Raw genomic sequence first — 55,399 nt, 5'->3', positions numbered from 1 at the left:
ATGCTGTTGATCGGCACGTCGGGATTTACGACGACGAGATTGCGCTGCTTGGCGACGTTCCTGACATAGGCGAAGTCCTTGAGCTGGTCATAGGAAAGCGTCGGGTTGAGGGCTTGGCCGCGCGTCTGCGAGGACTCCACCGCAACGAGCAGGGTGTAGCCGTCTGGCTTCGACCTGGCGACGGCTTCGGCACCGATGACGCCGCCGGCGCCAGCGCGGTTGTCAATGATGACCGTGCCATTGAGTTCCTTGCCGAGGGCCTGCGCAATCACGCGGGCAATGATGTCCGTGGGCCCCCCTGGCGGGAAACCCGCAACGAGCTTGATCGGCTTAGACGGATACGGCTCGTCGGCCAGCGCGGTGGTGATGGCCAGGCAGGCGAGGCCGGCGGCGACAAGCCAATTCTTGATGGAGTGGGGCTTCATGGGGCTTCCTTCTGCAGAAGTGAGGAGGTGGCGAAAGTATTGGCTACAGGACACATTGTGTCAATTAGGACTCGCATTGGGGTTTACGAGCAAGACTCGGGCCAACGACGAAGCCGGGAAAAATCAACGGATTTGATCCGAATGCCTCGCAATAAAGTGCGAATTTCCCAATGAAAGTGCGCGCGTGGCCGCATGTTGGTGCGATCTCCGTGGGTGCGCGCATGTCGGATAAAGCAGTAGATGTTCCATAGACGATCGGTCTAAAATTGACGCATGACCGAAAAACCAAAAGTAGCTGTGGCACGCGGCCGACGGCCGTCGCCGGCGTATGCGGGAACGCGCGATGTACTGATCCGATGCGGGATGGAGCTGCTCACCGAGCAGGGTTTCAGTTCGACGGGCTTGGATGCCGTGCTGAAGCGGGCGACTGTGCCCAAGGGTTCGTTCTATCACTACTTCGCGAACAAGGATGCGTTCGGAGCGGCCGTGATGGACGCCTATGACGACTACTTCAAGCGAAAGCTCGATCGATGGTTGTCGAACCAGGAGCGCGCACCGCTCGATCGGCTTGCCGACTTCATCGCCGATGCCTCCAGAGGCATGCGCAAGCACCGCTTCACACGGGGATGCCTGGTCGGCAACCTGAGCCAGGAGCTGGGTGCCCTTCCTCCGGATTTTCGCGAACGCCTCGACGCCATTCTTGTCGGTTGGCAGGAGCGGGTGGCACGCTGCCTCAAGGAGGCTCAGGCCGCAGGAACCATCTCGGCAGCGCTGGACGTCGAGCAGCTCGCCGAGTTCTTCTGGATCGCCTGGGAAGGGGCCGTGCTTCGAGCCAGGCTGGTGCAGACGGACCGACCCCTGAAGACCTTCATCGAGGCATTTCTGTCCAGCCTGGGTGTATGCGCCCAGGCCTCGCCGCGCAACGCAGCGGATCACTGAATTCTTATTGGAGCGAAAACATGTTCAAAGGCATCGTCGTGGAAAAAGACGCGGAAGGCTACCGCGCCTCGCTGGCCGAGATCGATGAAAACCGCCTGCCCGCAGGCGACGTCACGGTCCGCGTCGAATACAGCACGCTGAACTACAAGGATGGCCTGGCCATTACCGGAAAGGGCCCTGTGGTCCGGAGTTTTCCCATGGTGCCGGGCATCGACTTTGCGGGCGTGGTGGAGCAGAGCGACCATCCCGAGTTCAAGCCGGGCGACCCGGTGGTGCTCAATGGCTGGGGCGTTGGCGAGACGCACTGGGGCGGGCTTGCACAGCGCGCGCGCGTCAAGGGCGATTGGTTGATTCTGCTTCCGAAGCGTTTCAGCGCCAGGGATGCCATGGCAATCGGGACCGCGGGGTACACCGCCATGCTGTGCGTGATGGCTCTGGAGCGGCACGAGCTCAAGGCGGGCGATGGGCCGGTGCTCGTGACGGGGGCGAACGGCGGCGTGGGAAGCGTTGCGATCGCGCTGCTGGCCAAGCTCGGGTACACGGTCACCGCGTCCACCGGGCGGCCCGACGAGTCCGACTATCTTCGGCGGCTCGGTGCTACCGACGTGATCAATCGCAGGGAGTTGAGCGAACCGGGCAAGCCGCTGCAGAAGGAGCGCTGGGTCGCCGCCGTGGACTCCGTTGGCAGCCACACGCTGGCCAACGTATGCGCGCAGCTTCGATACAACGGCGTGGTCGCCGCGTGCGGCATGGCTCAGGGCCTCGACCTGCCTGGCTCGGTCGCGCCATTCATCCTTCGCGGTGCAAGCTTGATCGGTGTCGATAGCGTGATGCGTCCGAAGGCAGATCGTGTCGCGGCCTGGGAGCGGCTGGCGCGGGATCTGCATGGTCCGATCCTCGAAGACATTGCGGTTGAGATTCCACTGGCGCAAGCGATTGACGCCGCCGCAAGGCTTATGCGGGGCGAGATCCGAGGCCGCCTGGTTGTCAACGTGAACGCGTCGTAAGAGGACGGTCATGACGTATCGAGTTGCCGAGGCAATTGTCGACAGCATGGTCGCGCACGGTGCGGACCGGGCATTCAGCGTTCCTGGTGAAAGCTTCCTGGCGCTCCTGGACGCGCTTTACGCGCGGCGCGACTTCGATCTGGTGACATGTCGCCACGAAGGATCCGCGGCCCTGGCCGCGATTGCGGACGCCAAGCTGACGGGCCGCGCCGGCATCGTCATGGTGAGCAGGGGGCCGGGGGCATTCAATGCCGCTATCGGAGTCCACGTGGCGGCCGAAGAAGCAGTTCCACTGATCCTTTTGATTGGCCAGGTCGAAACGCCGAACCTGGGCCGCGGCGCCGTTCAGGAAATCGACTCCGCCAAAGCTTTCTCCGGCTTGCTGAAATGGTCCGGTCGAATCGACAAGGCGGCATGCACCGCCGAAGTGATGGCCCGAGCCTTTGCCGCGGCGGTCTCAGGAACACCCGGCCCGGTCGCCATCGAGTTGCCCGAAGATATCCTGACCGAACTGGTCGAGCGGCAGCCCACGCGTGTTCACGGTGTGGCACGCGCCGAGGCGACCCGGGAGAATGCGGCGCGTGTGCACCAGTTGATTTCCAAGGCCAGCCGCCCGATCCTGATCGTGGGCGGGGAGTGCCGGACCGATGATTTCCGCAACGATCTCCAGGAGCTCGTCGGCCGATGGGGCATTCCCGTTGCCGTCACCAACAAGAACCAGGACCAGTTCTCCAACACAGACCCTCGCTGGGTTGGCCAGCTGAGCTTCTTCACCTCGCCCGCGCACACCGCGCTCTTCAGCGAGGCCGACCTGATCGTTGCGATCGGCAGCCGCATGGGCGACGTGTCGTCCTTGGGGTTCAGCTTCCCGCGGCAAGGCGCCAATCCGCAGAAGTTCGTCCACGTCTATCCCGATCCGTCCATGATCGGGCGCCACTTCCAGGCGGAACTGCCGATCGTCTCGACGGCGCATGGTTTCGTGCGTGCCGCATTGCGCCATGGCGGCTCTGGAGCAGTGTCGAGCCAGTGGCTCGAGCGGGTGCGCGCGGCGGCCGACCGTGCGCACGGCTGGCAACCACAAAATGTGGTGGCGAACGACGTTCTGGGCCACTCGATCATGGCGCTTGCACGTCTGGCCCGGAACGATGCGGTCTTGACGACCGATTCGGGCAACTTTGCAGCCTGGGTCCACCGCATCTTCAAGATGACGCCGGCGAACCGGCTACTCGGCTCGGCTTGCGGAGCCATGGGAACGGGGGTCCCGGCCGGCATAGCGGCTGCCTTGCGCCATCCGGAGCGAGAAGTTCTCGCCTTCGTAGGCGATGGAGGATTTCTCATGAACGGCAACGAACTGATCACTGCGGTCGACAGAGGGCTGAACCTGCGCGTAGTGGTGTCGAACAACGGGTCGTACGGCACCATTCGCACTCACCAGCAGCGGCACTTTCCCCATCGCATCAGCGGCACGGACCTGGCGAATCCCGGCTTCGCAAGGCTTGCAGAGGCATTCGGCGCCCGCGGATTCAGAATCGAGCACTCCAGGGATGCCGCAGGCATCGTCGAGCAAGCCATGAGAGTCGAGGGACCGGCTTTGATCGAAGTCTGCAGTGATCCGGACATGTCGGTGGAACGCTCCCTCAAGTGGAATTGAGCGCAGATCCATTCATTCGAGGCGTCGGCGTGCGAAGCTCATAGCTGCTATGAGCTGTGGTGCATGGTTTCTTGTGTGGCAGCCCAGGATACTTTGTGTCATTACAAAGTCACGGAGACAAACCACATGGCTGAAGACTTGAGGTCCAAGGACTACTTCGACGATCGTGCAACCAGGGACATGGCCAGGCATCTGGTGTCACCTCGCCGGACCATGAAGGAGACCCTGGCCTGCGCTTGCCGGATTCTTGCCATGACGGGGCAGGAAGCGGGTCTTGCAGGCCAGATCAGCGCGCGGTCCGAGAGGGCAGGCGCGTACTGGACGCTCAGGTTCGGGCTCGGCTTCGACGAAGCCACGCCGGACGACTTCATCGAAGTCGATGGCGACCTGAACACGCTGACGGGCAGCGGCATGCCGAACCCCGCGACGCGTTTCCATCTGTGGGTGTATGAGGCGCGGCCTGACGTTCAGTCCATCGTCCACACGCATTCGCCCTGGGCCTCCGCGCTCGCTGCAGCCGGACAGCCGCTGGTCATCGCCCAGATGGACATGACCCCCCTGCATGACGATTGCGCGTTCCTCGCAGAGTGGCCGGGGGTGCCCATTGCGGATGATGAAGGCGTCATCATCTCGCGGACGCTCGGATCGAAGCGAGCCATCATCCTGGCGCATCACGGCTACCTGACGGCCGGAAAGACGACACAGGAAGCCACCTACCTGTCGGTATATCTCGAGCGTGCCGCACGGATGCAGCTGCGGGCCCAAGCCGCATTCGGCCCTTTGACGCCGGTGGACGACACGCTGGCCCGCGAGGCGCACGACTATCTGCTGAAGCCTTCGATCGTGAACAGCACCTTCGACTATTGGTGCCGGCAGGCCGAAGCTGGCTCGGCGCCGCCGCTCGCCGGTCGGCCGCGCCCCTAGATCACTCGTCCGACCCCTGCGCCTTGAGTCTGATGGACATGCATCCGGCATGTACGTCCCGGACCTCGTTCGCCCGCCCGCTTTCCATGCCCAGCGCTCCGCGCTGAAAAAACCTCCGTTCCCCACAGAAAGATCGCCATGAAACTCGTTCGCCTCGCGGCCGCCGCCCTGATGGGCCTTTGTCTCTCAGGCATGGGTCATGCCGGCCAAACATTCGACACGGTGAAGAAGCGCGGCTTCGTGCAGTGCGGTGTCTCGACGAACCTCCCCGGATTCGCATTCACCGACAGCAAGGGGGAGTGGCAGGGCATCGACGTGGACACCTGCCGTGCGATTGCAGCCGCGATGTTCGGCAATGCGACCAAGTTCAAGGTCATCCCGCTCACCACGCAAGCACGCTTCACTGCGCTGCAGTCCGGCGAGGTCGACGTCCTGACGCGCAACACCACCCAGACGATGTCGCGCGATACCACGCTTGGACTCATCGGCGTTGGCGTGAACTTCTATGACAGCCAGGGCATCATGGTGACCAAGGATGCCAACGTCAGCAGCGCGAAGAATCTCGCCGGCGCCACCATCTGCGTCCTGCCCGGAACCACGACCGAACTGAACCTCACCGACTGGTTTCGCGGTCTCAAGCAAAGCTTCAAGCCGGTCCTGCTGGACACCGTCGACGAGATCAAGCGCGCGTTCGCGGCGGGCCGCTGCGATGGCATCACGATGGACAAGTCGCAGCTGGCGCTGGCGCGTATCGCCTTCGGAAACACAGACAAGTATGTGATCCTGCCGGAGCCGCTGTCCAAGGAGCCTCTCGGACCGATGGTCCGCCAAGGCGACGAAGCCTGGTTCAACGTCGTGCGCTGGTCCCTCAATGCGCTTCTGGAGGCGGAGGAATACAACCTGACGTCCAAGAACGTCGACGAGATCGCGAAGGGCAGCATCCCGCCCAACATTCAGCGGATTCTCGGCACTTCCCCGGGAATGGGAAAGGGACTCGGGCTTGATGACAAGTGGGCATACAACATCATCAAGCAAGTCGGCAACTATGGCGAAGTGTTCGATCGGAGTCTGGGAGCGGGGAGTCCGATGAAGCTCGAACGCGGCCTGAATGCCTTGTACACGAAGGGCGGATTGATGTACGGGTGGCCCATTCGATAGCTCCAAGCCCAAGCGACAGATGCGATGCGCGAGTGGCGCGCGCATCGTCGCAATCGCGCCAAACCCGCACTCGATCTCCCTATGAGCTCACCCCAACGCGCGCCGTTCAAGTTCAGCTGGAATAATCCAGAGTTCAGGGCGCTTGCCTATCAGTTCGTCGTCGTTGGTCTGGCGGCCCTCTTGGCGTACTACCTTGTCTCCAACACATTGCACAACCTCGCAACGCGCAACATCGCGACTGGTTTTGCGTTCCTGGAAAGAGAGGCGGGATTTGCGATCGGCGAGTCGCTGATCGAGTATTCACCTTCGGACACCTACGCCCGCGCTATTCTTGTCGGGCTCGCGAACACGCTGCGGGTCTCCGCCGTCGCATTGGTGTTGGCCACGATGCTTGGCGTCATCGTCGGGATCGCCCGGCTGTCGAACAACTGGCTCATCGCGCGGCTGGCAAGTGCCTACGTCGAACTGATCCGCAACGTGCCGCTTCTGCTGCAACTGTTGATCTGGTATGCCGTCATTGGTGAGCTGGTGCCGGGCTCGAAGGCGGCATTCCATCCGTTTCCGGGCATCTATCTGTCGAACCGCGGCATGCTGATGCCATCGGTGGCTGGACCGGCCGTTGCGGGAATACTTTGGGGATTGGTGCTCGCCGCAATCGCCATCCTGGCGGTCAGCCGATGGCAGCGCGCCAGGCGGCGCCAGACCGGTACCCCAACAAGACTGTGGCCTTTCGCCGTGATGTTCTTGCTGCTCATGCCGGTGGCCGGCTGGCTGGTCGGAGGGCGCGAATTTCATCTCAGCATTCCTCACCGGAGCGGATTCAACTTCGAAGGAGGCTGGGCGCTCTCTCCCGAGCTGTTCGCCTTGCTGGTCGGGCTCGTTACCTACACGGCCGGGTTCATTGCAGAGATTGTCCGTGCCGGCATCCAATCGGTGAGCCATGGCCAATGGGAGGCGGCACAGACGCTCGGGCTTCCCCGGTCGCGCGTGCTTCGGCTCGTCATCCTGCCCCAGGCGCTCCGCGTGATCGTTCCCCCCACGACGAGCCAGTACCTGAACCTGGTCAAGAACAGCTCGCTCGCCGTCGCGATCGGCTACCCCGACCTGGTTTCCGTCGTCAACACCGTCCTCAACCAGACCGGCCAGGCGATCGAGGGGGTTCTGATCATCATGGCCGCCTTCATGACTGTGAGCCTCACGGTTTCGCTGTTGATGAACTGGTACAACAAGCGCATTGCGCTGGTGGAAAGATAAGCATGAGCACCGCCACCCACACGGACCGGCCCGCCTTGATGGCGCCGCCCAGAGTCCGGGCCAGGCTCATGACCAGGCTGCGCCAAAGCCTTTTCCAGTCTCCGGCGAGTGCGGTATTGACCATCCTGACGATCTGGCTCGTGCTGATGCTGGCACCGCCACTTATGCAGTGGCTGCTGGTCAAGGCCAGCTTCCGGGCCCCCGACGCACAGGCCTGCAGGGAGGCGGGCGGGGCTTGCTGGGCTTTCATCCGGGAGAAGTATCGGTTGATTCTCTTCGGTACCTACCCGCACGCCGAGCAATGGAGGCCGTTGCTCGCGACGGCTCTGCTCGTCGCATCGATCGTCTGGACTGCCACACGCCGGCTGGCCGGACTCCAGATTGCAGGGCTGTGGGTGTTCACAATCCTGGCGGTGGCGACCCTGATGTGGGGCGGGTTCCTCGGTTTGGCGTTCGTCGAAAACACGCGCTGGGGCGGCTTGCCCTTGACCCTGATCCTGTCGACATTCGGAATCGCGTTTGCCTTTCCCATCGGTATCCTGCTTGCCCTGGGACGCCGCTCCCGGATGCCGGCAATCAAGGCAATGTGCGTCGCGTACGTCGAGTTGATACGCGGCGTGCCTTTGATCAGCTTGCTGTTCATGTCGTCGGTGATGCTGCCACTGTTCTTGCCGGAGGGCTTCAGCATCGACAAGCTGTTGAGGGCACAGCTTGCGATCATCTTTTTTGCGGCGGCTTATGTTGCGGAAATTGTCCGTGGCGGACTCCAGTCGATTCCCAAGGGCCAGTACGAGGGCGCCGAGTCCATCGGACTGAGTTATTGGCAGCAGACGCGCAAGATCATTCTGCCTCAGGCCCTCAAGGTGGTGATTCCGCCTCTGGTGAGCACCTTCATCGCGTTGTTCAAGGACACGTCGCTGGTCGTCATCATCGGAATCTTCGATCTGACGCAAGCAGCGAAGGCAGCTCTTGCGGATCCCGCTTGGACAGGCTTCGGCGTAGAGGCTTACCTGTTCATCGGCCTGATCTATTTCGTCTTCTGCTATTCCATATCGAGGTACAGCCAGTCCCTCGAACGGAATCTGAAGCGCTAGCGTCCAAAGGGGACATCAATGAGCGAATTTATCGTCAGTCTGCAGAAGGTCAATAAATGGTATGGGGACTTTCATGTCCTGCAAGATATCGATCTGAATGTACGCAGAGGCGAGCGCATCGTGATCTGCGGACCGTCCGGGTCGGGCAAGTCCACGATGATTCGATGCATCAACCGGCTCGAGGAGCACCAGTCGGGGCTCATCACGGTGGACGGCGTTGAATTGATCCATGACCTGAAGCGCATCGAGGCCATCAGGAAGGAAGTCGGCATGGTGTTCCAGCACTTCAATCTGTTTCCTCACCTCACCGTCCTGGAGAACCTCACGCTGGGACCGACCTGGGTCCTGAAGAAACCGCTGGCTGAAGCTCAGGCCATCGCAATGAAGTACCTGGAGCGGGTTCGCATCCCCGACCAGGCACACAAATACCCCGGCCAACTGTCCGGGGGACAACAACAGCGCGTTGCGATCGCGAGGTCGCTGTGCATGTCGCCCAAGGTCATGCTGTTCGACGAGCCTACTTCGGCGCTCGATCCCGAAATGGTCAAGGAAGTGCTCGACGTCATGGTGAGCCTGGCCGAGGAGACGAAGATGACCATGCTCTGCGTGACGCACGAGATGGGCTTCGCCCGCAAGGTGGCAGACCGGGTGATCTTCATGGACAGAGGGGAGATCGTCGAAGAGAACGTTCCGGAGCTTTTTTTCGGGAACCCGCAGACAGATCGTGCCCGCCAATTTTTGAACCAGATCGTCCACTAGGCGCCACCGCTGCCGCCGGGATGCCGGCTTGTTTTTATCGACAGATTCAGAATGAAAGAGTCAAGCATGAAAGAGGAATCGCAGGGGCTGGGTTTCCAGACACGCGCGCTGCATCACGGCCACGACAGATCCGATCCCTACGGGGCCGTTTCACCACCGATCTACATGACCTCAACCTTCGCCTTTGAGAACACGGCAGAAGCGGCAGCGGTCTTTTCCGGAGAAAGCGAGCGGTACGTCTACGGCCGGCAACACAACCCGACGCAGCACCTCCTGGAGACGAGGCTTGCAGAGCTCGAGGGGGCCGAGGCCGCGCTGGCCACCGGCTCGGGCATGGGTGCCATCTGCTCCACCTTGCTCACGCTCCTCTCGGCCGGAGACGAGTTGATCGTGCACCACACGATGTATTCGACGGCGACTTCATTGGTCGACGAGGGCTTGCCGCGCTTCGGGGTGAAGGTCACGAAGGTCGACCTCACCAGGCCAGAGAAGCTGAAAGAGGCATTGTCCGATCGCACGCGGCTCGTGTACTTCGAAACGCCCGTGAACCCGACGGCTCAGCTGTTGAACATCAGCGAGCTGGCAAAAGTGGCGCACAGCCGTCCTGGCGTTCGGGTGCTTGTCGATTCGACGTTCGGCTCGCCCGCGCTGCAGCGGCCGATCGAGCACGGGGCCGACCTCGTGGTCCACTCCATGACGAAGTACATCAACGGACACGGCGATCTGCTCGCGGGGGTCGTGCTCGGAGATCTGCCCACCATCAAGCGGATCAGGTCGGAAGGACTCAAGTACATGACCGGCGCGACGCTCTCGCCCATGCTGTGCTTCTTGGTCATGCGAGGGCTGAAGACGTTGACGCTGCGGATGCGGCAGCACAGTGAGAGCGCGGTGAAGGTCGCCCGCATGCTGGAGTCCCACCCGGCGGTGAAGCTCGTGCGCTATGCCTACCTCGAAGGCAGCCTCGATCATCGACTCGGCCTCTCGCAGATGAGTGCCGGTGGTGGGATGCTGTCTTTCGAGCTGCACTCGGGTGTCGACGGTGCGATTGCCATGATCGACCGGTTGAAGCTCATTTCCCGGGCCATCAGCTTGGGCGACACGGAAACCCTGATCACACATCCAGGCACCCTGATTCTTGCGCGTCAAAAGATCGAGCCTGCCGCGCGCCTCAGTGCAGGCGTGACGATGGACCTCATCCGGTTGTCTGTCGGGCTGGAAGATGCGGACGACATCATCGCCGACCTTCGGCAGGCACTGGACTCATTGCAGTAGCGCGACGGTCCCGGCACTCCAAAGGGGCGGCGACGGTTTTCAATGGATCTCGATCCCATCGACCTGCGGATCCTCCACGAGCTGCAACGCGACGGCTCCGTCTCGAACGTGGAGCTGGCGAGGCGCGTGTATTTGTCTCCATCGCCCTGCCTGGTGCGTGTGAAAGCACTGGAATCCGCCGGCGTGATCGATCGGTACGTTGCCTTGTGCAGCGCGCCGTCGCTTGGCCTCGGACTATTCATCTCGATCAGCCTGACAACGCAGAGCAAGGCGTTGCTCGCCGAGTTCGAGCGCCGGATCGCCGAGCATGACGAAGTCATGGAGTGCTATCTGATGACCGGCGACAGTGATTACTTGATTCGTGTCGCCGTGGCGGACATTGCGGCGTTGGAGAGATTGATTCTGGATCAGCTCACACCCATTCCCGGCATTGAAAAGATAAGGTCGAGCTTCGCGCTCAAGCAAGTCCGATACACGACAGCTTTACTACTGCCCCGATAAGATGTGCGGCGGGGGAGACGGGTTTCGCTGGGTGCCAGCCTGGAAGCTGGTGCGATCGTGTTGCCACCACTCGTGATCGCCAGACAATGCGGGCTTGCGTCAGCTATTCCGGCCGCTCAGGTTGCAGTTGTTCGGCGATCTGCAAGACGCAATCGAGGAGATCGGAGGTCAGAGGCGCCATCGTCTTGCCTGTCTTCGAGATGGCCACAACCCGACGACGTAGCGCAGGTCGTTCGATGGGAACCTTGCGAAGTCCATAGTCGGCGAGTAGCCGTTCGGGAACGCGTGACGGCAAGATGCAATTGCCGACCCCGGAGGAGACAAGCTTGAGCATGGCGTCGATGGTTTCTGCTTCGGCAACATAGGTGGCCTGCAATCCGGCGCTGTGAATCATCCGCCTGAGAGCGTAGTGAGCCGGAAATCCGACCAAGCGCAGATTGAGGGTAGACAGGTCCTGGGGCGACCTCAGGCGGCTGTTATTGAGGACGACCAATGCCATTTCGTCCTCGAACAGCGGTTTCGATATCAGGGTTCCGCAGTCCACCGCGGAGTCATAGACGAACCCCAGATCCGCCTTGCCGTTGTCGACCAAAGCCACGACCTCGGGCGAACTGCGGCTCAGAAGCGAGAGATTCACATCCGGGTGGGTACTGATGAAAAGCGAAACCACTTCAGCGACGAAGTAGTAGCTGAGCGTATGGACTGTTGCCAGGCGGACCGTGCCGTGAGTAACTCCTTGTTGACGTACGCTGTCGACAGCCCGATCGATTTCTTTGAAGGCTGGCGCCAGGGCGGCGTAGAGTTCCGTGCCAGCTTCTGTAAGCTCAACTCCGCGACCTGTTCGAACAAACAATGATTGGCCAAGGTTTGATTCGAGCGCGCCCAATTGCTTGCTCAATCCGGACTGCGTCTGGTCAAGCTTGTCAGCAGCTTTAGACAGAGAGCCCAGTTCCGCTATGCACAGGAAATACCGCAGCGGTCGGTCAAGTGTTTCGATCGCCATGGTATTTCTTGGTTGGTCGCTGTTTACGTGATCGAAATTGGCTGTTACGGTGCAGCGGAACGTATTGCCGAGTCGAGGTCGCTCCAGAGATCGTCCGCATCCTCGATGCCGACACTGAGCCGCAGAAGCGAAGGTGGAAGGTGGCCCTGTCCTGGGATCGCAGCTCTTCTTTCCATCGTTGATTCCACGGCACCGAGACTTGTCGCATGGCGGATCAGCCTGACATTTTTGCAGACACTGTCAGCAAAATCAGCCCCTCCACGCATGTCGAACGAGATGATGGTTCCGAAGCCCTTGAGCACACGCTTGGCAATGGCATGTGTCGAATGCGAGGGCAAGCCTGGATACCGGGCACGAGTGATCAACGGGTGCGCCTCGAGCCGTTCCGAAAGCAGCATGGCAGTTTGCTGGGCCCGTTGAAGTCGAAGCGCGAGAGTTCTCGCGCCGCGGATCGCAAGGAAGGCTTCCAGCGTTCCTGGTGTCGAACCAGTCAACTCGCGGGACTTCCTGAGGGCGTGCCACAGCGCATCGTCTCTTGTCGTGGCGACCCCCGCCAGCAGGTCGGAGTGGCCGCCGATGAACTTGGTTGCCGATTGCAGAGACACTGTCGCGCCAAAGTCGAGCGGCTGCTGATTCAAGGGAGTGGCGAAGGTGTTGTCCACTGCCACGATCGCCCCGGGCTTGCGCGGAGCTGCGCAGATGGCCTCCAGATCCGCGACAGTCAGCAGGGGATTGGAAGGCGATTCAAGCCAAACCAGGTCAGCGACGCTGCAGGCTTGAATCCAACCAGCTGTATGGTCCGCCGCCACGCGCTGCACGGACCAACGCCCTCTTTCAGCGCCCGCTGCCGCTAGGCCTGCAACACCTTGATAGCAATCATCTGGGAGCACGACAACGGCACCAGCCGCAAGTTGATCAAACACCGAGGCAATGGCGGCCATGCCGGAGGCGAACGCCACGGCCTTGCCTGACTCAAGCCCACCGACGACTTCTTCGAGTGCTTCCCAGGTTGGCGTACCGTCATCACGCGAGTAATCGCGCCCGCCGCCGAGTATGAAGTTCGATGCCGGGATCAGCGGCACGTTCAACGGAGCGCCGGGCTCAGAGGCACGGCCTGCCGTGACGAGCCACGATTCCAGCTTGATTGCAGAAGTGTGCTTTTCCATTCTCAGTATCTCCAGAAAATCTGTGGTTTGAAACTAGTGATGCGAGTTCTGAGGATCCCGTGGCCAATGCCTGGGTTGGTATCGATCTGGCTATCAACGTGCCTGCGGTGCACGGCGTTGATGATGCAGGCACGCAACGCGTCGTACTCGAAAGCTCGCACGTGCAGCCGAGCAGACTACGCCGAGCTTGCCAGTTTGAGGCCGACGATACCGGCAACGATGAGCCCCAGGCTGACCAGTCGACCGGGTGCTGCGGATTCCCCGAACAGGACAACGCCGAGGATTGCGGTGCCGACTGCCCCGACTCCGACCCAGATGGCGTATGAGGTGCCAACGGGTAGGGACTTCATGGCGATTCCCAGCAACACGACGCTGATGACCATGGACGCGATCGTGAAGATGCTTGGCCACTGCTTGCTGAATCCATCTGTGTACTTCAGGCCGATGGCCCAGCCTACTTCAAGAAGACCGGCAACAAGCAGAAGCATCCAGGCCATACGATTCTCCGTTCGGCGATCCAGACGCCGCATCCGATCGACTCCGTCGCTGTTCATAAGACCGCCGAAATTCAGCGGACACAAGGTACTGATCGCGTTTCGCCAGCGAGCGGGTGCGGAATGCCGCCATCGCCATAGGAGCGGACAACCTGTGCGATGACCACCTGATAGCCCTTGAGCCAAAGCGCCTGGCGCTGCTTTGCAGCGATATGTGCAGGGTGCCCGGTGAGCTCCTGGAGCGCCTCCATCGTCTTCCAGTAGTACACGTTGGAGACGAGCCCTGTTGCAGGGTTCTCCCAACTCTCTTCGCCAAGGTAGCCTGGGATGGATTTGGCAAGCTGGGCAATGACGTTGTCCAAGGCATGGAACTCGTCGTCGAACTCGCCCTTTGCGAAAGTGAAGGTGGACGTGTACATGGGGCGTGCAGGCCTCGTCAGCTTGCTCCCGTGGCGTTGCGCATCAGTGCCGACATTTCTTCGTGTCCGCGTGCCTTCAAAATTTCTGCGGCATTGAGGCGGTCGCGCGCTTCCTTGTTCTGGCTGAGCTTGGACTTGCCCACAAGCGAGGTGACGGCGATCTCGATGCCCACGATGTTGCGCACCATGCTGTCGATGTACTCGGGTGCGGAGTCACCCATCTTCCATGGCTTCGGCTCGGCCGCCTCGTAGCGCCGCGTCAGGCGCGCGATGATGCCGCGCGCAAAGCGCTCGTCGTCGTGCACGGTGAGCACGCCGTGCGCGTGCACCACCTCGTAGTTCCAGGTGGGAACCTGGCGGTGCGCCTCGTGCTTGGATGGGTACCAGTTAGGCGAGATGTAGGCTTGGGCGCCGCCGAAGATGACCATCACCGGAGTTCCGGTGGGGCAGCGCTGCCACAGCGGATTGGCGCGAGCGACGTGCGCCGACAGCAAACCATGCGTTCCCACGTCGAGATCGAACTCGAAGGGTAGGTGATCGGCATCCAGGCCCGCGGTCCCTTGCGTGACCAGCGCACCCAGCGGATGCTCGCGGATGATGCGGTTCAATTCCTCGGGTCTTGTTTCGGCAAAGTGCGTCGGGATGTACATCGGGGAGGGTGTGAATGGTGTGGGCAGCTGGTACTGTCGCGCGGAACCGGCACAATGGGAAGGTCCAGTTTTATTCCTTTTGCATGGGCCAGTTTTCAACGCCGCCGAGCACAAGTTCTGGTGCCGACCGGGCCGGACGCCGCATCTACGACCTGCTGCGCTCCCAGATCGCCGACGGGACGCTCGCCGCGGGTGCGCAGGTGCCGTCAACGCGTGCCCTGGCGGCTGACCTGGGGGTGTCGCGTACCACCGTCACCGCCGCCTACGAGCAGCTCGCGGCCGAGGGCTTCCTTGTCACGTCGGCCGGGCGAGTTGCCTGTGTCGCAAGTCCGCTGGTAGCGCCCGAACATCCCGATACGAGGCCGAAGCAGCGCGGCAGGACTGCACCGACTCTCTCGGCCTTCGGATGTCGCGTGGCCGCGGTCGATATGCCCGGACTTGCTCCTGTGGAACCTTGCCGCATCGACTTCCTGTATGGAGCGGTGGCTTCTCGTGACTTTCCGGCGCTGGCCTGGCGACGTGCCTACCAGGCCGAACTGCTGCGCCATCAACGCCGGCTCTACTACGTTGCGCCCGAAGGCGACGCGTCGCTGCGCCGCTCCCTGCAGGGGTACCTCCGGCGCGCGCGGGGCCTGGCTTGCGATGCCGAGCAGATCCTCATGGTGCACGGCTCACAGCAGGCCATCGACCTGTGCGCGCGGCTTCTGCTCAATCCCGGCGACGCCTTCGTCTTCGAGGAGCCCGGCTACCTGATGGCGCGCCGGTGCTTCGAGGCCACGGGCGCCGAGCCCTTGGCAATACCGGTGGACGCCCAAGGGCTGGACACCGCCATGCTGCCAAACGACGATCGCACCCGCCTGGTCTATGTGACGCCTTCGCACCAGTTTCCACTGGGAGGCGTGCTGCCCATCGGCCGGCGCCTTGAACTGCTCCGTTGGGCGCGAACGCACCGCGCCTGGGTCGTCGAGGACGACTACGACGGCGAGTTTCGCTACGGCCAGCGCCCGATCGACGCACTGCAGTCGGTAGACACCGACGGCCGCGTGATCTACGTAGGCACCTTTTCCAAGGCGCTGTCGCCGCAGCTTCGGCTCGGCTACCTGGTGCTGCCTCCCGAACTGGTGCCGGTGTTCCGGCAGGCCAAGCGGCTGGCCGACCGCCATGCGCCCGTGCTGGAGCAGCGTGTGCTGGCGTCGCTGATCGACAGCGGCGCCTACGAGCGTCACGTGCGGCGCACGCGCCGCGAGCACGAACGCCGGCGGGCGGCCCTGCTCGATGCCATTGCGCGTCACCTGCCTGCCAGCGCCACGGTCATCGGCGCGGCGGCCGGGCTGCATGTGGTGCTCTGGCTGCCGTTCCTGCGGCCGCAGGACGAGCCCGCGCTGGTGGCCGCCGCGCGCGGCAAGGGCGTGGGCGTCTATGCGGTGTCGCCGCTGTTCGCCAAGCCGCCGTCGCGCATGCAACCCCGGCCGGCCGGACTGATCCTGGGATATGCCAGCCTCTCGGTCGAGGAGATCGATCAGGGGATGCGTGTGTTGGCTGCGGTGATCGCCGCGCGGGGTGCGAAGCCGATCGCGAGTGTCGCTAAGACAAAGCGGGCGAGCGCCGAAGCTCCCGGTACAGCGTCGCGCGGCTGATTCCCAGCCGGCGCGCGGCCTCGTCCTTGTCGCCTGCAGTCTCTGCGAGCGTCTTTCGTATGCAGGTATCGCGCTCGCGGTCGAGGTGTGCCTGCAGCGTAGTCGTTGGGGTCGTTCCGTGCCGGCCGGCAATGGCCTGCGGGCGCTTTGCGACAGGCTGATCCGGCAGCCCTGCTTCACCAGAGAGCAGGAAGCGCAGCAGCGCGGCTTCCAACTGCCGCACGTTGCCTGGCCAGTCGAAGGCCAGCCATCGCGCGCGAACAGATGAGGGCACTCGGCGCCCCGGCAGGCCTTCGCGCAGCGCCATGCGCTCGAGCAACTGCTCGGCCAACCACTCCAGGTCGTCGCGCTCGCGCAGCGCGGGCATGCGCACGCCGAGCACATTGAGCCGGTAGTACAGGTCGGCCCTGAACTGGCCCGCGTCCACACGCTCCTGAAGGTCACGGTGGGTGGCGCAGACGACGCGGGTGTCGATCGGGATCGGCGAGACGCCGCCCACCCGCACGATCTCCTGGTTCTGCACCGCACGCAGGAGGCTGGCCTGCAGACTGAGGGGCATGTCGCCGATCTCGTCGAGGAACAGCGTGCCGCCGCTCGCGAGCTCGAATTTGCCCGGCTTGCCGCGCGTCCGGGCTCCGGTGAAGGCGCCGCCTTCGTAGCCGAAGAGCTCGGCATCGATCAGCGATTCCGGAATGGACGCGCAGTTGACCCACACGAACGGCCGCCGGGCGCGGGGCGACAGCGCATGGATGGCGTTGGCCGCCAGTTCCTTTCCGCTGCCGGTCTCGCCCTGGACGAGCACCGGCAGCGACAGCGGCGCGGCTTGTTCGATGGCCCCACGCACCGCCTCCATCCGGGCGCCCTGGCCCAGGATGTCGTCGAGCCCGTAGCGCGCGGTCCATGGCGTGGGAGGGCTATGGATGGCGCGTCCCTGGTCACCGGCGACAGCGACCGCCTTCTTCAGCGCCGCCATGTTGGAGAACAGCGCCAGGCCGACCGCGCCTATGATTCGCTCGTCCTGGTAGACGGGCACCTGCCGCGCGAGCAACTGGTGGCCCCGCACTTCGAGCGGCATCATGGTCACGCTGAGGTCGCCGCGCGCCACATGGTGCAGGCGCGTCTTCGGCGACACGACGTCCGTAATGTGGCGGCCGATGAAGTCCTCGGGCGGGCCGCCCAGCAACCGGCAGTAGGGCGCATTGATGAGCACGACGCGGCCTTCAGTGTCGACCGCCACCAGGCAGTCGGACACGTGGTCAAGCACGCGGCGCAGGAACTCGGCCTCGTTCTGGCCGGAGCCGAACCATTCAGGAAAAGGCATTTTTCGTCTCGTTCTTGCGACTTTAGGACTCAATACCGAGACTAAGGTATCTGCACCAAGCCGTCAATCGAAGCCGGCGCGAGCAATTTATTCAAGCAAATCAAGCACTTGGCGTAATCGCGAAGGCGTCCGCCGAACGGGCCCCGGATTTGCTCTGTGCTCTCCGCCTCGCATTCGACGCGGAGTGGCGGCTTCCACCCTTTCATTTGGAAATGCACATGAACGACATTATTTCAATCGGAGACATGCACGTGCGCGTGGCGGGCCAAGGCCCGGCGCTCGTCTTTTGCCACGGCTTCACCACGACCGGCGAGTTCTGGCGGCAGCAGATGGGCGCGTTCTCGCGCGACCACCGATTGGTGGTGCCCGATCTGCCTGGCCATGGCCGCTCGGCATCGCCGCGCTCCCGCCGCTACACGATCGACGCGTTCGTGAACGACCTCGTTCTGCTGTTCGACAAGCTGCGTCTCGACGATGCCATCCTCGTGGGGCTGTCAATGGGCGGGACGATCGCCCAGCGTTTCGCGCTCGCGCACCGGAGCCGCTTGCGCGCGTTGGTGCTGGTGGGCGCCACGCCGCACGGACTCGGCCCCGACGTGAACGTGAAGAATGTGCTGCGCGCCATCGACACCCTCGGCGTCACTGCGGCGAGCCAGGCGGTGATCGACCGCTCGTTCGCCTCCGTTGCCTCGGCCGAACTGGTGGCCTTTGCGCGCGAACAGGTGGCGCAGACGCCGGAATTCGTCGCCCGCGAAGCCATCGTCTCGCTGAACGAGGCCGACAGCCGGGCGCAGCTCGCACGCCTGGCATTGCCGACGCTTGTCGTCTGCGGCGAGGAGGACGCCATCACGCCGCCGGCCGAGTCGAATGCGCTTGCCGCCGGCATTCCCGGCGCGATCCTGCAGCTGGTGCCCAGCGCCGCGCACTTCCCGATGCTCGAGCAGCCCGAGCGCTTCAATGCGATCCTGCGCGACTTCATCGCTCGCATCGACATCGGGAGCGGCGCTTGACGCCCGCCCCCCACACATCAAGGAGTATGGACATGACAACTACAGTCGAGACATCCCCCGCAACGTCCGAGCGATCGCGTGAAACGCGCCGGGTGGTCTTCGCCGCGGCGCTTGGCACGGTGCTGGAGTGGTATGACTTCTTCATCTACGGTAGCCTCGCCGTGTTCTTTGGCGGCTTGTTCTTTCCCAAGGGCAACGAGTCGGCGGCCATCCTCGCGTCGCTCGCGACCTTCGGCGCAGGCTTCGTGTTGAGGCCTTTCGGTGCGATCGTCTTCGGGCGTCTGGGCGATCTGGTCGGGCGCAAGAAGACTTTCCTGGTGACGATGATGATCATGGGGACCGCCACTGCTGCGATCGGGTTCATCCCCACGTTCGAGACCATCGGCTGGGCCGCGCCCGGGCTCCTGGTGCTGCTGCGTCTTCTGCAAGGGCTGGCGATCGGCGGCGAGTTCGGCGGCGCGGTCACCTACATCGCCGAGCACTCCGATCCGCGCCGCCGGGGCTTCATGACCAGCTGGCTGCAGATCACTGGCACCATCGGACTGCTCGTCTCCCTGGGCGTGATTATGGTGCTGCGCTCGTCGATGTCGGCCGAGTCCTTCGCCTTGTGGGGATGGCGCGTGCCATTCATGCTTTCGATCGGGCTGCTCGCGTACTCGCTCTACGTTCGCATGCGGCTGGAAGAGTCGCCCGTGTTCCTCGAGATGAAAGCGCACGGCAAGGGGTCGCGAAACCCGGTCAAGGACACCTTCGGCGATCCGCGCACCCTGCGCATCGTGCTGGTGACGATCTTCGGCGCCGTCGCCGGGCAGGCGGTGATCTGGTACACCGCCCACTTCTACAGTCTGCAGTTCCTCACCGCGACGCTCAAGCTGCCGCCGCAGTCTGCCTACGCCTACCTCACGATCGCCCTGGTACTGGCCACGCCGTTCTTCGTGCTCTTCGGCTGGCTGTCCGACTTGGTCGGGCGCAAGTGGATCATGCTGACGGGCTGCCTGCTTTCCGCAATCCTGTTCACGCCGCTCTTCCAGGGCATGGCCAAGTACGGCAACCCGGCGCTCGAGGAGTTCCGTGCCCGCACCCAGGTCGTCATCCAAGGCGGCGATTGCAGCGAGGACCAGTCCTTCATCGGCCAGCTGTTCCAGCCGAAGGCGACCAAGCCGTGCACGCGCGCCCGCTCGTTCCTGGCCGCGCAGGGCGTGCCGTACACGTTGCGACCGCAGGCGGGAGAGCTGCAGTTCGTGGTCGCGGAAAAGACGCTGACCGGTTTCGATGAAGCAGCACTGCGCCGCGTGCTGGTCGAGCGCGGCATGCCGCTCACGGCCGATCCGGCACGCGTGAATGCGCCCATGGTCGTGCTGATGCTGTTCGTGCTGGTGCTGCTCGCGACCATGGTGTACGGCCCGATGGGCGCGTTCCTCGTCGAGCAGTTTCCGACGCAGGTTCGTTACAGCGGCGTCTCCGTGGCCCTGCAGTTTGGCAATGGCTGGATCGGCGGCTTCGCGCCGTTCATCGCCACTGCCATGGTCGTGAGCAGCGGCGATATCTTCCGAGGCCTCGTTTACACGATTGCCGTATCGCTGCTTACGCTGGTGGTAGGAGCGATCTGCATACGTGACCGCCGGGGGCTCGACATGCGCGAGCCGATAGCCGCAACGGAAACGCAGCGCGCCGCTTCGCGGCTCGCTGCGTCGGAACAGTAGATCGGACCGTCATGGCTCTAGCCAAGATCCCCGTCACGATCGTCACCGGCTTCCTCGGGGCCGGCAAGACCACGCTGGTGAACCACCTGTTGGCGCAGTGCAGCGGCACCTACGTCGGCATCATCGTCAACGAGTTCGGCGAGGTCGGCATCGACGGGCAGCTGATCGTCGCCGATGACCAGCCGCTGATCGAGATCACCAACGGCTGCGTTTGCTGCACGGTGCGCAAGGACCTGACGGCCGCGGTGAGCGAGCTCCTGCAACGCGCCGAACGTCCGGTCGAGCGGCTGATCATCGAGACCTCCGGCCTGGCCGATCCCGCCCCCGTGCTGCAGAGCTTTCTCGCCGATCCCGCCCTGTTGCAACTCGTGGAACTCGAGTCGGTGGTCACCGTCGCGGATGCGCGCCACATCCTGATCCACATCGGTGACGACATCGTGCGCGAGCAGATCGCCTTCGCCGACGTGATCGTGCTCAATAAGATCGAGATCCCTAGCGCACCGGAGATGGAGCAACTCGAGACAGAGCTGCGCCGGCTGAATCCGGCTGCGCACCTGGTCCGGACCGAGCGAGCACAGGTTTCGGCCGCCGAGCTGCTGGGCATGAAGCGCTTCTCCTTGCCGTACGTGCTTTCGATCGAGCCCGATCTGCTGGACGGCGAAGCGCATGACCACGAGCACGACACCTCGATCGGCTCGTGCAGCATGGAAATCGACGGTGCGATCGATCCGGAGCGGTTCAGCCGCTGGATGAACCAGCTGGTCCAACGCGAAGGCGCACGGCTGATGCGTACGAAGGGCGTGCTTCACTTCAACGGCGAGGCGCGCCAGTTCCACTGTCACAGTGTGCACATGCTGCTCGATGCGCGGCCTGGACGGCGGTGGGGCCCCGACGAGCCGCGCCGCAGTAAGCTGGTCTTCATCGGGCGAGAACTTGCGGGCGACGCCTTGCGCGAGGGCTTTCTCGGATGCCTGGCGGTTCAGCCTGAACGGACGCCGGCTCCTGCCGCCGAATCTGAAATGGAGCACCCATGAAACTCCAGCATGCGTTGGGCGGTCTCGAGAACCTCGGGCCTGTGAGCCTCGAAACCCGAGTCTTCGTGCAGGAATGGGAGAAGCGTATCTTCGGCATCCACACGGTGATGATGGCCGAGAGCGCCCACCTCGCAGAGGCATTGCCCAGATATCCGATGGCCAGCTTGCCCACCACGTTCAAGCACACTTGGACTTGGGCCTCGCTACGCACCGGTGCCGAGGGCATGCAGCCCTTCGAGTACTTCAAGTTCCGCTACTACGAGAAGTGGTTGATGGGCATCAGCCAGTTCTTTGTCGACGAGGGCTACATCACCGCCCAAGAGTTGGCCTGGTGGACCGCACATTATCGCGTCCAGCCCGATGCGCCGCTGCCCGAGCGGCCCAGCGAGCCAATCAAACATCAGGTTGTCGACTACCTGTTGCATGGCGACTCCAGCCTGCGGCCGCTCCCGAATGCACCGCGGTTCACGGTCGGCCAGACGGTGCACGTGGCCGACCCCGCGGCGGCTGACCACACGCGGCTACCCGGCTACCTGCGCAATAAGAAGGGCACTGTCCGCGAGGTCTATCCGGGTGCCTTCGAGTATTTCTGTTCGACCGGGCCTGACGGGCTGGAAGGCCCGATGCCGGTGTACCGCATTGCGTTCGACGCGCGCGACATCTGGGGCCCCGACCTCTGCGAACCGAATACGACGATCTACGCCGACCTCTTTGAGGTCTATCTGCAATCTCGAACGCCCAAGGAAGAAGAGAAAACGCCATGAGCAGCGATCTGTTCAAGTACAACGACGAGCGCGAAGCAGCGAGTGCTGCGAAAGTGCGCGCACTGGAGGCCTTGCTTATCGAGAAAGGCGTGATCGGCAGTGACTCGGTCGATGCGGTGCTCGATCATTTCGAGAAGACCGCGGGACCGTTCAACGGCGCGCGCATCGTTGCGCGGGCATGGGTCGATCCAGCCTACAAGCAGCGTCTGCTTGACGATACGCCTCAGGCCATTGCCGAGCTTCAGCTGCCGCTGGGCATGGAAGGCGCCGAGGGTGAGCACATGGCCGCGGTGGCCAACGGTCCGGGTGTGCACAACCTGATCATCTGCACGCTCTGTTCCTGCTATCCGTGGCCGGTGCTTGGGCTGCCGCCGTACTGGTACAAGGATCCGGTGTTCCGCGCCCGAGGCGTGCGCGAGCCGCGTGCAGTCTTGCGCGAGTTCGGCGTGCCGATAAGCGAGCACATCGAAGTGAAGGTGTGGGACAGCAGCGCGCAGATCCGCTGGTTCGTTGTGCCTGAGCGGCCGGCCAACACCGACGGCTTCAGCGAAGAGAAACTGGCTGCGCTGGTCACGCCGGAGGCGATGATGGGTGTCGCGCTGGTACCGCCGCCTACAGCGGCCTGAGGCGGAGTGCCATGTTCACTCGCTTTGAGGAATATGCAGCTTCTCAGATGCTGGGCCATGCAGACTCGCCTCCGCGCAGCCAGGGCAAGCTGTTCTTTGCAGAGGCGTGGCAACGGCAGCTCTTCGGGTTGACGCTGGCCGTGGCCAAGCAGGGGCACTTCGACTGGGAGGACTTCCGGCAGCACTTGATTGAATCGATCGGCGACTGGGAACGGCTCGACTGCGCCGCGCAGCCGCCCTGGGACTACTACGAGCGGTTCTTTGGGGCGCTGCTGCAGGTCCTGGAGCGGCAGCAGGTTGTAACTGAAGGCGAACTGGCCCGGGTCCTGGCCGATCGGCCGTTGCGGAGCAGTGAATGAGCGCCGAGTGGCTGTCCTTTTCGGGCTTGGTCCTGATGTTCGCTTTGGGGCTGCGGCACGGGTTGGACCCGGACCACATTGCCTGCATCGACGGACTGACCTGGCGGGCACTCAATCATTCGCATGCCCATGCAGGTTGGATCGGGACCTTGTTCGCGCTCGGTCACGGCCTGCTGGTCACGCTGATCGCGGTGGTCGTCAGCAAGCTGGCGCTGCACTTCGATCCCCCGGGCCTTGTGGTCACCGTTTTCGGATGGATTCCAACCTTGCTGCTGATCGTGGTTGGTTGCCTCAATCTGCGCCTGCTGCTGCGCAGGGACGAGGCCTACGCGCCGACTGGTTGGAAAATGAGCCTGATCCCTGCGCGCTTGCGGCAACAGACGAGCGCCTGGTCGGTGGTGGTCATTGGTGTGCTGTTCGCCACCGTCTTCGACACCGCCACACAGGCGGCAGCCTGGGGCTACGTCGCCAGCAACAAGAACGGCGGCGTATGGGCTGCCTTGCTCGCAGGGATGACCTTTACGGCAGGGATGATGGTGACCGATACGCTGGACGGCCGCATCATCTGCCGAATCGGCCGAGGCATCGAAAATCCGAAGGCAGGGCGCCGCGTGCGCCGGACAGTGGGCTGGCTCATCGTTGCCATGTCATTCGGCGTAGCTGTCTACAACGTGGCCAAGGCGTTGTTGCCGGAAGTCGAACTCGACGACATGGCGTTTTCATTCGCCGGCGCTGCGCTGGTTGTTGTCATGCTGGGCATCTGGGCGTGGAATGCCAGGCGCGCACGTGGTGCGCAAGCGGCCGTCATGCCCGGCCTTCGGGAAGACGCGCCCCCAGCACCCCTTCCTTCGCGGCCCTCCTGATGTCGCCCCGCGGCGTACGTCGGTGAACCGACAGCTTCAGGCATGCAGCGCGGCTGCGGTCCGGTGGCCTCAGCCAGATGCGAGACTGCAGTTGATTGAGAGTTCCTGCTGCGGGATGGCTGGCAGCTTCGGCTACGAGGCGCGCCACTACGACATCTCGATGCAAATGGCCGAAGCGTCGTTGCTTCCAGCGATCAGACAACAGCCGGGCGCGTTCATGGTGGCGGACGGCACCAGCTGCAGGCATCAGATCGCCGATGACGCGGGTCGAAATGCGCTGCACGTCGCGTGCCTGCTGGATGAACTTCTGATCCTGTCTGACCGACCAACAAGAAGAGACTGAATGCGCGACTTTCTTGCGGTCGCGTCGCGGAAGAACATGAGGAGCTTAGACATTTCACGATCCCAGCCGCGTCGAAGGAAGACATCGTCAATCTGTTCAAGGCCTCGATAGAACTCGCTGGATCCGGACCGAATGGGCCGCGCTTCGTGTTCCGCTCAATGGCTGGATCGATCCATCGGCGTCCCGAGCTATCGCGACGATGCTCACCGGGCCGGGCGTTCGCGGCAGCGGAAGCGCCGCCGCGAACTGCTGCCATTCGAATTCTCGTCGGGGCCGGACCTCGGTCGATTGCCAGGTTGCCCCGCCGTCAGTGCTGAGAGCTACGCTACAGATGCCGTTGTTGCTCCAGGCCCAGCCCTTGACTTCTACATCATCAGTGGAGATGGTGTCGCCGGGTGCCGGATGGGTGATCATCGAATTGGGTTCGACGGCCCACACCGGCTCTCGAATGACTTTGCCTTCGTGCTCGCCGTCGCGGTTGTACCAGACAGTCGTGAAGGGGGAGTTCGCACGCCTGCCTTGGACCGACAGCCGGCAGAGCCACTTCGTCATGTTGGTGCCGAACCAGCCTGGCACGACCAGGCGAACCGGGCCGCCCCGCTCGCGTGTCAGGGGTTCGCCATTCATCTCGTAAGCCACGAGCACCTCGTGAGACAGCGCTTTCGAGATCGGCAGATCCTTGCGGTATCGATTCACCCTGCGGCCGCCGAACTCGCCGCTGTCGAGGCCGTCCGACCAGACATGGGTGGCACCCGCCTCGAGCTGCGCTTGTTCGAGCAGCACAGCCAGCGGCACACCCGTCCACCGTACGTTGCCTACCCGCCAGAGATTGCCGTCGGCCGGCACCAGGGGGCTGCCAAAGCACTCGTGGAAGGCCGTGACGGAGACAGAAGGCAACTGCCTGAGACCGTCCAGCCCGATCGAGAAAGGCCTGCGGACGAGCCCGTCAACTTGCAACCGCCATCGCTTGGCGTCGACTTCGACGGAGCCCATATGGATGGTCTCGAAGAGCTGCGCATCGGAGGTGATGAAGTCGCGCAGCGCCGCAGGGGCGGGTGGCGGCTTCAGATGGAATCCGGGAGACCGGCCAATGACGAGCGAGCGCTCAGCTCCTTCAGGCAGCGGTGGCAGGAACTTGGCGCTATTCATCCAGCACCCCGGCAGTCATCTCATCATCGAGCAGGCGCGGAAACTGCGGATCGGACGGCCCCGACCACGCGACTGGCTCGTGGCGGCGGCGTTCGACACCCAGAGAGAAGACGTCGAATCGGTTGTAGTAGCCCACCACGTCATGAAACTGCTTTGGCTCGATGCACTTGTTCAGGTCGAACTCGGCATAGGCGATCCCTTCCTCGTGCTGGAGCGTGTCGCCGATCTGCGTGCCGGTCGGGTCCACGAACATCGATGCGGCGCGCGGCGTGCCGTCGACCACCTCTGCCACGGCCGGATCGCGATCCACAAGAAAGTCACGCATCGCCTTGTCCATGAAGCTCGCGCAGATGATTCCGAACGCCTTGGCTTCGAACGAATGGGCGGACGCCCGAATACGGTTTGCCGCAACGTTGTCGAAGTTTCCGCCGCCCGACGGCTTGCGCGTGGGCCACATCGGAGGCCAGCTGGAGACATGAATCTGCTCCGCCTGCGCCATGAGCGAGAAGCGTGCGAGCGGGTTGGTGTTCTCGCCGCAGATCAGTCCGCCGATGCGCCCGAAACGTGTCTCGGCGACCCGAAGCCCCTGTCCGTCTCCAGCCGCCCAGACCAGCTTCTCGTAGAAGGTCGGCACCAGCTTGCGATGATGGTTGAGCAACTCGCCCGTCTCGCCGATCAGGATGTTCGAGTTCCAGATGCAGCCGGCGCTCACGGTGCTGCGTTCACTGATGCCCATCGACACGCACACCCCAAAGCGCTTGGCGGCCGCGGCAATCAAGGCCACCTCGGGCCCCGGCACGTAGACGCTGTTCTCGACCATCGCCTCGAACAGATCATGGTTGTAGATGGGCGCCCACAGGGCTGCCCACACCGGGAACGCCGGGATATACGTCTCCGGGAATGCGATCACCTGCGCGCCATGAAGGGCGGCCTCCTTGATGATGGACACGGCCTTTTCGGTCGTGGCGGTCTTGTCGAGCAGTACCGGCGCTGCGTGGGCGGCGGCAACCTTCACCCGGGGCAATGAACTCATGTCAGGTACTCGCTATGCGTTGCTGAGACCCACAGGATAGTTGCCGGTACAGCCGCATAGATACTCGAAAAACGCAACTAGAGGTGCGTTTTTACAGGCGCTGCGGATCCTTGCAGGATCTGCGCACAGCCGGTTGTGAATTTACCGGCGGCCATTTGCACGGAACATGCTCACCATTGCTGTGTCGCGGACCTGATCCGTTCAACCCAGCCTTGAGGGCCCATGGACCCATCACAAGAGTATGTTCGCCTTTCCCGCACCGGCCTCTGCGCATGCGGTGGCACGCATCGTGACAATGAAGAGTGTCTCGCAGGACAGCCTGCGAACGCCGACGACGCGCTGGCCGGGGCGATGGCCGGGGGCATGCTGCACGGGCTCTTTCCCGAGCAGGGCCTGCGGCGTGCATTCGTCAGGACGCTGGGTCGGGCAGGGGCGCTGGCCGCGCTCACGGCACTCACGCCGCTGACCCAGCTTGCCGCCGTCGCGCAGGAGCGCAAGGGGGCGCCGGAGAAGAAGCGGCTCGCTGTCGGATTCCTGCCCATCACCTGCGCGACGCCGCTGATCTATGCGGAGCAGCTCGGACTCTTCCCGCGCGAGGGGCTGGAACTGAGCCTGCAAAAGATCGCCGGAATCGCGCTGATTCGCGACAAGATGGTCAACGGCGAACTGGACATCTCCCAGCAGGTGATGCCCGTTGCGCTGGCCATGTCCGCCGGCATCGGCGGCGCTCCCATTCCCACCCGTGTGATGACGGTGCTCAACCAGAACGGCAACTCGCTGGTCCTTGCGATGAAGCACAAGGACAACCGCGACCCGAAGAACTGGAAGGGCTTCAGGTTCGCCGTGCCGTTCGAGCAATCCCACCAGATGCTCCAGCTGCGCCACTACCTGGCATCGGCAGGGCTGGACCCGGAGCGGGACGTGTCCTACCGCGTCGTTCCTCCTTCCGAATACGTGTCCAACCTTCGCGTGGGCAACATCGACGGTTTCTTCGGCGGCGAGCCGGGCGGCCAACGGGCCGTGTACGAAGGCGCGGGTTTCATTCACCTGGTATCGAGCGAGATCTGGCCGGAGCATCCTTGCTGCTCGGTCACAGCGACCGAGGCCTGGATCAAGGCCCATCCGAACAGCTTCATGGCCGCCTACCGCGCGATCATCGCAGCGAGCCTGCATGTGTCCGAGCCTGCCAATCGCGCAGGGATGGCCAAGATCCTTGCCCAGCCCCAATATCTCAACCAGCCCGAAACGGTCGTGGACCAGGTCCTGACCGGCAGGTATGCCGATGGCCTTGGCAACGTGAAGACCCTGCCGCGCCGCATCGACTTCCAGCCCTTTCCTCACTACTCGAGCGCGGTATGGCTGCTGACCCAGATGCGCAGATGGAACATGATCAAGGAGGACCTGGACTACAAGGGCCTCGCCCGCCAGGTGATGCTGGCCACGGATGCAAAACGCCTCATCGAGGAGCGCGGTGGCAGGGCGCCTGAGGTCGGATTCCGCAAGGAAACCATTTTGGGCAAGAGCTTCGACTCCGACCGCCCCGCCGACTATCTGAAGTCGCAGGGCAGGGCGTGATCATGCAGGGCTCGGTCCCGACCTCACGCTCCTGGCTGGCCACCTTGGCGATCGGCCTGCTCTTGCTGGCAGTCTGGCAGGCACTTGCCTCCAGCGGGGGCGGCAGCGCGCCGGCAGAGATTTCGGACTACGACAGGCTGATGGGCAAGAGCCCCGGTGCATCCGTGGAGCGCTCGGCCATTCCGACCCCGATCGACGTGTTCAAGCGCGCCGGCGAACTGTTTGCGGATCCATTCCGCCGCAATGGCGAGAACGACCTGGGCATTGCCTGGCACTTGCTCGACTCGCTCAGGCGCGTGTTCAGCGGCTACGCCCTGGCCGTGCTGGTCGGAGTTCCCTTGGGCTTCTTGCTGGGACTGGTTCCATGGCTGGGTCAGGCGCTGAATCCTTTTATCCAGCTGGTGCGGCCCGTCTCCCCCATGGCTTGGATGCCGCTCGCGCTCTACACGCTGAAGGACAGCGGCGCCTCGGCGATCTTCATCATCTTTATCTGTTCGATCTGGCCCATCCTGCTCAACACCCTGTACAGCACCGCGAGCGTGCGCCAGGACTGGACCAATGTCGGTCGCGTCATCGGACTCACGCCACTGGAGCGCGCGCGCAAGATCGTCTTTCCGGCAGCAGTTCCCATGATCCTCACGGGCATGCGCATCTCGATCGGCATCGCCTGGCTGGTGATCGTGGCGGCGGAGATGGTGGTGGGCCAGAGCGGGATCGGCTTCTTCGTGTGGAACGAATGGAACAACCTGCAGATCTCCAGCATCATCGTCGCCATCGTGATGATCGGCATTGTCGGCCTGGTGCTCGACCAGTTGCTGGGCGCATTGATGAAGCAGCTGAGCTTCCGTGAATGAAAGGTCAGACGATGTTGCGGCCAGCTTTCTCAACTGTTTCGACTGCCTCGACCGCAACGCCCGGGTTCCTGCGCGTTTGCGGTGTGCGGCAGACCTTCAGCACGCCCAAAGGCGAATTTCCTGCGCTCAGCGAGATCAATCTGGAGATTCGCAGGGGCGAGTTCGTCGCCCTGATCGGCCACTCCGGTTGCGGCAAATCCACGCTGCTCAACCTTCTCGCCGGCCTGGCATCCCCGACCGCGGGAACCGTCTCGTGCGATGGGGAGGTCATCCGTGGGCCCGGACCTCGGCGGGCGATGGTGTTCCAGAACCATTCTCTCCTGCCGTGGCTCAGCTGCTTCGACAACGTGCGCATGGCCGTGCGCAGCGTGTTTCGTGCCGAGTCTGCTTCCGCGGTCGATCGCCGCACCGAGGCGGCGCTCGAGATGGTCGGCCTGGCGCATGCCGCGCACAAGAAGCCCAGCGAAATCTCAGGCGGCATGAAGCAGCGCGTCGGCATCGCCAGGGCACTGTCGATGGAACCGCAGGTCCTGCTGATGGACGAGCCCTTCGGCGCGCTCGACGCGCTCACGCGCGCCAAGTTGCAGGACGAGCTGCTCGGCATCGTCGAGAAAACGGAAAGCACGGTGGTCATGGTCACGCATGACGTGGACGAGGCGGTGCTCCTTGCGGACCGCATCGTCATGATGACCAACGGTCCCGCGGCACGGATCGGGGAGATCCTGGACGTCCCCATAGGGCGCCCGCGCGATCGCGTCAGCCTGGCGACCGACCCGACCTATGCGGAGTGCAGGCGCGCACTGATGGACTTCCTGTACCGCCGCCAGGCCCACGTCGAACAGCCCACGGGCTGAATACTTCTCGGCCCCGTTCTCCAGCCCGAACCTTCAACCGCGGGCGAAGAGCCCTCCTCGCCACGAGAACGGCTGCTCGGGCCCTCGCGCGCCAGCCAGCCTCCCATGCATCAAACGCCATGGTCCAGTGACTGCCGTGGCGCATTGCCGCTGGCGATGGAACGCAAATTGCTTTCCCACTCCCATCGTTGCCGGTCAAGCGCAGTGTTCGTCTGTATTGCGCATCACCATACAACCTGATATTTAAAGGAGAAGAAACATTGGATATGACCACGCACAAGAAGGCTGCATGACGACCAAGAAGGTACCTCTCACCAATCTCAATTGGGACGATGTGCGCCTGTTTCTGCATATCAATCGCACCGGCAGCCTGTCGCAGGCGGCCAGGCAACTTCATATCGATCACTCGACGGTCAGTCGTCGGCTGTCACAGTTGGAGTTGTGCTTGGGCGGTCCCCTGTTCGAACGTCGACGCGCCGGACTCAAACCCACCGAACTGGCTCATGTTCTCGCGCTTCAGGCGGACAACATGGAGCGGGCGGTCCTGTCGCTTCAGGAGGAGCTCGGCGGAACCGACAGAGAGCCGTCGGGCAGCGTGCGCATCGCCATGATGGAGGGGATCGGTACCACGTTCGTGGCTCGCCACCTCGAGTCGCTGCTGTGCAAGCACGCCAAGCTACGAGTGGAACTCGTGACCTCCCCTTCTGTTGTCAATGTCAGCCGCAGGGAAGCCGACGTCTTCGTCAGCTTCTTCAAGCCGATAGGGCAAGGATTGGCATGCGAGACAGCGGGCTCGTTCGCGCTGTACCTGTATGCGTCGCCGAGCTATCTGGAGAACCACGGAACACCCACCGGGCTGTCCGAACTTCCGAAACATCAGTTCGTGGGATATCTCGACGACCTGATCCAACTCGACGCTGTACGCTGGCTCGATGAACTGATCACACGACCTCACATGAGTTTCCAGTCCAACAGCATGCTGGCGCAGATGGCCGCCGCAGCCTCTGGCCTGGGCTTGGTGTTGCTTCCCAAGTTCTCCGTGGTGAAAGAGGATACGCTGGTGCCGGTGCTTGCCGATACGGCGAGGGTGATGCGAACGCTCTGGGTGAGCGTGCACCATGACCTCCAATACTCCGCCCGAATCCGGGCCGTCACCGAGTACCTGCAGCAGCTCTTTGAGTCGAAGCAAGAGTGGCTTAACGGTCCCCCCGACGTGGAGCCGCGCGGTTAGCCGACGCACCCGCATCTGGCCTCGTCCGCGGGCATTCAGATGCAGCACCGGTAACCAGGTCCTCAGGACGGCGGCCGGTTCGCTACCCGCGGACTTTCCATCACGTGCATGGACATTGCCAGCACGGGCTGGTCCCCTCGCCGGCGGAAGCCCCTACGCCGCGAAACAGTCTTTCTTTCAGCCCACACGCTCGCCATCGAACCATCGCAGCAGACCGGTCTCCGGACCGCAATGGATGTACTCGAAGAGCTGATCGCCGGCCGGAAGCACATAGACCTCATGCCAAGTACGCAGCTGATTGTCAGTGCCGTAGCGTTTGTAGCGAGATATCGCGGCTTTGAAGATTGCCGCATGCGTGGCGTGGTTCTCAGCCCAAGCCTCCATGTGGCGCAGCGAAAGGAAATGCCCCAGCGCATGCTCCTCGGGCAATGGGCGCCCCTGCGTGTCGAACTTGCGCTGCATGCGCAACGAGGCACATCCAGTAGGCAACGGTGATTCGCGCAAGTAGGCCATGCCGTTGTCCAGCGGCTGCCTCAGATTCTTCTCGTAGTCGGCCAGTTGCTCCTCGTCCATGCGTCCCCACGTATTGGCTGAGCGGATCACGGCCAGATTGTGAGGCGGGGTGATACGCCAGCGTTCGCCGTACCCAGCACGCCCGGTCTGCTCAACAAGCCCGAAGTCGTCCGGCGCATCCAGGGGATCACGCGCGGCCAGCGGAATGCGGTCGCGCATCGCACCGTAGTAGCCACAGTAAGGGGTCGGATAGATCGCTACCTCGTCGCTCGACATTAGGCCTGCCGGATAGTCCCGCCAGTAGATGCTCTCCTGGCGTTCACGCGGCACGCGCAATATCTCGCGCCACACGCCCGTCTTGTCGTGCAGACGTTCATTCGAGGCCCACCACGACTGCAGCACGTCGTCAGAGCGCCAGCGTTCGAACCGGCGCTCGTCAACCCAGTAGGCTGCAATCACGTGATTGCGCAATCCCTGCGCGTCGGTGAAGCGGGCGTGATCAAAGGTCGTCGGCCCGGCAGCATGCGACAGCGCACTCTGTGCCCATCGAAAGAAGGCGCTTTGCTCGAGCGCTGCATCGTCCAGGCCTTGCACCGCCAGGAAGCCCACGCGCATCTGCATGCAGTCGGGCGGCAGTTGAAAGGACCAGCGCTGCACTTGGGGAATGAATCCCTCGCGCTTGCGCAAGGGGAATCGGCGATCTGAGGGGCCGTAGGCTTCCGCCGGCGCGTTCTCGGTGATCCTTGCTGTCATATGGTTTTCTTCAGTAGTGTGAATCAGTGCCCTACGCCAAGCAGCCTCTTCTGCAATGCAGAATCGCTCGAGAATGCGGAGGTTGTTCCGCTGTAGCGCACGTGTCCTTTCTCAAGCACAACGACCCGGTCAGACACTGCCAGGCAGAATGCTAGGCTTTGCTCGGCCAGCACCAGGGTCAGCCCAGACCGCTTGAGTTCCCGGATCTGGTCGCGCAGCCGCTGCACGACGATGGGGGCGATCCCTTCCGACGGCTCGTCGAGCAGCAGGAGGCGGGGGGATGTCATTAGCGAACGCGCAATGGTCAGCATCTGCTGCTGTCCACCCGACAGCAGCCCACCTTTGCGAGTCGCGAACTCCTGAAGCTCGGGAAAGAGCGCATATACGCGCGACAGCGTCCATTCACCGCGCGCATCCGCAACTCGCAGATTTTCCTCGACGGTCAGATCAGCAAAGATGCGTCGGTCCTCTGGCACGAGGCTGATGCCCAGCCTGGCAACCTCGAAGCCCGATGCTCGGCCGAGATCGCGACCGCGGAAGCGCACACTGCCACCGAGGCGACGTGTCAGGCCGAGTACGCTGCGCATCGTGGTCGTCTTGCCCATCCCGTTACGGCCGAGCAGGCAGACGCATTCACCGTCATAGACATTGAAGGTGATGTCAAAGAGAATTTGGCTAGAGCCATAGCCCGCCTTCAGCGCAAGAACTTCGAGGATTGGTTCCATGATCGGTTAGGTTCGGAGAAGGCCTGTTGGTCACTGCAGTTCCGGTGCCTCGAGCGCGTCGCTCTGGCCGAGATAGACAGCCTGCACCCTCGCATCGGAACGGATCTGCGCCGCTGGCCCACTGGCGATCAAGCGCCCTTTGTCCAGCACCACGATCACGTCGGCGATCTCGAACACAACGTCGATGTCATGTTCAGTGAACAAAAGCGTGATGCCGCGCTGGCGAACCTCGTCGACGATGGCTGCGACGGCTGTTCGTGTCTCCACCGGCGACATTCCTGCCAGTGGCTCGTCCAGCAACAGCACCTTGGGCGTCTGGGCGACGGCCATGGCCAGCTCGAGCTGCTTCTGATCGCCGTGCGACATGGTCTTGGCCTGCAGATCCAACGCGTCGCTGAGGTCGAAGCGCGACGCGAGCGCGTGGACGTCCGACTCGAAGAAAGCAGTTGCCGCACGCCAGAACGACCAGACGTGACGTCCCTGGCACAACAGTGCGGTCCGAAGATTCTCCCGCACGCTCATTTCACCGAAAACACTGGTGCGCTGGAAAGTCCTGCCGAACCCGCTGCGTACTCGAGCCTCCGGTGGCAGCGTGGTGATATCGCGGCCTCGAAGTCGGATTGCCCCGCTGGTGGGCACAAGCTTGCCCGTGATGAGGTTGAACAAGGTCGACTTCCCAGCGCCGTTCGGGCCGATCACCGCCGTGATCTTGCCTTCGGGGATGGCAAAACCAACATCGCTCAGTGCCTTGAAGCCGCTGAAGGTCTTGCTCAGGCCTTCGATCTCGATCAGCACGCTCATTGAGGCCTCCGGATATCGGCTTCAAGATCGGGTGCGGATTGGCCGGCTTTGCTGCGTGCACCGCTACGCTTGGTTAGCTCGAACAATCGCTGCAGACCGCCCGCAAGCCCTCCGGGCGCGAAGAGGATCAGCGCACCAAGCATCACACCGGTCACTGCGGACCAGTACTCGGTGAAGGCGGTAGCCTCCTGATTGATGAACAACAGCGTGGCGGCTCCGAGCACCGGTCCGAGCAACTGATTCATGCCGCCCAGAACGACCATGTTCAGCGCCTCGGCACCCTTTGTCCAGAACAGATAGTCGGGAAACAGTCCCCGTGTATGGAAAGCGAACAGGGCGCCGGCGAGTCCCGCCAGCGCACCGGCGATTACGAAGGCCACCAGCTGCACCCTCGGCACCGAGGTACCCAGGAACTGCACCCGCTCCGGGTTGAGCTTCGCCGCATTGAGCAGGGTGCCGAATGGAGAGCGCGCCAGGCGATACAACAGGTACAGGACGACGCATAGCAGCACGAGGCAGATCCAGTAGAACCAGCGCTGATTGGTCCACCCCAGCAGGTTCCCGAACTGCGGCATAGGCAAGCCATTGATTCCCTGATCACCGCCAGTGAGGTCGTTCCATCGGAAGGCCACCGCCCAAACCAGCTGACTGAATGCAAGTGTCAACATCGCAAAATAGACCTTCGATCGCCGCACGCACAGCATGCCGAACAGCAACGCGAAGAGTGCCGCCAAGCCCATGCCGATCAATGTGGCCGGAACGAGCCCGATGCCCCAGCGCATGGCGGCGAGCCCCGCGCCATAGGCGCCGAGGCCGAAGTAGGCGGCATGGCCGAACGACACCATGCCGCCAAAGCCAACCAGGAGATTCAGACTGACGGCGAACAATGCCCAGATCGCCACCTCGGCACCAAAGTTCAACCAGAGGCGGGAGCCGAAGATGCCGATGCCGAGCGCCAAAGGAAACAGGATCAACGCGAGCGTGGCTTCAATTTGACTCTTCATGATGTACCTATCTGCGGGAGCACTAGCCAATCCGCCGACCGAGCAGGCCCTGCGGGCGCAAGGTGAGAGTGATCACCATGAGGGCTGCGACAACGAACAGAGCAAGCTGAGGGAAGAAGTACACGGTGAATGAGTAGGCGACCCCGTAGACGAGCGAACCCACAAGCGTGCCGGCCAGTGAGCCAAGCCCACCGATCACCACGATGATGAACAGTACGATAATGATCTCGGAGTCCATGCCTGGAACCACCGACACCAGAGGCGCCATCAGCGCACCCGACAAGCCGGCGAGGAAGGCCCCCAGCGCGAAGACGCCGGTCTGAATCCAGCGCACGTTCTTGCCGAGCATCAGCAGCATTTCTCGATCCTGCGACGCGGCGCGGATCAGCTCCCCGATGCGGGTGCGGTGCAGGAGGAACCACAGACCGAGCACGATGGCGAACCCCACGCCAATGAGCAGCAGGTTGTAGTGGGAAAGCGTCGCACCAGCGAGTTCGAAGGATCCGGACAGAATCGCCGGTCGCATCACGGATTGCTGGTTGACTCCCCACACCATCCGGACGCAGTCGGCCAGCACCAAGACCAGCGAATAGGTGAAGAGCAGCTGAAACAGCTCCTCCTTGCCGTACAGACGTGAGATGAGCCAGCGTTCTAGAGCTGCACCGATCACCCCCACCGCGACTGATGCGATGAACAACGCGGCCACGAAGCCGATGCCCGACGCGCCAAGCAGCCGCGCCAGCGAGGCGAGCAGGAAAGCGCCCAGCATGAACAGGCTGCCATGAGCGAAGTTGAGAATCCCCATCACACCGAAGATGAGCGACAGGCCCGAGGCCGTGACGAACAGCGTCATGGCCGTCGTCAGTCCACTGACCAGCTGTGCTGGAACAAAAGAGAGGTCCATGGCTGCGCTCCCGGATCCGGCCTGCTAGTCCATCAGGCCGCCGACGGCGATGCTGCGGATGTTGGTGAGAACCGGGATCTCCGAGCCAGCGACCTTGGCTGCTTGGCCCCATAGATGCGCGCGATCGGCCTGCTGATCCTTGGCACGCATCGTGATCGGCCCTTGCGGCGAAGCGATGGTCAATCCCTTCATCGCCGCTGAAACCTTCACGGCATCGACCGAGTTGGCCTTCTTGATCGCCTCGACCAGAAACTGCATGGAGATATAGCCCTGGATGACCCATGAAGAGGGAACGGCCTGCTTGGTGACTTCGCGCACGCGAGCGAGGTATGCCTTGTGCGCAGGCGATGACTCCCAGTTGTCGGCGTCGTAGGTATTACCCCAAATCCCCACCGGATATTCGTCGCGCAGCGCTTTCAACATCTCCACGGATCCCGCCTCACCGACGGCTACCAGACGAGGCCCGAGTTGCTTGAAGTAGCCAAGCGCGTTAGCCTGTTTGGCGAAAGCATCGAAGTTGCCGCAACAAATTACCGAGAACACCGCCTCCGGCTTCGCGGCAAGTTGTGCGGTGACGAAGGCCGTGTAGTCGGACTCGTTGAGCTTGGGCCATTGTTGATCCACGATCTGCACGTCAGGCACCAGCTTGCGCAGATGCGCGGCAAAGGCCGTCACCGCGTCACGGCCATACGCAAAGTCTGGAGCGATGGTCGCTACTCGCTTGACTTTCATCGAGGCGACGATCTCCGCGGCCACTCGGCCCTCGGTGGTCGTGTTTCCGGACGTGCGGAAGATGTACGGATGCAGCTGATCCGGCGCAGTCAGGCGGTCGGTCTTGGGTCCCGGAACGATCGTAACGATCTCGTTCTCTTTTGCGACCTGCGAGATCGCCGTTCCCTCGGCCGAAGTAAAGGTGCCGACGAGAAAATCCACCTTGTCGCGCAGGATCAGCTCCCGGGCCACCCGCACGGCTTCTTCGGGGCGGGACTTCGTGTCGCGTGGCACGAGTTCGATCTTGCGGCCAAGTACCCCACCGCTGGCGTTCACCTGATCTGCGTACAGGCGCGCACCATCCAGGATAGGGGCGCCGAACTGGGCACCCGCTCCGGAAAGAATCATTGGGACGCCGACCTTGATGGGTTGGGCGGAGACTTGCGCTGTAGCAGCGGACAGCGCGCCTGCTACCAAGAACAGGGACCTCAGAGATTTCGCGAGCATGTCTTCTCCAGCGTTTTCGCCGAATGCCACAAGTGGAGAGGCCCATCCTCTCCGCATCAGCAATCGAGCGCGGCGTCGCAGTATGTTGGTCGGTACAGGCTGCGCGCAATGTGAATCTGCGCAATGACACATGCAGCAAACGGCTAAGCGATACAGCGCCAGCTCAGAGCAAGAGGGAGCCTGTTTGGATCTTGCGCTTAGGTCCTGGCCCGATCGGGCGATCGATAGCCCGATTCACCCGCACTCACGAGGCGTCGCAGCCAACGGCGTGGAAAATGACCGATGGCTTCAAGGACTATATCGACACGATGCTCAAGGCGATCGTCGGAATTCCTTCGGCCAGGCCTTTCCGCGCACGATGTCATACACGTAGTTGCGAATCGTCTGCGACCCGCGCGCCTGCGTTACGCGAGCCTTGGCGTTCGGGTCGATGAGGGCCTCTCGGGTTGCCCAGAAGCGGCTTCCCATCAAGACCCCGTCGGCACCAAGCATCAATGCAGCCGCCAGGCCCCGTCCGTCTGCGATACCTCCGGCCCCTTCACTGCAAGGTAGTCAGTGACTTCGGGGATGAAGGTCATCGTGGTTCTCCGGTCGCGTCCTCGCGCTCGGCCTTCGAAAACACAGCGATCAATGACGCTGCCCAGGGTGAGCGCAGGCCACCGCTACGCTTTGAAGGTTCTGCTCAGCAGAATGCTTGCAGCTAATTTAGAATTGCCCTAGACTCCCGGCCATCGACACACGAGAGACAAGCGCATGAAGCGATACCAGCTGTTCATCAACAACGAATGGATCGACCCGGCCTCCGGTGCCTGGTTCGAATCGACCGAGCCCTACTCGGGAAAAGCGTGGGCCGATGTTCCAAGGGGCGGGGTGGCGGATGTCGAACTCGCGGTACGCGCTGCGCATGAAGCGCTTGAAGCACCCGCTTGGAGTGATCTGACGGCAACGCAGCGCGGCGCCTTGCTGCGCAAGCTTGCCGACCTGGTGAGCCAGAACGTCGAGGTTCTGGCAGAGACCGAGCAGCGCGACAACGGCAAGCTCATCGCAGAGGTCAGCGGACAAGTCCAGAACGTTGCGCAGTGGTTCCACTATTACGCGGGCCTGGCAGACAAGGTCCAGGGCGCGGTGGTGCCAATCAACAAGACCGGCGTGTTCAACTACGTCAAGCACGAACCCCTTGGTGTGGTCGCGGCGATCACACCGTGGAACTCTCCGCTCGCCCTGACGGTATGGAAGATCGCCCCGGCGCTTGCAGCGGGCAACACCATGGTGATCAAGCCTTCGGAGTACACGTCGAGCTCGTTGTTGGAGCTGGCTGCCTTGGTGAAGTTGGCGGGCTTCCCGCCTGGCGTCTTCAACGTCATTACCGGCTTCGGCGCTGAAGTTGGGGAGCCGCTCGTGAGCCACCCCCTGGTTGCCAAGGTGGCCTTCACCGGAGGCGACGCTGCCGGCCAGAAGATCAACGAGATTGCCGCCAGGGATTTCAAGAAAGTCACCCTCGAACTCGGAGGCAAGTCCGCCAACATCGTGTTTGACGACGCGGACCTGGGCCAGGCCGTGATGGGCGCGGTGGCTGGCATCTTCGGCGCGGCCGGGCAGACCTGCATGGCCGGCTCGCGGCTTCTGGTACAGCGCGGCATTCACGACCGCTTCGTTGCGATGCTCATCGATGTGGCAAGCAAAGCCATCGTGGGCGATCCGGCAAAGATGGAAACTCAGGTTGGGCCCATCGCTACAAAAGTCCAGTTCCAGAAAATCCTGGACTACATCGAGATCGCCAAGGATGGCGGTGCCAAGTGCGTGCTCGGCGGCCATGCGCTCACTGGCGAAGGCTACGGACAAGGCCAGTTCGTGGCGCCCACCATCTTCACCGGCGTCACCAATGACATGCGCATTGCGCAGGAAGAAGTCTTCGGGCCCGTGCTCTCGGTGATTCCTTTCGACGACGAGGCCGATGCGCTGCGCATCGCCAACGACACCCAGTTTGGTCTAGCTGCCGGCGTATGGACGCAGAGCCTGCATCGCGCGTTCCACATGTCAGACCGGTTGAAGGCCGGCACGGTGTGGGTCAACAATTACCGCGCCACCAGTTTCACCACGCCCTTCGGAGGCTACAAGCGCAGCGGCATCGGGCGCGAGGGCGGCGTCGACGCGATCAAGGAATACCTGCAAAGCAAGAGCGTCTGGATCACCACACAACCGTCACGCACCAACGCGTTCGTGCTCGGCTGAACCCCAACTCGGCGCCAGCGCGCCACCCCCGGAGACAACATGAATTCAAAGATGGAAACCGACCTGCTGATCGTCGGCTGCGGCGTAGCGGGCCTCTCGGCCGCGGTCACTGCCCTGGAAGCGGGCCTCAAGGTCGTCAACCTCGAGCGCTCGGAGGAAGAGCACTTCGGCGGCAACTCGCGCTGGACCGAAGCCTACATGCGCATGAAGAACGACTGGGAAGTCTCGGACGACTTCGAAGGGCATTTCGCTCACAACGCTGGCTGGAACATCGATCCCAACGTGCTCAACGCATTGATGGACGACGCGGCGCTTCAGCCGGCATTCGCGAAAGCGCATTCGCTGCCCGATCCGGAAGTGATCTCGATCTTCGCACAGTCGGTGCCATCGACGCTGGCGTGGCTGAAGGAACTGGGAATGAAGTTCGGACCCCAGCCAATCTATCTGTTGACTCAGAACACCACGCGCATCGCTGCAATGGGCGGAGGATTGGCACTGATAGAAACCCTGCGCGCGAAGGCACTCGCGCTGGGTGGCGAGATTCGATATCGGACCACTGCGATCGACCTGGTGCGCGGGGAGGAGGGCGCAGTGAATGGCGTCGTCGCGATCCGTCCCGACGGCGTGCGCGAGGTGCTGCGCGCCAAGAGGGTGCTGCTCGCCAGCGGCGGCTTCCAGGGCAACCCCGAGATGATGACCCGCTACGTAGGACTTCGCAGCAAGCACATCCGCCCTGTGGCCCTCGGGGGCTACTACAACAAGGGCGAAGGCATTCAAATGGCGCTGGATGCCGGCGCGGCGCCCGCCGGCGAGTACGGTTCGTACCATGCGGAGCCGGTGGACCCACGCTCGAAGATGGCCGAAGCGGTGGTCTTCATCTATCCCTACGGCATCCTGGTCGACAAGCACGGACACCGTTTCACCGACGAGGCCCCTGGCACGGTGGATGCCCACTACGACAACATCTCACGCTGCATTGCCGATCAGCCCGACGGCATCAGCTACGTGATCTTCGACGCGAAGGTCGAGGACATCCCGCGCTGGCGAACCAGCATCCGCTCCGATCAGCCGTCCATCAGCGCGCCCACGCTGGAGGCATTGGCCGCCCAGATCGGCGTGCCCGCGGACAGCCTCGAGCGCACCGTGCACGAGTTCAATGCGGCCTGTCCGAAAGACCAGGGCGACTTCGATCCCCTGCACGTCGACCACCGCGGCACCACCGGTCTGGCGGTGCGCAAGAGCCACTGGTCGCGGCCGATCGACAAAGGTCCGTTCCAGGCCTACCCGATCATTTCCACCAACTGCTTCACCTTCGGTGGCCTCAAGGTCAACAGCGACGCGCAGGTGCTCGACCAGGACGGCCGGGTCATCGCGGGGCTGTATGCCGCAGGCGAAACCATGGGCATCTATCACCAGGTCTACACAGGCTCGACCTCGGTGCTGCGAGGCCTGGTCTTCGGCCGCCGCGCGGGCCAGCATGCCGCGGCCGCGCAGCCGGCCTGAGCTGCGCAACGGCGCGCGCACCCACTTGCAAAAAACCAACGGAGACAAAACATGGACCGTCGTTCCTTTCTCACCGTCGCGGGCAGCGCCGCGACCGGCTCTTTGATGCTGCCGCGCTTCGCCATCGCACAGGCCAGGCCTTTCAGCTACTACAGCGTCAACGCCTTCTCAGGCAACTTCGCAACCAGCGGCAAGTACAGCGATCTTGGCGTGCGCGCGGCTGTCACAGCCTTCGGCAACGGGTTGGGCCGGCCCATCGATTACCGCAAGATCGACAGCGAAGGGAACCCCGCCATCGCGGTGCGCAAGGTGCAGCAGGCCATCGACCAGGACAAGGCGCGCCACTTCGGCAGCGCCGCGCTGTCGAACGAGGCCCTCGCCATCATGAAGGAGATCGACAAGAACAGGGGCGTCTACATCACCTATGTCGGTGCCGACGAAGTCACCGGCAAGGACTGCAATCGCTCCACTTTCCGCTGGGGTCTGCCGACCTACGGCGCGGTCAACACGGTGATGCGGCCCCTGATACAGCAGAACCCCAAGTGGAAGAAGGTCTACACCATCACCGGCCAATACGTGTTCGGCGAGGCGCTGCTGCGCAACGCGAAGGCGGTGATGCAGGAAACGAAGCTGGAACACGTGGGCAACAGCTACCACTCGCTGGCCGAAAAGGAGTTCTCGGGCTACCTCGGTAACGCCATGGGGTCCGGCGCCGACGTGCTGGTGGTATTGAACTTCGGCGCCAACACGCTCGACCTGCTGCGCCAGGCCGCGACCTTCGGCCTCAAGCAGCGCATGGCGGTGGTGGTCGTGTGGTTTTCGGGACTCGACACCTTCCAGGCTCTCGGCGCGGACGTGACCGACGGCATGTACTTCGGGTTGCAGTACTGGCATACGCTGGACACCCCCGCGAACAGGGATTTCGTGCGGGTCTACAAGGGTGAGTTCAAGGAGAATCCGCGTTTCTACTCGGCCGCCGACTACCAGGTTGCCACGCTGATGTTCGACGCCGCCAAGCGCGCCGGCAGCGACGAGCCCGCCGCGATCGTGAAGGCGCTGGAAGGCCACAGCTACCAGGGCCTCACCGGCGACGAGCAGATCCGCCCCTTCGATCACCAGGTGTCCAAGAACTACCTGCTGGTGCGGGGCAAGAAGAAAGCGGCGATGAAAGACGCGGACGACTACGCCGACATCCTGTCCGCATCGCGCGCGCTGGTTCCCCAGGCCGAGTCCGATTGCAAGCTGGTGTGAGCGGGCCATGAACATCTACCTGTTCCAGGCGCTCAATGGGCTCGGAGTCGGCATGGTCTACTTCCTGCTGTCCGTGGGCCTGAGCATCATCTTCGGGCTGCTCGGCTTCGTGAACTTTGCGCATGGTGCACTGTTCCTGATCGGGGCGTACACCGCGATGTTCGTCACCGCCCAGACCGGCAGCTTCATGCTCGGCCTTGCGGCGTCGTTCGCGGCTGTGGCCGTCATGGGAGTGGTGGCGGAGCGCTGGCTCCTGCGGCGCACCTATCGCATGCCGCACGAGTCACAGATCCTCATCACGGTCGGCCTGACATTCATCCTGACCGAAGGCGTGGTGATGATCTTCGGGCCCGAGTCGCAGCAGGTGCCCATGCCCGACATGCTCGCCGGCGTGTTCATGCTCGGTGCCTACCCGGTCCCGGTCTACCGCATCTTCATCTTCGGGGTCTGCGCAGTGGTTGGGCTGGGGCTGTGGTTTCTCTTCGAGCGCACGCTGTTCGGTGCTCGGGTTCGCGCGGGCAACGAATCGTCCGAGATGCTCAACCTGCTCGGAATCAGGGTCAGCAGGGTCTATGCCTTGACCTTCGCATTGGGAACAGGGTTGGCCGGACTGGCGGGAGGCCTCGCCGCACCGCTGCGCGGCGCCGATCCCTCGATGGGTGCGGAGGCGATCGTGATCGCTTTCGTCGTCGTTGTCCTCGGCGGCATCGGCAGCTTCAGCGGGCCCTTGGTGGGCGGACTGATCATCGGCGTCACGCAAAGCATGATGAGCGCGATCTGGCCCGAGGGCGCACGCCTGGCCATCTTTATCGTCATGGCGGCCATCCTTCTCGTCATGCCCAAAGGGTTGTTCGGCCGTGCTTGAAAAGATCAAACAATCTTCCGGCCTGTTCTGCCTGGCGCTGGCTGCCTTTGTGCTGACCGTGCCGCTGGTGATGGGCTCGACGGCCACGGCCGGCGTGGTGCTGGTGTTCGCGATTGCGGCGGCCGCCTGCAACCTGTTGCTGGGCTACGCTGGCCTGTTGAGCTTCGCGCAGGGCAGCTTCTTCGGCGTGGGCTCCTATGCCATCGGCATGGTGCTGAAGGCGGCACCGGGCGCGGGCATGGCGGCGCTGCTCGTGTGCATCGTGGCCGGCATGATCGTGGCCCTGGCGATCGGCATGCTGAGCATTCGCCAGCGCGGCATCTATTTCGTGATGATCACGCTTGCGATGGCGCAGCTCGCATACTTTGCCGCGCTGTCGTTCCCCCAGCTCACCGGCGGCGAGAACGGATTGCTAGACATTCCGCGCCCCGCCACGGGCCTCGAGGACATCGTCGGCGAAGGCGCTGGCCAATATGCGTTGATCTCTGTGGTTTTCGTGCTTGCAATTGCGTTCTTGCGCCTCGTGGTGCGCTCGCCATTCGGCCGCGCACTCGATGCGGTGCGCGAGAACGAGGTGCGCGCGCAGACCGCCGGCTACGACGTTCAGAAGCTCAAGCTGCTGGCTTTCTGCCTTTCCGGGGGCATCACCGCGCTGGCGGGCGCGCTCTATGCTCTGCAGCTGCGCTCGGCCCCGCTTTCCAACATTGACCTCATGACGTCCGAGACTATCCTCATCATGGCGATCCTCGGCGGACGCCGGTCGCTTCTTGGCGCGGCCTTCGGCGCGCTCGCCATGACCTTGATGGCCGAGCAGCTGTCTCAGTGGTGGCCGCGCTGGCAGATGATCGTCGGCTTTGTGCTGATTGCCGTGGTGCTGTTCGCGCCACGCGTGCTCGGCGGTGTCGGGGTGAATTGGCGGGCTCGACGAAGCGCGCGCGCGGGAGATCACGCATGACCGCGGGCAACCCCTTCCTCAGCGCACGCGGGCTTGGGCTCGACTATGGCCGCTTCACGGCGGTCGGAAAGATCGACCTTGAGCTGGGCACGACCGGCCTGCACTCGCTGATTGGCCCGAACGGCGCGGGCAAGACCTCGTTCTTCAACATCGTGAGCGGCCGTCTGCCGGCCAGCCGCGGCAGCTTGATCTTCGAGGGGCGGGACATCACGCGCTCCGGAGCGCATCGGCGAGCCCGGCTCGGCATGGCGCGGAGTTTCCAGGTGACGAGCCTGTTCGGTGAAAGCAGCGTGCTGCACAACCTGCAGATGGCGGCGATGGGCGTCGAGCCGTCGAGGTCTTTCAGGTTCTGGAGAAACTGGACGCGCGAGACGCAAAGGCTCGACGTTGCCATGGATGTGCTGCGCGAGCTGGAACTGACGCGCCATGCTGCGACACCGGTCGCCGCACTCGCGCACGGCGTGCAGCGCGTGGTGGAGATCGGCATGTGCCTTGCCGCTCGACCGCGCCTGCTGTTGCTGGACGAGCCGTTGGCCGGACTCGGCCTTGCGGACGTGCCACGCATTTCCGAACTCCTGCAGCGACTCAAGGCCCGCTATTCGGTGTTGCTGGTCGAGCACAACATGCGCGTGGTCATGGGGATCAGCGATCGCATCACCGTCATGTTCCAGGGCAACGTCATCGCTGAAGGTGCCCCGGCGGCAATCCGCGAGGACGCTCAGGTGCGCCGGGTCTATCTGGGGAGCCAGCCATGAGCGAAGCCATCCTTGTGCTGGAGGATGTGAATGCTTCCTACGGCAAGAGCCACGTGCTGCATGGCGTGTCGATGCAGGTGAATGCGGGCGAGATCGTGAGCGTGCTCGGGCGCAACGGCATGGGCAAGACGACGACGATGCGCACGATCGTCGGGCTGCTGCGTGCGCATGCCGGCTCGGTGCGCTTCGAAGGCGTCGACCTCGTCGGCATGGCGGTCGACGACATCGTGCGCCGCGGCATCTCGCTGGTGCCCGCACACCGTGGCATCTTCACCTTGCTGTCGGTGCAGGAGAACCTGCAGATCGCACAGAGAAAGCACGCGGCATGGACGTTGGAGCGCGTCTACGACGAGTTTCCGCGTCTGCGCGAGCGTCGCCGCAACCTAGGGGGTGCGCTCTCCGGCGGCGAGCAGCAGATGCTCGCCATCGCGCGGGCGCTGGTGCAGGGCCCCAGGCTGCTGTTGCTCGACGAACCGACGGAAGGCCTCGCGCCCGTGATCGTGGACGAGCTCACGGAACTGATTCGCGGCGTTGGCGCATCGGGCATCTCGATCGTGCTTGTGGAGCAGAGCTTTGCAGTCTGCCGCGCGCTTGCCCGGCGGCACTACATTCTCGAGGAAGGCGTTGTTGTCTACGAAGGCCGCACCGGAGATCTCGATGCCGATGCCTCGGTGCTCGAACGGTTCCTGGGCCTGGACGTCGACGCGCATTGAGAGTGTTCAAGGCGCGCGTGGTGTCCGGGAGGGTCGCGCTAAACTCGGTCGATCTTCTTCTGGGTGGCATTCGATGGCTGATGATTCCGGGGTGAGCGCGGTGGAACGAGCGTTGAGCCTGCTCGACGCCTTCAACGAGTTGGACTATGCGTTGACGCTCGCCGATCTTGCGCGCCGTACGGGGCTCTACAAGAGCACGATCCTGCGGTTGGCCGAGTCGCTGCAGCGCATGGGCTATCTGAAGCGCCTGGCCGACGGCTCTTTTCAGTTGGGTGCCGCGCCACTGCGGCTCGGCGCGATCTACCAGCGGCAGTGTCGCACCTCGGAACATGTGCCCGAGGTACTGCGCGAAGTGGTCGAGGCCACCTACGAGTGCGCATCGTTCTATATCCGGGACGGTGAGCACGCGGTGTGTCTCCATCGGGTCGACTCGGCCCGCATGATCCGGGATGCCATCCGCGAAGGGGACCGCTTGCCAATCGACAAGGGCGCCGCCCCGCAGGTGCTTCTGGCTTTCGGTGAGAAAAAGACCGGAAAGAAATATGACCGCGTCCGCGCCGAAATGTGTTGTGCTTCGTTCGGCGAGTACGACGCGGAGATCGCGGCCTTGTCGGTGCCGGTGCTGAGCGTGAATCGGCAGTTGGTAGGTGCGCTGACGATCTCCGGACCGCGCTATCGCTTCGAGAACGTTGATCAGGTGCCGATGCTTCAGGCGCTTTTCGCTGGTGCGCGGAAGCTGACCGACCTTTTCGGTGGCGACGCCAAGTGGTTCGATGCCGTCTCGTAGCGGCGTAGCGCTGCGCGTCTACCCGTGGGGTCTCTGAGAGTACAAGTGAAATGGCCCCGTCGAGTTTCAAACAGGTTGTCCAATGTGAGGGGCCTGCTCAGCCCACACGCTCGCTGTCGAACCATGGCAGCAGGCCGATCTCGGGGACATACACAATGTGAACCTGGGAAATTGAGCGTGCATAGGCGCAATCCTGTGTGCGTTTTTGCCGAGGTGGGGCATGGGTGGCTGCCTTGTGTTCCGATACATTGAAGCACCTGATCTGCGGAAGACTTCTCCCCATGCCTCAAGACATCAGCACCAAACTGATCCACCACGACTACATCCCGCCTGCCGGCTACCACGCGGTTCCTCCGGGCGTATTCAAGGGGTCTACAGTCTTGTTTTCGAGCGCGGCAACGGTGCGCGAACGTGCCAAGGCATTCGGTCACCGTGACGGGTACAGTTACGGGCTCTATGGCACGCCTACGACGTATACCCTGGAACAGCGTCTGTGTACGCTCGAAGGCGGTCGACATTGCCTGCTCTGCCCGAGCGGGCAGGCAGCCATTGCCGCGGTCAACCTCGGCTTGCTGTCGAGCGGTGACGAGGTGCTCCTGCCCACCAACGTCTATGGACCCTCGCTGCGCCATGCGCGAATGACGCTCTCGCAGCTGGGCATCACGCATCAGTGCTACGACCCCATGGACGTCGCTGACCTCCAGGCCAAGCTGAGCGTTCGCAGCAGGCTCGTCTGGGTCGAGGCGCCAGGGTCGATCACCATGGAATTTCCGGACCTTCGCACCTTGGCGGCAACGGCCAAGAACGCGGGCGCGTTGGTCGCGCTCGACAACACCTGGGGTGCAGGCATCGCGTTCGCCCCCTTCGAGATGGGCGTGGACATCAGTGTCCACGCGCTGACAAAGTATCCTTCAGGCGGTGCCGATGTCTTGATGGGCTCGATCATCACGAACGACGACAGTCTGCATGACAAGATCCGCATCGCCTATCTGGACCTGGGCATGGGCGTGGGTGCCAACGATGCAGAACTGGTGCTGCGGGGCTTGGCATCCATCAAGGCCCGCTACAACCTGCACGACGCCACGGCGCGAGCACTCGCCTCGTGGTTGGCCAAGCAAGAGGGAATTCGCCGGGTCCTGCACCCAGCGTTGGAATCATGCCGCGGGCACGAATACTGGGTGACACACTGCAGCGCGGCCGCCGGCCTCTTCTCGGTGCTCATCGATGAGTCCCGTACTCCCGCACAAGTCGATGCCTTCTGCGATCGTCTTCAATTGTTCGGGATTGGACTGTCCTGGGGCGGGCCCATGAGTCTGGTCATGCCCTATGACATGGGAAGCATCCGCAGCAGCAAGCAGAGTTATGCCGGACATCTGCTGCGCTTTTCGATCGGCCTGGAGAGCGCTGACGATCTGCGAGAGGATCTGGCCCAGGCCTTGGCTGGGGCATTGGCTGCATAGTCACAAGCAAGCGCAGGCCGCAAGCACCTTCTCTTCTAATGATCGAGTGATGCGCGATGGAGAGCAAGTGGCGCGAGTGGGTCAGCGAAGCCGATGAGGTCGAAAGATCTCGAGGTCGAGGGGCATTGAGTTGCTGTCCTCCCGCTCAGCGCGGCGTACAGGGAAGTCGGCACCAAGAGGCTTCTCATGTAGCGGTGGACCATTGCGGCTGCGCTCAGGCAGGCAGTCCTGCCCAGAAATCGGTAAGCAGACTCGCAAAGGCATAGGGCTGCTCCACTGCACTCAAATGTGCTGCGCTAACAAAACGCAGCTGCGCGCCCGGGATGTGCCGGGCAATTCCTTCCGACATCACCGGTGGTGTCGCCTCGTCGCTACTACCGGCGATCACCAGTGTGGGGCACACGATGCTGCCGTTGCTCTTGTCGAGGTCGATACTGGACACCGCCCCGCACGCCGCAGCATAGGACTCAGGGGAAGTGGTTCCCAGAACGGCTCGCAAAGCAGTCACGTGAGCCTCGTCATGTTGATGAAATTCCGTCGTAAACCAGCGCTGCATGACACCTGCGGCAATCGACCGGACACCGTGAGCCAGCACCATGGTGACACGGGCCTGCCACATGGCGCGTGCGGCATCGTCGTAGCTGCTGGCCGAGTTGGCAATCACCAGACTGCGTACCAGTTGTGGGTGTCGAGCGCCCAGCGACTGGGCCGTCATGCCGCCCATCGAAAGACCGACGAAATGCACTGGCCCCACCGCTCGGCTGCGGATCAACTCGGCCGCGTCATCGGCCAGGTCCTCGATGGTGTATGTACCGGCGCTGGCCGGACTGCGACCATGGCCCCGGTGGTCGTATCGCAGCACGGTGTAGCGGTCTTCCAGCGCGATGGCGACGTCGTTCCACATGGTCAGATCACAACCCAGGGCATGGCTCAGGACCACGAGCGGGCCTTGCCCTTGTTGCACAAAATTCAGCCGGGGCATAACGCGTTCGAGCAAAGGGCGATCAGTCGAGCGTGGCGCCAGATACTTTCACCCGTTCAGCCTCCACTTTGAAGTCTTGTGCCAGAAAGTTCTTGTACTCCACGGGCGTGGAGCCGATAGCCACATAAGAATAGGCGTCGATCTGAGTCCTGCGGAATTCGGGGTCCATCAGAACCTTGCGAACGTCGTTGGCGATTTTTTCGATCACGGCCGAGGGCGTTCCCGCGGGCGCCACGAACCCGATGTTGAAAGCACCATTGATGTCTTTCACGCCCGCTTCCTTGAACGTTGGCACTTCCGGCAAGGCAACACTGCGGTTGTCGCCGGAAATTGCCAGCGCCTTCAGCTTGCCCGATTTGACGTGCTGCTCGACGACTGAGACACCGAGGATCGCCGAGTCGACCTGACCCGAAATGATATCGGGGATCAGTGGTGCTGCGCCTTTGTAGGGGATGTGGACCATTTCCAGATTCTCTTGTTTCGCAAACATTGCCAGGGGGAGATGGACAATGCCGCCAGCGCCGGAAGAACCATAGCTCATCGGTGTTTTGGCGTTATGCGCCAGTTGCACAAACTCTTTCAGGGTATTGGCCTTCGAGTTTTGAGGTACCAAAAATACCATAGGCACGGTGATCAACCGAGAGATGGGCGCAAAGTCCTTTTCAGCGTTATATGGCAATTTTTTGTACAGGTGCGGGTTCATGGTCAGGGCCGCCTCCGTTGCCGCAAACAAGGTGTAGCCGTCGGGCGGGCTCTTGGCGACGAAATCGGCACCAATAATCTCATTGGCCCCTGTTTTGTTGAGAATCAGTACTGGTTGTCCCCAATCCTTGGTCAGTTGATTGCCCAAGGCCCGAGACAGATTGTCCACAGGGCCGCCCGGGGCGTAAGGCACCACGATGGTCACCGGCTTGGTAGGGAAAGTCTGGGCCACGACGCCGTGCGAAGCAGCAGCAATGACAAGCGTCAGTGCAATTCTGAAAAGATTTTTCATACAAATTGTGTGAATTGGGATCAGATGACAGAGGCGAGAAGATAGGTTGACTTTTTGTCCTCGAATATGGCACTAGAGATGATGCACCTTGCTTTGAAGCGCATGAAGATACCCCCATGTGAACTGACTGCTCGGAACGATATCGCGCTCCCAGCCTGGCGCGATAGGACGAATGCGCGCCTGAATTTGGACGATTGCGACATCGTCGGATACAGCGGCGGAGCCTTCATGTTGTCGCGGCTTGGCAGTCCTATCGAGGCCATCACGCTCGGGCGAAACTATCGGCTATTGGTCGGCCCGGCAACCTGCGGTTTGGAGTGATGGCAGCGAGCTATGTTGCCCCGCAGGCGAGCATGGGTCGATGTTCCTGATTAATAGCCAAGGATTATTCTCAATGAAACTATATTGGTCATCGACATCTCCATTCGTCAGGAAAGTCATCGTAAGYGCCCACGAGCTGGGGCTGCGCGACAGGTTGGAGACGATCCCGACTCGCGTCGCACCGAACAAGCCCGACTTGGCTCTGTTGCCATATAACCCCCTTGGGCAACTCCCGACGCTCGTCCTGGATGACGGGTCCGCACTCTACGACAGTCTCGTCATCATCGAGTACCTCGATCACATGGCAGGTGGTGCCAAGCTCATTCCGTTGTCGCCGGAAGAGCGAATTGAGGAGCTTCGACTGCACGCGTTGTGCAATGGCTTTCTCGACCTGCTGGTGCAATGGCGCATCGAATCGATGAAGGACACCAAGCAGATTGCGCTTATCAATGCGTTCAACTTGAAGTCGAGCATGATATGGGCAAGACTGGAGGCGGCAGCCGAGCGCGTCGCGCAACGGCCTTTCGGGTTGTCGTCAATTACGCTGGCCATCATTGCTGAATACGCCGACTTCCGGTTTCCGCGGCTCGGCTGGCGAGAAAAATACCCGGCACTCTCTAGCTGGCACCGATCCATGCAGTCACGGCCCTCTTTGGCTTCTTCCAGATTTTTCGATAGCTCGAATCCTCAGTAACCAGMAAATTAGGAGACAAAATGTCAAARCYCGAGCGCAAACTGATCCCGACGCMTGAAGGCCAGGTTGAACTTCTGGTCGAAGGTGAGGGCCCCCGTATCGTCTTGCTCCCCTCRCTAGCGAGAGGAGCTACTGATTTCGATGAAATTGCTCCGTTRATTGCTGCKGCTGGCTTCCGTGTCTTGCGACCTCAGCCACGCGGCATAGGCGMGAGCCGGGGGCCGACCGATGGCATCACCTTGATCGATCTTGCCGCCGAYGTTGTYGCTGCGATCGAAGCTGATTGTGCGCCGGGRAAGCCYGAAGCATTGTGTGTSGTSGGYCACGCRTTCGGCAACTGGGTYGCGCGGGTTCTCGCCCATCATTGGCCTTCGATGACCAAGTCCGTCGCGCTTCTCGCAGCCATYATTGGCAGCACGATCTCGCCCGAGCTCCTGATTTCCGTCAATGTCGTATCCGACAATGCCAAGCCGGATGAAGATCGCCTATTTTATTTGGAGCGCGACTTCTTCGCYCCRGGGCATGATGCTTCCGTATGGTTGAGCGGGTGGCATACGGAGGTCTCCAAATTCCAGYTGGCAGCGACGAACGCAACGGCCGACAGCAGTTGGACCGAAGTTGGCAAAAATCTTCCGGTGCTCTATGTGGCGCCTGAATTCGACAAGATTGCACCGGTACCCGAAGAAGACTTCCTGCGAGATCGTGTTGGCCACCTGACGACGATGGAGATCATTCATGGCTCCGGCCACGCGCTTCTTCCGGAGAAGGTCTCCGAGGCAGCGGCTGTACTTGTCTCGTTCGCGCAGTCGATCATGCGCGGCGAAGGCCGACGTGCCTGAAATACCTAGAACGCGTAGTTCAAAGAGCCAGCTTCTTTTTGGCTAAAGATCTTCCCAGCTCCGCGTTTCACGCGGAGTCTTTTCCTCCAGCTCAATTTTTCAGGAGAATTCCATGAGCATTCAACGCATCGAACCGGGCGCCCGCATGAGCAACGCCGTCGTTCACGGCAACACCGTCTATCTCGCCGGCCGGGTCGGCGAAGGCGAGAGCGTCACTGACCAGTGCAAGAGCGCGCTCGCCCAGGTCGACAACCTGCTCGCTGCCGTCGGCAGTCACAAGTCGAAGATCCTACAGACGATCATCTATCTCTCGGATATCGCCAATTTCGGCGAAATGAACGCCGTCTGGGAAGCCTGGATCGATCCGGCCAACCCGCCGGCCCGCGCCACCAGCGAAGCCAAGCTCACTACCCCGAAATACAAGGTCGAGTTCATCGTCACGGCTGCGATCTGATCGCTCCGACCGGAAAGCTGGCCCTCTGAAAGGCCGGCGATCGAGACCACGTATCGTTTGATCGGGAGAGATCGATGATCTGCTCCCCTTCATCCCGCAGCAGCTTGCTTTGGCAGCGGCGATAGTCGACTGGGAGCTGCCGGACTTTTGAAGCGAGGCAGAGCATTCGTTGGAGGTGGTCTGTCGCTAGTGGATTATTGACTCGGTCAAGCCGCCATCGGATCTATCTTGCTTGAAGAACCAGCTACCGAGTGAGCCAGGTTTGCGTAAACTGACTTTCGCGATCGCGACAAGTCAAGATCCTGGTCGCTCTTCACGATTCTTTCGCAGAGAGAAACCCATTGCGGTGACATGACGTCATCCACGCTAACCCTTGATTGTCTTGCCTGTGATGGGGTCGTCGCAAATTGACTTCGGAAACATCGATTGAAGTGAGAGCTATCAGAGAATCCGGTGATTGTCGCGATTTCAGTTATCGATTTGGAGCTATTCAAAAGAAGCCAATATCCATAGGCGAGCCGAAGTTGGCGGCAATATTGCTGAATTGGTTGCTTCATTTCCTGCTGGAAAAGCCGTTCGATCTGCCGCTTGGAAATCCCCAAAGAAGATGCGAGAGACTCAACCTTCATTGGTTCCTGTCCAAGATTTCTTTCGATAATCTTGAGCGCCCGAAGTACTCTCGCATCGAGTGGATTTTCTCTTGTCTCGAAGTTTTTCTCAGTTTCAGTGGGCGAGGTCGAAAGCTCTTGCGGCGCGGGAATATCGGCCCCGATAGCGGAATAATGACGTTCCAATAGCCATGATCCGAGTTCCAGCGCAGCAAGGCCTCCCGCACAGCTGACTCGCCTGCCACTCACCATCAAGTTAACGCCTGAGACTTGCTGCACCTCCGCAAAGCGGATATCTCGATCAGCGCCACGATACCAATCTGTCGCGCAGGGCAATCTATCGAAAAATCCGGCGTCGATCAACACGAACAGCCCCGATCCTGTTCCGATCAGAGTCGCGCTATTCAAATCGGCGTTCGTCAGTGCTTCCAGAATCGATCTGCGGTCTTCAACAGGAGCCGCTGTCTTCCCGCCTATCACGAAAACGTAATTGCAATCACGAGCAGCTTGCAGGGGCGCGGTCGGGGGTATCTGGATGCCGCAGGTCGTTTGAGCTGGCTTTTGCCCTAGAACGACATATTCAAAATCGACTCCGACCGCGGCTGCCGGGTCGGTGCAATGCTTCAAGATATAGACGAGGGCAGAGTACGAAAACATCGTGAAGCCCGGAAGGAGGATGAAGCCGACCTTCACCCGCCGCCGCACCAGCTTGGCGGTTTCGGCCTTCACACCAAAAGCCGGCATCATGATGGAATCTCCTGCCACAAGGTCGCTCATCCTAGCAGTTAGAGTATGTCCGCGCACAAATTGGATGCTCATGCCACTTGTTGGATAGAAGGTAAGCGGTGGCGGTCTTGTCGGGGGGCAGCACCCCATCGCGTGCCGGTAGTGCAGCAGGAGATCGTCGTTATGGCCGATCATGTGCGCGGGCAGACGCTGCAGGACGTCCTCGCGGCACAGGGTCCATGCTGTGCCTTTCATCCGGTGGGAATTCGCCGCAGGCTGACGAGTTGCGGTAAACGGCGCGCTCAGCGTCGCGGGAGCGCTGGCGCGGCCGCCGCCAAGTCCCAGAACAGGCCGGTCATCAGCTGCAGTGCCTCGCGCGCCACCGGTGCCAGCATGTGCTCGTCGGGTGCGTGCTGCTGGCAGGCCGCGTAGCTGTGCGGCACCCACACGGTGGGCAGGCCCAGGATGTCGGCAAACACATCATTGGGCAGGCTGCCGCCCAGATTGGGCAGTAGCACGGGCTTCTTGCCGGTGCTCTGCTCGATGCTGCCCAGCGTGAAGCGCACCCAGGCGTTGTCCGGGTCCAGCCGGGTGGCGTGCATGACCTCGGGTTCGCTGACTTCGATGCCTTCGAAGCCGTGCGCCGACAGGTGCTGCTGCACCACGTCACGCAGGCGGCTCACGTCGGTGCCGACGACAAAGCGCATGTGCATGAAGGCTTGTGCTGCCGGCGGGATGGCGTTGACCGGGAAGTCCGGGTTGCCGGTTTTGTAGGCCAGCACTTCCAGTGTGTTCCAAGCGATCACCCGTTCGGCCGGAGTCAGTCCGGGTTCGCCCCATCCGGGGTCGACTTCGGGGTCCCCGGCGTCACCACCAAACTTTAGGCCCTGCAGCGCCGTGCGCACGTTGTTCGGGATGGGCGGCGGGCGCAAGCCCTGGACACGGATCACCCCGTGGGCGTCCACCATGCTCGCAATGGCATTGGCCAGCACCGTGCCGGGGTTGCGCAGCAGGCCGCCCCAATTGCCGCTGTGGTGCCCACCGCCGCCGCGCAGGTTGAGTGTCAGGCTGAAGTTCGCCACACCGCGCGAGCCCAGGAAGACGGTGGGCTGGTCGCGGCCCACGCGCGGGCCGTCGCTGGCGATCAGCACATCAGCGGCCAGCAGTTCCTGGTGCGCAGCGCAGAACGCGGCCAAGCCTGGCGAGCCGGTTTCTTCGCCGGTTTCCAGCAGCCACTTGACGTTGAAGCCCAACTGGCCGCGCAGCGCCAGCACGGTGGCCAGCGCGGCGATGTTGATGCTGTGCTGGCCCTTATTGTCGGCCGTGCCCCGGCCGTACAGGCGCTCACCATCTACCGCCAGCGTCCACGGTCCCTGGCCGCAAGTCCAACTCTTTTCCTGGCCACGGATGACGTCGCCGTGGCCGTACATCAGTACTGTGGGCAGGTCATCGCCTTCATGGCGGCTGGCCACCAGGAGCGGCCCGTAGGCGGGCTCGGGATTGGGGTGGATGCCGAAGCTAAAGCCCAGGCTGGCCAATGACGGGCCGATCTCGTCGTGCAGGTAGGAGGCCAGGGCCGGCCCGGAATCTGGCTCCTGGCTGGCGGTGCGGAAGGCGACACGGCGCGACAGGTCGCGCACGAAATCGCCGCTATCGAAGTGGCCGGCAGCCTGGGCCAGTGCCGCTTCGCGCGTCATGCGGTCTCCTGCAGGGCTTCCCGAGGGAGGCCGGCCTTGTTGGGGGGTACACCCCCGACCGCGGAGAAGGTGCACTTTGGCAGGAAACGCATGAAGATACTCCGATGTGAACCGACCAACGATATCGGCTCCCAATCTGGCGCAATAGGACGAATGCGCGCCTGAATTTGGACGATTGCGACATCGTCGGATACGGCGGCGGAGCCTTCATGTTGTCGCGGCTTGGCAGTCCTATCGAGGCCATCACGCTCGGGCGAAACTATCGGCTATTGGTCGGCCCGGCAACCTGCGGTTTGGAGTGATGGCAGCGAGCTATGTTGCCCCGCAGGCGAGCATGGGTCGATGTTCCTGATTAATAGCCAAGGATTATTCTCAATGAAACTATATTGGTCATCGACATCTCCATTCGTCAGGAAAGTCATCGTAAGCGCCCACGAGCTGGGGCTGCGCGACAGGTTGGAGACGATCCCGACTCGCGTCGCACCGAACAAGCCCGACTTGGCTCTGTTGCCATATAACCCCCTTGGGCAACTCCCGACGCTCGTCCTGGATGACGGGTCCGCACTCTACGAC

The 55,399-nt window shown here is 62.5% G+C and carries 55 protein-coding genes and 4 pseudogenes (1 of these 59 cut by a window edge); 37 read left to right on the top strand and 22 right to left on the bottom strand.

Features of this window, described 5'->3' with window-relative positions; all coding sequences use genetic code 11:
• Positions 1-425, bottom strand: the 5' portion of a protein-coding gene (locus tag AC1DYD_RS17700) for a Bug family tripartite tricarboxylate transporter substrate binding protein (protein ID WP_478174050.1). Its footprint begins 559 nt before the window's first position; 425 of the gene's 984 nt are visible here — the first part of the coding sequence; it begins with the start codon at positions 423-425; its stop codon lies beyond the left edge, outside the window.
• A 273-nt stretch (positions 426-698) separates the two neighbouring features.
• Between AC1DYD_RS17700 and acuR the strand changes: the two genes are divergently transcribed.
• The 10 genes from acuR (at position 699) to AC1DYD_RS17650 (ending at position 10,984) form a co-directional block, all read left to right on the top strand.
• Complete coding sequence (gene acuR / locus AC1DYD_RS17695) at positions 699-1,364, top strand: acrylate utilization transcriptional regulator AcuR (protein WP_478167151.1); 666 nt, start codon at positions 699-701, stop codon at positions 1,362-1,364.
• Between the two features lie 20 nt (positions 1,365-1,384).
• Positions 1,385-2,371, top strand: a complete 987-nt coding sequence (acuI, locus tag AC1DYD_RS17690; protein ID WP_478174049.1) for an acrylyl-CoA reductase (NADPH) — start codon at positions 1,385-1,387, stop codon at positions 2,369-2,371.
• Positions 2,372-2,381: 10 nt separating this feature from the next.
• Complete coding sequence (locus AC1DYD_RS17685; RefSeq protein WP_478174048.1) at positions 2,382-4,022, top strand: thiamine pyrophosphate-dependent enzyme; 1,641 nt, start codon at positions 2,382-2,384, stop codon at positions 4,020-4,022.
• A 126-nt stretch (positions 4,023-4,148) separates the two neighbouring features.
• On the top strand, positions 4,149-4,946 hold the full coding sequence (locus AC1DYD_RS17680) for an aldolase (RefSeq protein WP_478174047.1): 798 nt from the start codon (positions 4,149-4,151) through the stop codon (positions 4,944-4,946).
• A gap of 138 nt (positions 4,947-5,084) precedes the next feature.
• Positions 5,085-6,104 (top strand): amino acid ABC transporter substrate-binding protein, encoded by a 1,020-nt coding sequence (locus AC1DYD_RS17675; RefSeq protein WP_319435000.1) that lies wholly within the window; start codon positions 5,085-5,087, stop codon positions 6,102-6,104.
• A gap of 81 nt (positions 6,105-6,185) precedes the next feature.
• Positions 6,186-7,358 (top strand): amino acid ABC transporter permease, encoded by a 1,173-nt coding sequence (locus AC1DYD_RS17670; RefSeq protein ID WP_478174046.1) that lies wholly within the window; start codon positions 6,186-6,188, stop codon positions 7,356-7,358.
• Between the two features lie 2 nt (positions 7,359-7,360).
• A complete protein-coding gene (locus AC1DYD_RS17665) occupies positions 7,361-8,452 on the top strand; it encodes an amino acid ABC transporter permease (protein ID WP_478174045.1) in 1,092 nt (363 codons plus the stop codon).
• Between the two features lie 18 nt (positions 8,453-8,470).
• Positions 8,471-9,211, top strand: coding sequence for an amino acid ABC transporter ATP-binding protein (locus AC1DYD_RS17660; RefSeq protein WP_478174044.1), 741 nt, complete (start codon positions 8,471-8,473; stop codon positions 9,209-9,211).
• A gap of 66 nt (positions 9,212-9,277) precedes the next feature.
• Entirely contained in the window at positions 9,278-10,483 is a 1,206-nt protein-coding gene (locus AC1DYD_RS17655; RefSeq protein WP_478174043.1) for a trans-sulfuration enzyme family protein, read from the top strand.
• A gap of 42 nt (positions 10,484-10,525) precedes the next feature.
• Positions 10,526-10,984: an Lrp/AsnC family transcriptional regulator gene (locus tag AC1DYD_RS17650; protein ID WP_478174042.1), complete on the top strand. Its 459-nt coding sequence runs from the start codon at positions 10,526-10,528 to the stop codon at positions 10,982-10,984.
• Between the two features lie 103 nt (positions 10,985-11,087).
• Here the strand turns inward: AC1DYD_RS17650 and AC1DYD_RS17645 are convergent, their stop codons facing one another.
• The 5 genes from AC1DYD_RS17645 to AC1DYD_RS17625 form a co-directional block, all read right to left on the bottom strand.
• Positions 11,088-11,981 carry a LysR family transcriptional regulator gene (locus AC1DYD_RS17645; RefSeq protein WP_478174111.1) on the bottom strand — a complete coding sequence of 298 codons (894 nt, stop codon included), beginning with the start codon at positions 11,979-11,981 and terminating at the stop codon, positions 11,088-11,090.
• Between the two features lie 50 nt (positions 11,982-12,031).
• Positions 12,032-13,153, bottom strand: coding sequence for a trans-sulfuration enzyme family protein (locus AC1DYD_RS17640; RefSeq protein ID WP_478174041.1), 1,122 nt, complete (start codon positions 13,151-13,153; stop codon positions 12,032-12,034).
• A 176-nt stretch (positions 13,154-13,329) separates the two neighbouring features.
• Entirely contained in the window at positions 13,330-13,650 is a 321-nt protein-coding gene (gene sugE, locus AC1DYD_RS17635) for a quaternary ammonium compound efflux SMR transporter SugE (protein WP_478174040.1), read from the bottom strand.
• 71 nt (positions 13,651-13,721) lie between these two features.
• Positions 13,722-14,066 (bottom strand): antibiotic biosynthesis monooxygenase family protein, encoded by a 345-nt coding sequence (locus AC1DYD_RS17630; protein WP_478174039.1) that lies wholly within the window; start codon positions 14,064-14,066, stop codon positions 13,722-13,724.
• A 17-nt stretch (positions 14,067-14,083) separates the two neighbouring features.
• Positions 14,084-14,716, bottom strand: a complete 633-nt coding sequence (locus AC1DYD_RS17625; protein WP_478174038.1) for an FMN-binding negative transcriptional regulator — start codon at positions 14,714-14,716, stop codon at positions 14,084-14,086.
• An 83-nt stretch (positions 14,717-14,799) separates the two neighbouring features.
• Here AC1DYD_RS17625 and pdxR point away from each other — a divergent pair, with 83 nt between their 5' ends.
• The gene (gene pdxR, locus AC1DYD_RS17620; protein WP_478174037.1) at positions 14,800-16,353 is read left to right on the top strand and encodes a MocR-like pyridoxine biosynthesis transcription factor PdxR; all 1,554 of its coding nucleotides are present in this window, start codon (positions 14,800-14,802) and stop codon (positions 16,351-16,353) included.
• Here the strand turns inward: pdxR and AC1DYD_RS17615 are convergent.
• The 3 genes and pseudogenes from AC1DYD_RS17615 to AC1DYD_RS17605 all read right to left on the bottom strand — a co-directional run.
• Positions 16,301-16,720 carry a helix-turn-helix domain-containing protein gene (locus AC1DYD_RS17615; protein ID WP_478174110.1) on the bottom strand — a complete coding sequence of 140 codons (420 nt, stop codon included), beginning with the start codon at positions 16,718-16,720 and terminating at the stop codon, positions 16,301-16,303. The genes pdxR and AC1DYD_RS17615 overlap by 53 nt on opposite strands.
• A pseudogene (locus tag AC1DYD_RS17610) lies at positions 16,721-17,326 on the bottom strand (sigma 54-interacting transcriptional regulator); the annotation flags it as partial.
• A 129-nt stretch (positions 17,327-17,455) separates the two neighbouring features.
• Positions 17,456-17,674 (bottom strand): annotated as a pseudogene (locus AC1DYD_RS17605) (PAS domain-containing protein); the annotation flags it as partial.
• 218 nt (positions 17,675-17,892) lie between these two features.
• Between AC1DYD_RS17605 and AC1DYD_RS17600 the strand changes: the two are divergent.
• From AC1DYD_RS17600 to AC1DYD_RS17565, 8 genes and pseudogenes are all read left to right on the top strand, one after another.
• A complete protein-coding gene (locus AC1DYD_RS17600; RefSeq protein WP_478174036.1) occupies positions 17,893-18,684 on the top strand; it encodes an alpha/beta fold hydrolase in 792 nt (263 codons plus the stop codon).
• A gap of 92 nt (positions 18,685-18,776) precedes the next feature.
• A complete protein-coding gene (locus AC1DYD_RS17595; protein ID WP_478174035.1) occupies positions 18,777-20,387 on the top strand; it encodes an MFS transporter in 1,611 nt (536 codons plus the stop codon).
• Between the two features lie 11 nt (positions 20,388-20,398).
• A complete protein-coding gene (locus AC1DYD_RS17590; RefSeq protein ID WP_478174034.1) occupies positions 20,399-21,421 on the top strand; it encodes a CobW family GTP-binding protein in 1,023 nt (340 codons plus the stop codon).
• Positions 21,418-22,185 carry a nitrile hydratase subunit beta gene (nthB, locus tag AC1DYD_RS17585; protein ID WP_478174033.1) on the top strand — a complete coding sequence of 256 codons (768 nt, stop codon included), beginning with the start codon at positions 21,418-21,420 and terminating at the stop codon, positions 22,183-22,185. Before AC1DYD_RS17590 ends, nthB begins: the two co-directional genes overlap by 4 nt.
• The gene (gene nthA / locus AC1DYD_RS17580) at positions 22,182-22,811 is read left to right on the top strand and encodes a nitrile hydratase subunit alpha (RefSeq protein ID WP_478174032.1); all 630 of its coding nucleotides are present in this window, start codon (positions 22,182-22,184) and stop codon (positions 22,809-22,811) included. Before nthB ends, nthA begins: the two co-directional genes overlap by 4 nt.
• An 11-nt stretch (positions 22,812-22,822) precedes the next feature.
• The gene (locus tag AC1DYD_RS17575; protein WP_478174031.1) at positions 22,823-23,170 is read left to right on the top strand and encodes a nitrile hydratase accessory protein; all 348 of its coding nucleotides are present in this window, start codon (positions 22,823-22,825) and stop codon (positions 23,168-23,170) included.
• Positions 23,167-24,033, top strand: a complete 867-nt coding sequence (locus AC1DYD_RS17570; RefSeq protein ID WP_478174030.1) for a HoxN/HupN/NixA family nickel/cobalt transporter — start codon at positions 23,167-23,169, stop codon at positions 24,031-24,033. Before AC1DYD_RS17575 ends, AC1DYD_RS17570 begins: the two co-directional genes overlap by 4 nt.
• A gap of 73 nt (positions 24,034-24,106) precedes the next feature.
• Positions 24,107-24,376: pseudogene (locus AC1DYD_RS17565) on the top strand (hypothetical protein); the annotation flags it as partial.
• Between the two features lie 96 nt (positions 24,377-24,472).
• Here the strand turns inward: AC1DYD_RS17565 and AC1DYD_RS17560 are convergent.
• Together AC1DYD_RS17560 and AC1DYD_RS17555 are read right to left on the bottom strand one after the other, a co-directional pair.
• Complete coding sequence (locus AC1DYD_RS17560; RefSeq protein WP_478174029.1) at positions 24,473-25,525, bottom strand: molybdopterin-dependent oxidoreductase; 1,053 nt, start codon at positions 25,523-25,525, stop codon at positions 24,473-24,475.
• The gene (locus AC1DYD_RS17555; protein ID WP_478174028.1) at positions 25,518-26,558 is read right to left on the bottom strand and encodes a carbon-nitrogen hydrolase family protein; all 1,041 of its coding nucleotides are present in this window, start codon (positions 26,556-26,558) and stop codon (positions 25,518-25,520) included. Before AC1DYD_RS17555 ends, AC1DYD_RS17560 begins: the two co-directional genes overlap by 8 nt.
• A gap of 222 nt (positions 26,559-26,780) precedes the next feature.
• On the opposite strand from AC1DYD_RS17555, the gene AC1DYD_RS17550 reads away from it, so the two are divergent.
• The 4 genes from AC1DYD_RS17550 (at position 26,781) to AC1DYD_RS17535 (ending at position 31,072) form a co-directional block, all read left to right on the top strand.
• The gene (locus AC1DYD_RS17550) at positions 26,781-28,133 is read left to right on the top strand and encodes a CmpA/NrtA family ABC transporter substrate-binding protein (RefSeq protein ID WP_478174027.1); all 1,353 of its coding nucleotides are present in this window, start codon (positions 26,781-26,783) and stop codon (positions 28,131-28,133) included.
• 2 nt (positions 28,134-28,135) lie between these two features.
• Entirely contained in the window at positions 28,136-28,987 is an 852-nt protein-coding gene (ntrB, locus tag AC1DYD_RS17545) for a nitrate ABC transporter permease (RefSeq protein ID WP_478174026.1), read from the top strand.
• Between the two features lie 11 nt (positions 28,988-28,998).
• The gene (locus AC1DYD_RS17540) at positions 28,999-29,841 is read left to right on the top strand and encodes an ABC transporter ATP-binding protein (RefSeq protein WP_478174109.1); all 843 of its coding nucleotides are present in this window, start codon (positions 28,999-29,001) and stop codon (positions 29,839-29,841) included.
• Between the two features lie 289 nt (positions 29,842-30,130).
• Entirely contained in the window at positions 30,131-31,072 is a 942-nt protein-coding gene (locus AC1DYD_RS17535; protein ID WP_478174025.1) for a LysR family transcriptional regulator, read from the top strand.
• Between the two features lie 177 nt (positions 31,073-31,249).
• Here the strand turns inward: AC1DYD_RS17535 and AC1DYD_RS17530 are convergent, their stop codons facing one another.
• From AC1DYD_RS17530 to AC1DYD_RS17505, 6 genes are read right to left on the bottom strand one after another with little or no spacing between them, the layout of a single operon-like run.
• Positions 31,250-32,338 (bottom strand): phenylacetaldoxime dehydratase family protein, encoded by a 1,089-nt coding sequence (locus AC1DYD_RS17530; protein WP_478174024.1) that lies wholly within the window; start codon positions 32,336-32,338, stop codon positions 31,250-31,252.
• Positions 32,339-32,361: 23 nt separating this feature from the next.
• Positions 32,362-33,063, bottom strand: a complete 702-nt coding sequence (locus AC1DYD_RS17525; RefSeq protein ID WP_478174023.1) for an ABC transporter ATP-binding protein — start codon at positions 33,061-33,063, stop codon at positions 32,362-32,364.
• Positions 33,064-33,093: 30 nt separating this feature from the next.
• Entirely contained in the window at positions 33,094-33,864 is a 771-nt protein-coding gene (locus AC1DYD_RS17520; RefSeq protein ID WP_478174022.1) for an ABC transporter ATP-binding protein, read from the bottom strand.
• Positions 33,861-34,868, bottom strand: coding sequence for a branched-chain amino acid ABC transporter permease (locus tag AC1DYD_RS17515; protein ID WP_478174021.1), 1,008 nt, complete (start codon positions 34,866-34,868; stop codon positions 33,861-33,863). The genes AC1DYD_RS17520 and AC1DYD_RS17515 overlap by 4 nt, the downstream gene beginning before the upstream one ends.
• A 22-nt stretch (positions 34,869-34,890) precedes the next feature.
• On the bottom strand, positions 34,891-35,772 hold the full coding sequence (locus tag AC1DYD_RS17510) for a branched-chain amino acid ABC transporter permease (RefSeq protein ID WP_478174020.1): 882 nt from the start codon (positions 35,770-35,772) through the stop codon (positions 34,891-34,893).
• 24 nt (positions 35,773-35,796) lie between these two features.
• Positions 35,797-36,990 (bottom strand): ABC transporter substrate-binding protein, encoded by a 1,194-nt coding sequence (locus tag AC1DYD_RS17505; protein WP_478174019.1) that lies wholly within the window; start codon positions 36,988-36,990, stop codon positions 35,797-35,799.
• Positions 36,991-37,214: 224 nt separating this feature from the next.
• Between AC1DYD_RS17505 and AC1DYD_RS17500 the strand changes: the two are divergent.
• A pseudogene (locus tag AC1DYD_RS17500) lies at positions 37,215-37,322 on the top strand (FMN-binding negative transcriptional regulator); the annotation flags it as partial.
• Here AC1DYD_RS17500 and AC1DYD_RS17495 read toward each other — a convergent pair.
• Complete coding sequence (locus AC1DYD_RS17495) at positions 37,303-37,482, bottom strand: hypothetical protein (RefSeq protein ID WP_478174018.1); 180 nt, start codon at positions 37,480-37,482, stop codon at positions 37,303-37,305. The pseudogene AC1DYD_RS17500 and the gene AC1DYD_RS17495 sit on opposite strands and share 20 nt — an antisense overlap.
• 261 nt (positions 37,483-37,743) lie before the next feature.
• Here AC1DYD_RS17495 and AC1DYD_RS17490 point away from each other — a divergent pair, with 261 nt between their 5' ends.
• The 9 genes from AC1DYD_RS17490 to AC1DYD_RS17450 all read left to right on the top strand — a co-directional run bounded on the left by AC1DYD_RS17490 (position 37,744) and on the right by AC1DYD_RS17450 (position 47,511).
• Positions 37,744-39,222: an aldehyde dehydrogenase gene (locus AC1DYD_RS17490; RefSeq protein WP_478174017.1), complete on the top strand. Its 1,479-nt coding sequence runs from the start codon at positions 37,744-37,746 to the stop codon at positions 39,220-39,222.
• 39 nt (positions 39,223-39,261) lie between these two features.
• Positions 39,262-40,725, top strand: a complete 1,464-nt coding sequence (locus AC1DYD_RS17485) for an FAD-dependent oxidoreductase (RefSeq protein ID WP_478174016.1) — start codon at positions 39,262-39,264, stop codon at positions 40,723-40,725.
• A gap of 51 nt (positions 40,726-40,776) precedes the next feature.
• Entirely contained in the window at positions 40,777-41,976 is a 1,200-nt protein-coding gene (locus tag AC1DYD_RS17480) for an ABC transporter substrate-binding protein (protein WP_478174015.1), read from the top strand.
• Positions 41,977-41,983: 7 nt separating this feature from the next.
• Positions 41,984-42,841 (top strand): branched-chain amino acid ABC transporter permease, encoded by an 858-nt coding sequence (locus tag AC1DYD_RS17475; RefSeq protein ID WP_478174014.1) that lies wholly within the window; start codon positions 41,984-41,986, stop codon positions 42,839-42,841.
• 49 nt (positions 42,842-42,890) lie between these two features.
• A complete protein-coding gene (locus tag AC1DYD_RS17470; protein WP_478174013.1) occupies positions 42,891-43,796 on the top strand; it encodes a branched-chain amino acid ABC transporter permease in 906 nt (301 codons plus the stop codon).
• A complete protein-coding gene (locus AC1DYD_RS17465; RefSeq protein WP_478174012.1) occupies positions 43,793-44,551 on the top strand; it encodes an ABC transporter ATP-binding protein in 759 nt (252 codons plus the stop codon). Before AC1DYD_RS17470 ends, AC1DYD_RS17465 begins: the two co-directional genes overlap by 4 nt.
• Positions 44,548-45,264: an ABC transporter ATP-binding protein gene (locus AC1DYD_RS17460; RefSeq protein ID WP_478174011.1), complete on the top strand. Its 717-nt coding sequence runs from the start codon at positions 44,548-44,550 to the stop codon at positions 45,262-45,264. The genes AC1DYD_RS17465 and AC1DYD_RS17460 overlap by 4 nt, the downstream gene beginning before the upstream one ends.
• A gap of 73 nt (positions 45,265-45,337) precedes the next feature.
• Complete coding sequence (locus AC1DYD_RS17455; protein WP_478174010.1) at positions 45,338-46,051, top strand: IclR family transcriptional regulator; 714 nt, start codon at positions 45,338-45,340, stop codon at positions 46,049-46,051.
• A gap of 281 nt (positions 46,052-46,332) precedes the next feature.
• Positions 46,333-47,511: a PLP-dependent transferase gene (locus AC1DYD_RS17450; protein ID WP_478174009.1), complete on the top strand. Its 1,179-nt coding sequence runs from the start codon at positions 46,333-46,335 to the stop codon at positions 47,509-47,511.
• Positions 47,512-47,725: 214 nt separating this feature from the next.
• On the opposite strand, the gene pcaD is transcribed toward AC1DYD_RS17450, so the two are convergent.
• Positions 47,726-48,493, bottom strand: a complete 768-nt coding sequence (pcaD, locus tag AC1DYD_RS17445) for a 3-oxoadipate enol-lactonase (protein ID WP_478174108.1) — start codon at positions 48,491-48,493, stop codon at positions 47,726-47,728.
• A gap of 22 nt (positions 48,494-48,515) precedes the next feature.
• On the bottom strand, positions 48,516-49,487 hold the full coding sequence (locus AC1DYD_RS17440; protein WP_478174008.1) for a Bug family tripartite tricarboxylate transporter substrate binding protein: 972 nt from the start codon (positions 49,485-49,487) through the stop codon (positions 48,516-48,518).
• 394 nt (positions 49,488-49,881) lie between these two features.
• On the opposite strand from AC1DYD_RS17440, the gene AC1DYD_RS17435 reads away from it, so the two are divergent.
• The 3 genes from AC1DYD_RS17435 to AC1DYD_RS17425 all read left to right on the top strand — a co-directional run bounded on the left by AC1DYD_RS17435 (position 49,882) and on the right by AC1DYD_RS17425 (position 51,795).
• Entirely contained in the window at positions 49,882-50,502 is a 621-nt protein-coding gene (locus AC1DYD_RS17435; RefSeq protein WP_478174007.1) for a glutathione S-transferase, read from the top strand.
• Positions 50,503-50,522: 20 nt separating this feature from the next.
• Positions 50,523-51,341: an alpha/beta fold hydrolase gene (locus tag AC1DYD_RS17430; RefSeq protein WP_478174006.1), complete on the top strand. Its 819-nt coding sequence runs from the start codon at positions 50,523-50,525 to the stop codon at positions 51,339-51,341.
• A gap of 112 nt (positions 51,342-51,453) precedes the next feature.
• Complete coding sequence (locus tag AC1DYD_RS17425) at positions 51,454-51,795, top strand: RidA family protein (protein WP_478174005.1); 342 nt, start codon at positions 51,454-51,456, stop codon at positions 51,793-51,795.
• A gap of 206 nt (positions 51,796-52,001) precedes the next feature.
• On the opposite strand, the gene AC1DYD_RS17420 is transcribed toward AC1DYD_RS17425, so the two are convergent.
• Together AC1DYD_RS17420 and AC1DYD_RS17415 are read right to left on the bottom strand one after the other, a co-directional pair.
• Positions 52,002-53,384, bottom strand: coding sequence for a GlxA family transcriptional regulator (locus AC1DYD_RS17420; protein ID WP_478174004.1), 1,383 nt, complete (start codon positions 53,382-53,384; stop codon positions 52,002-52,004).
• Positions 53,385-53,431: 47 nt separating this feature from the next.
• Positions 53,432-54,826: a M20 family metallopeptidase gene (locus AC1DYD_RS17415; protein WP_478174003.1), complete on the bottom strand. Its 1,395-nt coding sequence runs from the start codon at positions 54,824-54,826 to the stop codon at positions 53,432-53,434.
• Positions 54,827-55,168: 342 nt separating this feature from the next.
• Here AC1DYD_RS17415 and AC1DYD_RS17410 point away from each other — a divergent pair.
• Positions 55,169-55,399 (top strand): glutathione S-transferase N-terminal domain-containing protein (locus AC1DYD_RS17410; RefSeq protein ID WP_478174002.1); only part of this gene is annotated, 231 nt, incomplete at its 3' end.

It is taken from the genome of Variovorax sp. P4_B11 (assembly GCF_056402355.1).
This window is presented reverse-complemented; position numbering and strand designations above follow the sequence as displayed.

Excerpts from the sequence above, each read along its gene's own strand:
- pdxR (WP_478174037.1), top strand. The coding sequence starts at position 14,800 with ATGGGCCAGTTTTCAACGCCGCCGAGCACAAGTTCTGGTGCCGACCGG.
- acuI (WP_478174049.1), top strand. The coding sequence starts at position 1,385 with ATGTTCAAAGGCATCGTCGTGGAAAAAGACGCGGAAGGCTACCGCGCC.
- AC1DYD_RS17460 (WP_478174011.1), top strand. The coding sequence starts at position 44,548 with ATGAGCGAAGCCATCCTTGTGCTGGAGGATGTGAATGCTTCCTACGGC.
- AC1DYD_RS17650 (WP_478174042.1), top strand. The coding sequence starts at position 10,526 with ATGGATCTCGATCCCATCGACCTGCGGATCCTCCACGAGCTGCAACGC.
- AC1DYD_RS17655 (WP_478174043.1), top strand. The coding sequence starts at position 9,278 with ATGAAAGAGGAATCGCAGGGGCTGGGTTTCCAGACACGCGCGCTGCAT.
- AC1DYD_RS17570 (WP_478174030.1), top strand. The coding sequence starts at position 23,167 with ATGAGCGCCGAGTGGCTGTCCTTTTCGGGCTTGGTCCTGATGTTCGCT.
- nthA (WP_478174032.1), top strand. The coding sequence starts at position 22,182 with ATGAGCAGCGATCTGTTCAAGTACAACGACGAGCGCGAAGCAGCGAGT.
- AC1DYD_RS17660 (WP_478174044.1), top strand. The coding sequence starts at position 8,471 with ATGAGCGAATTTATCGTCAGTCTGCAGAAGGTCAATAAATGGTATGGG.
- AC1DYD_RS17425 (WP_478174005.1), top strand. The coding sequence starts at position 51,454 with ATGAGCATTCAACGCATCGAACCGGGCGCCCGCATGAGCAACGCCGTC.
- AC1DYD_RS17510 (WP_478174020.1), bottom strand. The coding sequence starts at position 35,772 with ATGGACCTCTCTTTTGTTCCAGCACAGCTGGTCAGTGGACTGACGACG.
- AC1DYD_RS17465 (WP_478174012.1), top strand. The coding sequence starts at position 43,793 with ATGACCGCGGGCAACCCCTTCCTCAGCGCACGCGGGCTTGGGCTCGAC.
- AC1DYD_RS17670 (WP_478174046.1), top strand. The coding sequence starts at position 6,186 with ATGAGCTCACCCCAACGCGCGCCGTTCAAGTTCAGCTGGAATAATCCA.
- AC1DYD_RS17525 (WP_478174023.1), bottom strand. The coding sequence starts at position 33,063 with ATGGAACCAATCCTCGAAGTTCTTGCGCTGAAGGCGGGCTATGGCTCT.
- AC1DYD_RS17485 (WP_478174016.1), top strand. The coding sequence starts at position 39,262 with ATGAATTCAAAGATGGAAACCGACCTGCTGATCGTCGGCTGCGGCGTA.
- AC1DYD_RS17550 (WP_478174027.1), top strand. The coding sequence starts at position 26,781 with ATGGACCCATCACAAGAGTATGTTCGCCTTTCCCGCACCGGCCTCTGC.
- AC1DYD_RS17625 (WP_478174038.1), bottom strand. The coding sequence starts at position 14,716 with ATGTACATCCCGACGCACTTTGCCGAAACAAGACCCGAGGAATTGAAC.
- AC1DYD_RS17685 (WP_478174048.1), top strand. The coding sequence starts at position 2,382 with ATGACGTATCGAGTTGCCGAGGCAATTGTCGACAGCATGGTCGCGCAC.
- AC1DYD_RS17450 (WP_478174009.1), top strand. The coding sequence starts at position 46,333 with ATGCCTCAAGACATCAGCACCAAACTGATCCACCACGACTACATCCCG.
- AC1DYD_RS17630 (WP_478174039.1), bottom strand. The coding sequence starts at position 14,066 with ATGTACACGTCCACCTTCACTTTCGCAAAGGGCGAGTTCGACGACGAG.
- AC1DYD_RS17535 (WP_478174025.1), top strand. The coding sequence starts at position 30,131 with ATGACGACCAAGAAGGTACCTCTCACCAATCTCAATTGGGACGATGTG.
- nthB (WP_478174033.1), top strand. The coding sequence starts at position 21,418 with ATGAAACTCCAGCATGCGTTGGGCGGTCTCGAGAACCTCGGGCCTGTG.
- acuR (WP_478167151.1), top strand. The coding sequence starts at position 699 with ATGACCGAAAAACCAAAAGTAGCTGTGGCACGCGGCCGACGGCCGTCG.
- AC1DYD_RS17455 (WP_478174010.1), top strand. The coding sequence starts at position 45,338 with ATGGCTGATGATTCCGGGGTGAGCGCGGTGGAACGAGCGTTGAGCCTG.
- AC1DYD_RS17495 (WP_478174018.1), bottom strand. The coding sequence starts at position 37,482 with ATGCTTGGTGCCGACGGGGTCTTGATGGGAAGCCGCTTCTGGGCAACC.
- pcaD (WP_478174108.1), bottom strand. The coding sequence starts at position 48,493 with ATGCCCCGGCTGAATTTTGTGCAACAAGGGCAAGGCCCGCTCGTGGTC.
- AC1DYD_RS17515 (WP_478174021.1), bottom strand. The coding sequence starts at position 34,868 with ATGAAGAGTCAAATTGAAGCCACGCTCGCGTTGATCCTGTTTCCTTTG.
- AC1DYD_RS17530 (WP_478174024.1), bottom strand. The coding sequence starts at position 32,338 with ATGACAGCAAGGATCACCGAGAACGCGCCGGCGGAAGCCTACGGCCCC.
- sugE (WP_478174040.1), bottom strand. The coding sequence starts at position 13,650 with ATGGCCTGGATGCTTCTGCTTGTTGCCGGTCTTCTTGAAGTAGGCTGG.
- AC1DYD_RS17680 (WP_478174047.1), top strand. The coding sequence starts at position 4,149 with ATGGCTGAAGACTTGAGGTCCAAGGACTACTTCGACGATCGTGCAACC.
- AC1DYD_RS17590 (WP_478174034.1), top strand. The coding sequence starts at position 20,399 with ATGGCTCTAGCCAAGATCCCCGTCACGATCGTCACCGGCTTCCTCGGG.
- AC1DYD_RS17520 (WP_478174022.1), bottom strand. The coding sequence starts at position 33,864 with ATGAGCGTGCTGATCGAGATCGAAGGCCTGAGCAAGACCTTCAGCGGC.
- AC1DYD_RS17675 (WP_319435000.1), top strand. The coding sequence starts at position 5,085 with ATGAAACTCGTTCGCCTCGCGGCCGCCGCCCTGATGGGCCTTTGTCTC.
- AC1DYD_RS17575 (WP_478174031.1), top strand. The coding sequence starts at position 22,823 with ATGTTCACTCGCTTTGAGGAATATGCAGCTTCTCAGATGCTGGGCCAT.
- AC1DYD_RS17490 (WP_478174017.1), top strand. The coding sequence starts at position 37,744 with ATGAAGCGATACCAGCTGTTCATCAACAACGAATGGATCGACCCGGCC.
- AC1DYD_RS17440 (WP_478174008.1), bottom strand. The coding sequence starts at position 49,487 with ATGAAAAATCTTTTCAGAATTGCACTGACGCTTGTCATTGCTGCTGCT.
- AC1DYD_RS17600 (WP_478174036.1), top strand. The coding sequence starts at position 17,893 with ATGAACGACATTATTTCAATCGGAGACATGCACGTGCGCGTGGCGGGC.
- AC1DYD_RS17415 (WP_478174003.1), bottom strand. The coding sequence starts at position 54,826 with ATGACGCGCGAAGCGGCACTGGCCCAGGCTGCCGGCCACTTCGATAGC.
- AC1DYD_RS17615 (WP_478174110.1), bottom strand. The coding sequence starts at position 16,720 with ATGCCCGCGCTGCGCGAGCGCGACGACCTGGAGTGGTTGGCCGAGCAG.
- AC1DYD_RS17555 (WP_478174028.1), bottom strand. The coding sequence starts at position 26,558 with ATGAGTTCATTGCCCCGGGTGAAGGTTGCCGCCGCCCACGCAGCGCCG.
- AC1DYD_RS17560 (WP_478174029.1), bottom strand. The coding sequence starts at position 25,525 with ATGAATAGCGCCAAGTTCCTGCCACCGCTGCCTGAAGGAGCTGAGCGC.
- AC1DYD_RS17640 (WP_478174041.1), bottom strand. The coding sequence starts at position 13,153 with ATGGAAAAGCACACTTCTGCAATCAAGCTGGAATCGTGGCTCGTCACG.
- AC1DYD_RS17665 (WP_478174045.1), top strand. The coding sequence starts at position 7,361 with ATGAGCACCGCCACCCACACGGACCGGCCCGCCTTGATGGCGCCGCCC.
- AC1DYD_RS17540 (WP_478174109.1), top strand. The coding sequence starts at position 28,999 with ATGTTGCGGCCAGCTTTCTCAACTGTTTCGACTGCCTCGACCGCAACG.
- AC1DYD_RS17475 (WP_478174014.1), top strand. The coding sequence starts at position 41,984 with ATGAACATCTACCTGTTCCAGGCGCTCAATGGGCTCGGAGTCGGCATG.
- AC1DYD_RS17480 (WP_478174015.1), top strand. The coding sequence starts at position 40,777 with ATGGACCGTCGTTCCTTTCTCACCGTCGCGGGCAGCGCCGCGACCGGC.
- AC1DYD_RS17420 (WP_478174004.1), bottom strand. The coding sequence starts at position 53,384 with ATGAAAGGCACAGCATGGACCCTGTGCCGCGAGGACGTCCTGCAGCGT.
- AC1DYD_RS17505 (WP_478174019.1), bottom strand. The coding sequence starts at position 36,990 with ATGCTCGCGAAATCTCTGAGGTCCCTGTTCTTGGTAGCAGGCGCGCTG.
- ntrB (WP_478174026.1), top strand. The coding sequence starts at position 28,136 with ATGCAGGGCTCGGTCCCGACCTCACGCTCCTGGCTGGCCACCTTGGCG.